The organism is Acrocarpospora pleiomorpha, assembly GCF_009687885.1.
In the GTDB taxonomy this organism is placed as follows: Bacteria; Actinomycetota; Actinomycetes; order Streptosporangiales; family Streptosporangiaceae; genus Acrocarpospora; species Acrocarpospora pleiomorpha.
Window position 1 is genome coordinate 1 of the sequence record NZ_BLAF01000051.1, and the last position, 55142, is coordinate 55142.

The 55142-nt window shown below is 70.1% G+C and carries 59 protein-coding genes (1 of these 59 running past the window's edge); 25 read left to right on the forward strand and 34 right to left on the reverse strand.

Features of this window, described 5'->3' with window-relative positions:
* Positions 1-1354: hydantoinase B/oxoprolinase family protein (locus Aple_RS35735; protein ID WP_174889919.1), on the forward strand; the 1354-nt coding region annotated here is incomplete at its 5' end.
* Here the strand turns inward: Aple_RS35735 and Aple_RS35740 are convergent.
* Positions 1333-1803, reverse strand: a complete 471-nt coding sequence (locus tag Aple_RS35740; RefSeq protein ID WP_155349175.1) for a MarR family winged helix-turn-helix transcriptional regulator — start codon at positions 1801-1803, stop codon at positions 1333-1335. The genes Aple_RS35735 and Aple_RS35740 overlap by 22 nt on opposite strands.
* 54 nt (positions 1804-1857) lie before the next feature.
* Here Aple_RS35740 and Aple_RS35745 point away from each other — a divergent pair, with 54 nt between their 5' ends.
* Positions 1858-2574 (forward strand): hypothetical protein, encoded by a 717-nt coding sequence (locus Aple_RS35745; RefSeq protein ID WP_155349176.1) that lies wholly within the window; start codon positions 1858-1860, stop codon positions 2572-2574.
* Positions 2571-3380 carry an SDR family NAD(P)-dependent oxidoreductase gene (locus Aple_RS35750; RefSeq protein ID WP_155349177.1) on the forward strand — a complete coding sequence of 270 codons (810 nt, stop codon included), beginning with the start codon at positions 2571-2573 and terminating at the stop codon, positions 3378-3380. The genes Aple_RS35745 and Aple_RS35750 overlap by 4 nt, the downstream gene beginning before the upstream one ends.
* A 19-nt stretch (positions 3381-3399) precedes the next feature.
* Here Aple_RS35750 and Aple_RS35755 read toward each other — a convergent pair whose 3' ends face one another.
* On the reverse strand, positions 3400-3981 hold the full coding sequence (locus tag Aple_RS35755; RefSeq protein WP_218038668.1) for a TetR/AcrR family transcriptional regulator: 582 nt from the start codon (positions 3979-3981) through the stop codon (positions 3400-3402).
* Between the two features lie 31 nt (positions 3982-4012).
* On the opposite strand from Aple_RS35755, the gene Aple_RS35760 reads away from it, so the two are divergent.
* Positions 4013-4237 (forward strand): hypothetical protein, encoded by a 225-nt coding sequence (locus tag Aple_RS35760; protein WP_218038669.1) that lies wholly within the window; start codon positions 4013-4015, stop codon positions 4235-4237.
* 91 nt (positions 4238-4328) lie between these two features.
* On the opposite strand, the gene Aple_RS35765 is transcribed toward Aple_RS35760, so the two are convergent.
* The gene (locus Aple_RS35765; RefSeq protein WP_155349180.1) at positions 4329-5441 is read right to left on the reverse strand and encodes an epoxide hydrolase family protein; all 1113 of its coding nucleotides are present in this window, start codon (positions 5439-5441) and stop codon (positions 4329-4331) included.
* Between the two features lie 63 nt (positions 5442-5504).
* On the opposite strand from Aple_RS35765, the gene Aple_RS35770 reads away from it, so the two are divergent.
* Complete coding sequence (locus Aple_RS35770; RefSeq protein WP_155349181.1) at positions 5505-6500, forward strand: helix-turn-helix transcriptional regulator; 996 nt, start codon at positions 5505-5507, stop codon at positions 6498-6500.
* On the opposite strand, the gene Aple_RS35775 is transcribed toward Aple_RS35770, so the two are convergent.
* Entirely contained in the window at positions 6478-8319 is a 1842-nt protein-coding gene (locus tag Aple_RS35775) for a pectate lyase-like domain-containing protein (protein ID WP_155349182.1), read from the reverse strand. The genes Aple_RS35770 and Aple_RS35775 overlap by 23 nt on opposite strands.
* Positions 8320-8551: 232 nt before the next feature.
* Here Aple_RS35775 and Aple_RS35780 point away from each other — a divergent pair, with 232 nt between their 5' ends.
* Entirely contained in the window at positions 8552-9292 is a 741-nt protein-coding gene (locus Aple_RS35780; RefSeq protein ID WP_155349183.1) for a maleylpyruvate isomerase family mycothiol-dependent enzyme, read from the forward strand.
* A gap of 4 nt (positions 9293-9296) precedes the next feature.
* Here the strand turns inward: Aple_RS35780 and Aple_RS35785 are convergent, their stop codons facing one another.
* Positions 9297-10280, reverse strand: a complete 984-nt coding sequence (locus Aple_RS35785) for an NAD(P)-dependent alcohol dehydrogenase (protein WP_155349184.1) — start codon at positions 10278-10280, stop codon at positions 9297-9299.
* A gap of 143 nt (positions 10281-10423) precedes the next feature.
* On the opposite strand from Aple_RS35785, the gene Aple_RS35790 reads away from it, so the two are divergent.
* Positions 10424-12709, forward strand: coding sequence for a helix-turn-helix transcriptional regulator (locus Aple_RS35790; protein WP_155349185.1), 2286 nt, complete (start codon positions 10424-10426; stop codon positions 12707-12709).
* Between the two features lie 147 nt (positions 12710-12856).
* On the opposite strand, the gene Aple_RS35795 is transcribed toward Aple_RS35790, so the two are convergent.
* The 3 genes from Aple_RS35795 to Aple_RS35805 all read right to left on the reverse strand — a co-directional run bounded on the left by Aple_RS35795 (position 12857) and on the right by Aple_RS35805 (position 14914).
* The gene (locus Aple_RS35795) at positions 12857-13159 is read right to left on the reverse strand and encodes a helix-turn-helix domain-containing protein (protein ID WP_246264991.1); all 303 of its coding nucleotides are present in this window, start codon (positions 13157-13159) and stop codon (positions 12857-12859) included.
* Between the two features lie 272 nt (positions 13160-13431).
* The gene (locus Aple_RS35800; RefSeq protein ID WP_155349186.1) at positions 13432-14601 is read right to left on the reverse strand and encodes a hypothetical protein; all 1170 of its coding nucleotides are present in this window, start codon (positions 14599-14601) and stop codon (positions 13432-13434) included.
* A gap of 4 nt (positions 14602-14605) precedes the next feature.
* On the reverse strand, positions 14606-14914 hold the full coding sequence (locus Aple_RS35805) for a calcium-binding protein (protein ID WP_155349187.1): 309 nt from the start codon (positions 14912-14914) through the stop codon (positions 14606-14608).
* A 221-nt stretch (positions 14915-15135) separates the two neighbouring features.
* Here Aple_RS35805 and Aple_RS35810 point away from each other — a divergent pair, with 221 nt between their 5' ends.
* On the forward strand, positions 15136-15657 hold the full coding sequence (locus Aple_RS35810; RefSeq protein ID WP_155349188.1) for a hypothetical protein: 522 nt from the start codon (positions 15136-15138) through the stop codon (positions 15655-15657).
* Here Aple_RS35810 and Aple_RS53750 read toward each other — a convergent pair.
* A complete protein-coding gene (locus Aple_RS53750) occupies positions 15654-15809 on the reverse strand; it encodes a hypothetical protein (RefSeq protein WP_218038670.1) in 156 nt (51 codons plus the stop codon). The two genes, Aple_RS35810 and Aple_RS53750, sit on opposite strands and share 4 nt — an antisense overlap.
* Before the next feature lie 36 nt (positions 15810-15845).
* Between Aple_RS53750 and Aple_RS35815 the strand changes: the two genes are divergently transcribed.
* On the forward strand, positions 15846-16334 hold the full coding sequence (locus tag Aple_RS35815; protein ID WP_155349189.1) for a GNAT family N-acetyltransferase: 489 nt from the start codon (positions 15846-15848) through the stop codon (positions 16332-16334).
* A 209-nt stretch (positions 16335-16543) separates the two neighbouring features.
* Here the strand turns inward: Aple_RS35815 and Aple_RS35820 are convergent, their stop codons facing one another.
* The 7 genes from Aple_RS35820 to Aple_RS35855 form a co-directional block, all read right to left on the reverse strand.
* The gene (locus Aple_RS35820; protein ID WP_281361639.1) at positions 16544-16861 is read right to left on the reverse strand and encodes an SDR family oxidoreductase; all 318 of its coding nucleotides are present in this window, start codon (positions 16859-16861) and stop codon (positions 16544-16546) included.
* 375 nt (positions 16862-17236) lie between these two features.
* On the reverse strand, positions 17237-17932 hold the full coding sequence (locus Aple_RS53755; RefSeq protein WP_218038671.1) for a helix-turn-helix domain-containing protein: 696 nt from the start codon (positions 17930-17932) through the stop codon (positions 17237-17239).
* 68 nt (positions 17933-18000) lie between these two features.
* On the reverse strand, positions 18001-18657 hold the full coding sequence (locus tag Aple_RS35835; RefSeq protein WP_155349191.1) for a helix-turn-helix transcriptional regulator: 657 nt from the start codon (positions 18655-18657) through the stop codon (positions 18001-18003).
* Positions 18645-19508 (reverse strand): hypothetical protein, encoded by an 864-nt coding sequence (locus Aple_RS35840; protein WP_155349192.1) that lies wholly within the window; start codon positions 19506-19508, stop codon positions 18645-18647. Before Aple_RS35840 ends, Aple_RS35835 begins: the two co-directional genes overlap by 13 nt.
* A complete protein-coding gene (locus Aple_RS35845) occupies positions 19502-19957 on the reverse strand; it encodes an ATP-binding protein (RefSeq protein WP_246264995.1) in 456 nt (151 codons plus the stop codon). Before Aple_RS35845 ends, Aple_RS35840 begins: the two co-directional genes overlap by 7 nt.
* A gap of 159 nt (positions 19958-20116) precedes the next feature.
* Entirely contained in the window at positions 20117-20383 is a 267-nt protein-coding gene (locus Aple_RS35850) for a DUF6289 family protein (RefSeq protein ID WP_155349194.1), read from the reverse strand.
* A 78-nt stretch (positions 20384-20461) separates the two neighbouring features.
* A complete protein-coding gene (locus Aple_RS35855; protein WP_170321826.1) occupies positions 20462-23251 on the reverse strand; it encodes an AfsR/SARP family transcriptional regulator in 2790 nt (929 codons plus the stop codon).
* 302 nt (positions 23252-23553) lie between these two features.
* Here Aple_RS35855 and Aple_RS35860 point away from each other — a divergent pair, with 302 nt between their 5' ends.
* The 4 genes from Aple_RS35860 to Aple_RS35875 all read left to right on the forward strand — a co-directional run bounded on the left by Aple_RS35860 (position 23554) and on the right by Aple_RS35875 (position 27790).
* Complete coding sequence (locus Aple_RS35860) at positions 23554-24186, forward strand: DUF2690 domain-containing protein (RefSeq protein WP_155349196.1); 633 nt, start codon at positions 23554-23556, stop codon at positions 24184-24186.
* 70 nt (positions 24187-24256) lie between these two features.
* On the forward strand, positions 24257-26524 hold the full coding sequence (locus tag Aple_RS35865; RefSeq protein WP_155349197.1) for a glycoside hydrolase domain-containing protein: 2268 nt from the start codon (positions 24257-24259) through the stop codon (positions 26522-26524).
* 57 nt (positions 26525-26581) lie between these two features.
* Positions 26582-27265 carry a M15 family metallopeptidase gene (locus Aple_RS35870; RefSeq protein ID WP_155349198.1) on the forward strand — a complete coding sequence of 228 codons (684 nt, stop codon included), beginning with the start codon at positions 26582-26584 and terminating at the stop codon, positions 27263-27265.
* Positions 27266-27301: 36 nt separating this feature from the next.
* On the forward strand, positions 27302-27790 hold the full coding sequence (locus Aple_RS35875; RefSeq protein ID WP_170321827.1) for a DUF2127 domain-containing protein: 489 nt from the start codon (positions 27302-27304) through the stop codon (positions 27788-27790).
* 22 nt (positions 27791-27812) lie between these two features.
* On the opposite strand, the gene Aple_RS35880 is transcribed toward Aple_RS35875, so the two are convergent.
* From Aple_RS35880 to Aple_RS35900, 5 genes are all read right to left on the reverse strand, one after another.
* Positions 27813-29009: an FAD-binding oxidoreductase gene (locus Aple_RS35880; protein ID WP_170321828.1), complete on the reverse strand. Its 1197-nt coding sequence runs from the start codon at positions 29007-29009 to the stop codon at positions 27813-27815.
* A 176-nt stretch (positions 29010-29185) separates the two neighbouring features.
* On the reverse strand, positions 29186-29380 hold the full coding sequence (locus Aple_RS56440; RefSeq protein ID WP_155349201.1) for a response regulator transcription factor: 195 nt from the start codon (positions 29378-29380) through the stop codon (positions 29186-29188).
* Positions 29381-29582: 202 nt separating this feature from the next.
* Entirely contained in the window at positions 29583-29972 is a 390-nt protein-coding gene (locus Aple_RS35890; RefSeq protein WP_155349202.1) for a VOC family protein, read from the reverse strand.
* A complete protein-coding gene (locus Aple_RS35895) occupies positions 29969-30256 on the reverse strand; it encodes an ArsR/SmtB family transcription factor (protein WP_155349203.1) in 288 nt (95 codons plus the stop codon). Before Aple_RS35895 ends, Aple_RS35890 begins: the two co-directional genes overlap by 4 nt.
* Positions 30257-30402: 146 nt before the next feature.
* A complete protein-coding gene (locus Aple_RS35900) occupies positions 30403-31191 on the reverse strand; it encodes a 2-keto-4-pentenoate hydratase (protein ID WP_155349204.1) in 789 nt (262 codons plus the stop codon).
* Positions 31192-31349: 158 nt separating this feature from the next.
* Between Aple_RS35900 and Aple_RS35905 the strand changes: the two genes are divergently transcribed.
* On the forward strand, positions 31350-33014 hold the full coding sequence (locus tag Aple_RS35905; protein ID WP_155349205.1) for an MFS transporter: 1665 nt from the start codon (positions 31350-31352) through the stop codon (positions 33012-33014).
* Positions 33015-33025: 11 nt separating this feature from the next.
* Positions 33026-33241 (forward strand): tautomerase family protein, encoded by a 216-nt coding sequence (locus tag Aple_RS35910; protein WP_281361642.1) that lies wholly within the window; start codon positions 33026-33028, stop codon positions 33239-33241.
* Between the two features lie 44 nt (positions 33242-33285).
* On the opposite strand, the gene Aple_RS35915 is transcribed toward Aple_RS35910, so the two are convergent.
* Positions 33286-34068: an SDR family NAD(P)-dependent oxidoreductase gene (locus tag Aple_RS35915; protein ID WP_218038672.1), complete on the reverse strand. Its 783-nt coding sequence runs from the start codon at positions 34066-34068 to the stop codon at positions 33286-33288.
* A 104-nt stretch (positions 34069-34172) separates the two neighbouring features.
* Between Aple_RS35915 and Aple_RS35920 the strand changes: the two genes are divergently transcribed.
* The 7 genes from Aple_RS35920 (at position 34173) to Aple_RS35950 (ending at position 40614) form a co-directional block, all read left to right on the forward strand.
* Entirely contained in the window at positions 34173-34343 is a 171-nt protein-coding gene (locus Aple_RS35920; protein WP_155349207.1) for a hypothetical protein, read from the forward strand.
* Positions 34344-34435: 92 nt separating this feature from the next.
* Complete coding sequence (locus Aple_RS35925) at positions 34436-35866, forward strand: aldehyde dehydrogenase (protein WP_155349208.1); 1431 nt, start codon at positions 34436-34438, stop codon at positions 35864-35866.
* Positions 35867-35904: 38 nt separating this feature from the next.
* Complete coding sequence (locus Aple_RS35930) at positions 35905-36321, forward strand: RidA family protein (protein WP_155349209.1); 417 nt, start codon at positions 35905-35907, stop codon at positions 36319-36321.
* Entirely contained in the window at positions 36318-37886 is a 1569-nt protein-coding gene (locus Aple_RS35935) for an amidohydrolase (RefSeq protein WP_155349210.1), read from the forward strand. Before Aple_RS35930 ends, Aple_RS35935 begins: the two co-directional genes overlap by 4 nt.
* A gap of 21 nt (positions 37887-37907) precedes the next feature.
* Positions 37908-38429: a 3-hydroxyanthranilate 3,4-dioxygenase gene (locus Aple_RS35940; protein WP_155349211.1), complete on the forward strand. Its 522-nt coding sequence runs from the start codon at positions 37908-37910 to the stop codon at positions 38427-38429.
* Complete coding sequence (locus Aple_RS35945; protein WP_170321829.1) at positions 38426-39610, forward strand: AMP-binding protein; 1185 nt, start codon at positions 38426-38428, stop codon at positions 39608-39610. Before Aple_RS35940 ends, Aple_RS35945 begins: the two co-directional genes overlap by 4 nt.
* Positions 39607-40614 carry an amidohydrolase family protein gene (locus Aple_RS35950; RefSeq protein ID WP_155349213.1) on the forward strand — a complete coding sequence of 336 codons (1008 nt, stop codon included), beginning with the start codon at positions 39607-39609 and terminating at the stop codon, positions 40612-40614. The genes Aple_RS35945 and Aple_RS35950 overlap by 4 nt, the downstream gene beginning before the upstream one ends.
* On the opposite strand, the gene Aple_RS35955 is transcribed toward Aple_RS35950, so the two are convergent.
* From Aple_RS35955 to Aple_RS35970, 4 genes are read right to left on the reverse strand one after another with little or no spacing between them, the layout of a single operon-like run.
* Positions 40586-41410: an IclR family transcriptional regulator gene (locus Aple_RS35955; protein ID WP_170321830.1), complete on the reverse strand. Its 825-nt coding sequence runs from the start codon at positions 41408-41410 to the stop codon at positions 40586-40588. The genes Aple_RS35950 and Aple_RS35955 overlap by 29 nt on opposite strands.
* Before the next feature lie 30 nt (positions 41411-41440).
* Positions 41441-42817 carry an MFS transporter gene (locus Aple_RS35960; protein WP_155349215.1) on the reverse strand — a complete coding sequence of 459 codons (1377 nt, stop codon included), beginning with the start codon at positions 42815-42817 and terminating at the stop codon, positions 41441-41443.
* Entirely contained in the window at positions 42814-43812 is a 999-nt protein-coding gene (locus Aple_RS35965) for an NADPH:quinone oxidoreductase family protein (protein ID WP_155349216.1), read from the reverse strand. Before Aple_RS35965 ends, Aple_RS35960 begins: the two co-directional genes overlap by 4 nt.
* Positions 43809-44966: a CaiB/BaiF CoA transferase family protein gene (locus tag Aple_RS35970; RefSeq protein ID WP_218038673.1), complete on the reverse strand. Its 1158-nt coding sequence runs from the start codon at positions 44964-44966 to the stop codon at positions 43809-43811. The genes Aple_RS35965 and Aple_RS35970 overlap by 4 nt, the downstream gene beginning before the upstream one ends.
* A 136-nt stretch (positions 44967-45102) precedes the next feature.
* Here Aple_RS35970 and Aple_RS35975 point away from each other — a divergent pair, with 136 nt between their 5' ends.
* Complete coding sequence (locus tag Aple_RS35975) at positions 45103-45981, forward strand: alpha/beta fold hydrolase (RefSeq protein ID WP_170321831.1); 879 nt, start codon at positions 45103-45105, stop codon at positions 45979-45981.
* On the forward strand, positions 45971-46798 hold the full coding sequence (locus Aple_RS35980) for an alpha/beta hydrolase (RefSeq protein ID WP_155349219.1): 828 nt from the start codon (positions 45971-45973) through the stop codon (positions 46796-46798). The genes Aple_RS35975 and Aple_RS35980 overlap by 11 nt, the downstream gene beginning before the upstream one ends.
* On the opposite strand, the gene Aple_RS35985 is transcribed toward Aple_RS35980, so the two are convergent.
* The 5 genes from Aple_RS35985 to Aple_RS36005 are packed head-to-tail and all read right to left on the reverse strand — an operon-like array spanning position 46779 to position 52779.
* Positions 46779-48311 (reverse strand): ATP-binding cassette domain-containing protein, encoded by a 1533-nt coding sequence (locus Aple_RS35985; protein WP_246264992.1) that lies wholly within the window; start codon positions 48309-48311, stop codon positions 46779-46781. The two genes, Aple_RS35980 and Aple_RS35985, sit on opposite strands and share 20 nt — an antisense overlap.
* Positions 48308-49099, reverse strand: a complete 792-nt coding sequence (locus tag Aple_RS35990; RefSeq protein WP_155349220.1) for an ABC transporter permease — start codon at positions 49097-49099, stop codon at positions 48308-48310. The genes Aple_RS35985 and Aple_RS35990 overlap by 4 nt, the downstream gene beginning before the upstream one ends.
* On the reverse strand, positions 49096-50022 hold the full coding sequence (locus Aple_RS35995; protein WP_155349221.1) for an ABC transporter permease: 927 nt from the start codon (positions 50020-50022) through the stop codon (positions 49096-49098). The genes Aple_RS35990 and Aple_RS35995 overlap by 4 nt, the downstream gene beginning before the upstream one ends.
* Position 50023: 1 nt before the next feature.
* Positions 50024-51214, reverse strand: a complete 1191-nt coding sequence (locus Aple_RS36000; RefSeq protein ID WP_155349222.1) for a hypothetical protein — start codon at positions 51212-51214, stop codon at positions 50024-50026.
* Positions 51211-52779, reverse strand: coding sequence for an ABC transporter substrate-binding protein (locus tag Aple_RS36005; protein ID WP_170321832.1), 1569 nt, complete (start codon positions 52777-52779; stop codon positions 51211-51213). The genes Aple_RS36000 and Aple_RS36005 overlap by 4 nt, the downstream gene beginning before the upstream one ends.
* Positions 52780-52911: 132 nt before the next feature.
* Here Aple_RS36005 and Aple_RS53760 point away from each other — a divergent pair, with 132 nt between their 5' ends.
* Entirely contained in the window at positions 52912-53298 is a 387-nt protein-coding gene (locus Aple_RS53760) for a hypothetical protein (protein WP_218038674.1), read from the forward strand.
* On the opposite strand, the gene Aple_RS36015 is transcribed toward Aple_RS53760, so the two are convergent.
* The 3 genes in view from Aple_RS36015 to Aple_RS36025 are tightly spaced (each overlapping or abutting the next) and all read right to left on the reverse strand, a layout consistent with a single transcriptional unit that may run on beyond the window.
* Positions 53241-53708, reverse strand: a complete 468-nt coding sequence (locus Aple_RS36015; RefSeq protein ID WP_155349224.1) for a (2Fe-2S)-binding protein — start codon at positions 53706-53708, stop codon at positions 53241-53243. The genes Aple_RS53760 and Aple_RS36015 overlap by 58 nt on opposite strands.
* On the reverse strand, positions 53702-54514 hold the full coding sequence (locus Aple_RS36020; RefSeq protein WP_155349225.1) for an FAD binding domain-containing protein: 813 nt from the start codon (positions 54512-54514) through the stop codon (positions 53702-53704). Before Aple_RS36020 ends, Aple_RS36015 begins: the two co-directional genes overlap by 7 nt.
* Positions 54511-55142: the final stretch of a xanthine dehydrogenase family protein molybdopterin-binding subunit gene (locus tag Aple_RS36025; RefSeq protein WP_155349226.1), read on the reverse strand. Its footprint extends 1744 nt past the window's final position; the window shows 632 of its 2376 coding nt (coding positions 1745-2376); its start codon lies off the right edge, out of view — the gene reads right to left on this strand; it ends in the stop codon at positions 54511-54513. The genes Aple_RS36020 and Aple_RS36025 overlap by 4 nt, the downstream gene beginning before the upstream one ends.

Genomic DNA, 55142 nt, shown 5'->3' on the forward strand with positions numbered 1-55142 from the left:
CACCGGGTCCAGCCCGCAGACCGACGGGTTCGTCAACTGCAGCTACGGCGCCCTGGTGGGTAGCGTGGCCACCGCGGTCGTGCCGATCCTGGCGTGGGACGTGCCGTTCAACGAAGGGGTCATGACGGCGTTCGAGGTGGTCGCCGAGCCGGGCAGCATCGTCAACCCGCGCCCGCCGGCGCCGATCAGCAACGGCCACCTGACCACCGGCGCCCGGGTGAGCAGGCTGATCGTCAAGCTGTTCAACCAGGCGTGCCGGGGCAGTGCCGATCCGGTGCTCCGGGAGCGTACGCAAGGGGTCTGGGCCGATTCCTGGACGGGTGGGATCTCGGCCGGAACCCGTGAGGACGGCGAGTACTTCGTGCTGTTCAACATGGACGGCGGCGGCATGGGAGCCGGCGCCCAGCCGGAAGCCGACGGCCTGGACTGCGCCGGGATGATGACGCAGATGAACAACATGCTGCCGGATGTGGAGATGAACGAGATGCTCTACCCGGTGCTCTATCTGTGGAAGCGGCTGGCCCCGGCCAGCGCGGGCCACGGCGCGCATCGGGGCGGCCTCGGGCATGAGTTCGCCTGGACGTTGCACGGGGCGAGCCAGGTGACCCAGACCGTGTTCGCGCCGAGCGCTCAGGTGCCCGCCGACGGCTACGGCGGCGGTCTGCCCGGCGGCGGCAGCGGCCACCTCCTGTGCCACGACACCGACGTCTGGCAGCTCATGTCCGACGGCGCCATCCCCACCGACGAGACGCTGTCCTCGACCGACAGGCGACTGCTGGACATCAACCAGCACGACCTCACCGTCCGGCACAGCGACGTCTTCATCCAGTGGAACGCCGGCGGAGGCGGCTATGGTGACCCCGTCCTGCGCGACCCAGCGCGGGTCGCGCAGGACGTCAACGACGGCTACGTGACCGCGGCCGTGGCCGAGAGCGTGTATGGCGTGGTGCTCGACGGCGACCACGCCGACGCCGCCGCGACCGCCGCACGCAGAGACGCGCTCCGCGCCGAACGGCTGGCGGGCACGCCCCCCGCGAAACCGATCCTGGACTCGGCGATCGGCTCCGCCGGAGCTTCCGTCCCCCACCTGGGGACGGACGGCCACTGGTACTGCCCGGCCAGCGGCGCCCTGATCAGCACCGCCGACGACTGGCACGACGACGCCGTGATCCAGACCCGCCCCGCCGCCGAACGCCTGGCCGAACTCGGCGTCCGGATCCGGCCCCGGTCCGGCGAGCCCGCCGTCCTGCTGGAGGAGTTCATCAGCCCATCCTGCGGAACCCTGCTGGAGACCAGAGTGCGCGTGGCCGCGCCAAGACGCCCGCCTGCGAACTATTGCCCGCGCTCGGAATAGCCAGGATGAACCTCGGCGTCGAGGCCGAAGCCGGCCGCGAGCTTCGCCAGGATGCCCTGGAGTAAGCGGCGTTCCTCGTCGTCGAGCGAGGCGAACAGCTCACGCTCGTGGGCTTCCGCGATGCCGCGGAGCGCGCCCATGGTCGCGTGGCCCGCGTCCGTCAGGCGCAACTCGTGGTTGCGGCGGTCGTTCTGGCTGCGGGTGCGGGCCACCAGTCCACGGTCTTCGAGTGAGTCGATGAGCACCACCACTCGGCTCGGCACGGTGCCGAGCCGACCTGCCAGGTCTCGCTGACTCATTCCGGGGTTACGCGAGAGCAGGCGCAGCACGCCGGCATCCGACGGAACAAGACCGAGATCGCGGACCCGCTCGGCGAAGCGGGCCGAGGCGAACGTGCCCAGCTGCGTGAGGAGGAAGCCCAGGCGGCGCCAAGTGGATGCGTCAGTCACGTCATCAGCATAAGGGGATTGACAGAATGATTCAGCCTATGAATCATTCTAGCTATGACCGAATCATCGTCCACCGACTACGTCGCCACAGGCCCCCGCCGTGGGGGTGGCCCCCATCCCGGCCTGCTGGCTCTCATCAGCCTGGCCCTGTTCCTGGCCGGGCTGATCGTTGGAGCCGCCCTGTCCGGCGGAGCCACCCTGCAGTCCCCGTTCGCCGAAACGAGTGACGTGGTCGCGCGATTCGCCGATCACGCGTTCGCCACCCGGGTCGCCGCTCTCTTCCAGTTCGGATCGGCCGTCCCCCTGGGGATCTACGCCGCGACCGTCTATGCGCGTCAGCTGCGATTGGGCATCCGGGTTCCCGGCCCCGCCATCGGGTTGTACGGCGGGATCACGGCGAGCCTGCTTCTCCTGGTCTCGTCGATGACGACCTGGGTGTTGAGCCGTGCCGAAGTGAGCGTTGACGGCGCGCTCACCCACGCGCTCGCCTATCTCTCCTTTATCACGGGCGGTGTGGGATACGTCGTCGGACTCGGATTGCTCGTCGCCGGTCTGGCCGTGCCGGCCCTCATCCTGAAGCTGGTGCCGGCCTGGCTGGCCTGGACCGGACTGGTCATCGCGGCGCTGTCCGAGCTGAGCTTCGTCTCGATGGTCGTCGAGCCCCTGCAGGTATTGCTGCCCATCGGCCGATTCGGCGGGGCGATCTGGCTGATCATTGTTGGATTCCTGCTGCCCCAGACCCGAGCCGCCGCGAACCGGGAACGCCCATGATCGCCCTCGTCACCGGCGGCACCGGCGGGATCGGCCTGGAGATCGCGCGCAACCTTGCCCGGACGGGCGCGAGCGTGATCGTCACCGGCCGGGACGAGGACCGAGGTGCCGCTGCCGCGGCCGAACTCGGCACGAGATTCGTACGCGTCGACCACCTGACCGTGGCAGGCAATCTCTCCCTCGCGCACCTCCTGCCGCGGGAGGTGTCCCACCTGGACGTCGTCGTCAACAACGTGGGCGGCGCCGCCTTCACTCGGCGAACCCGCACCGCCGAGGGCCACGAGGCCACGCTGTCACTGAACTACCTAGGCCCCATCGTTCTTACTCAAGCGCTGCTTCCGCTCCTGGGCGACCGCGCCCGCATCGTACAGATTGTGTCCAGCGCCTTCACGATGCACACCGGCGACCCCTTCACAGAGCCGGGCACGTACTCGGCGATCAGCGCATACGCGCGGGCCAAGCAACTGAACCTCCTCGCGACGCTGAGCCTGGCCCGCGCCCTCGCGGGCAGGGCCAGGATCAACGCCGTGAACCCAGGGATGGCCTGGACACCGGGGGTGCGGGCCCTGACCCGGGATGACGTGCCCGCCTGGCGGTACGTGTGGCCCCTCATGCGACTGATCCAACGCCGCGGCTCTCCCCGGAAAGCGGCGCACACCCCCACCGCGCTCGCCGCCGAGGAGATCGGGTCGGGCGACTTCTATGAGGGCAACGGCAGGCTCATGCCCATTCCCGACCGGCTACGCGACCCGGAACCGCAGGATCGCGCCCTGCGCGACGTCGTCGAACTCATCGAGCGACGTTAGCCGTCGAGGCGGGGGTTGATCAGGCGGCCCCGGCGAGCGTGGCGTGCAGCATGGTGCGGGCGGTCCAGCGCATGAGTTCGGCGGCGGCATCGCGGGTGAGGCCGGCGATGTCGGTGAGCCAGATGAGTGTTTCGATGCCGGTGGCGGATCGGATTGCCACAGCGAGGCGGCGAACGTCGAGGTCTGGATGGGTTTCGTGTAGCGGGGCCAGGGCGTCCTCGATCCAGCCGACGGCCCGTCCGCCGCGTAGCAGGGGTTGGTCCGCGTCGGGTTCGAGGGATAGGCGCAGCGAGGCGCGCAGTTGTGGTTCCCATTCGATGGTGATGCGGGTGAATGCCTGCATGACCAGGTCCAGCCGGGTTTCGACGTCGCGTGGTGGGTCTTCGGGCAGCAGGGAGTGGTGCTCGATCTCTGGATGGGCGGCCGTCAACAGCGTGCGCTGGTTGGGGAAGTAGCGGTAGGCCGTCGTCCGCGAGATGTGCGCGGCGGCGGCGGCTTCCTCGACGGTCGGGGTCAGGCCGTCGGCCAACAGCTTGCGGGTCGCCGCGACCAGCGCCTCGCGCGTTCGGGTCCTGGAGTACAGGGACCGGCCGGGTGCCAAGACCAACCCTCATCGGCATCCCGACAGCGTTATGTACACGCTGAGTTCCTTCCGCCGGAGGGTCGCCACCGGCGGGCGGGAGGTGGAGGTCGAGCTTCCGGCGGGGCAGGTGCGGTGGCTGGCCGCCCAGGAGCATCACGGCGAGAACATCGGCGACACCGACACGCACACGCTCTTCGTCGAACTCAAGGAGCCCAGTCCCAGCGGCTCATCTCCGGTCGGCGAGCCGCTGGGTCCCAGCACGAACAGCGACTGATCTGTGCCGCCGTCCCGCGCCGAACGGCACCTTCGCAGAAGCCTCGTGGAAGGTGGTCCGGTAGGCCGACGCACTGATCAACCCTGCCCGGTCACCTGAAGGCGGCGAAGAATTCGCGGATGTCACCGAGCAGCAGGTCGGGGGCCTCCATCGCGGCGAAGTGCCCGCCGCGGTCGAAGTCGGACCAGCGCACGACGTTGTTGACCTTCTCCTCATCGCGGCGCAGGGCGATGTCCTGGACGGTGAACAGCGCCACGGCCGTCGGCACGGGAGACGGCTCCGGAGCGCCCCAGGCGTGCCCGTCCTCGTAGTAGAGCGCCGCCGAGGAGCCCGCCGTGCCGGTCAGCCAGTAGATCGTGACGTGGGTGAGCAGCAGATCGCGATTGATCGCCTCGTGCGGGAGTTCCTTGGCCAGGTCGGTCATGTCCCTGATCTTGTCGATGATCCAGGCGAGCTGGCCGGCGGGTGAGTCGGTCAGGCCGTAGGAGAGGGTCTGCGGTCTGGTGGACTGGATGGCGATATATCCGCCCGCCTCGGTCATGAACTCGTTCATCCGCCGCACCCTGGCACGCTCGCGCTCGGTGAGCGTGGGGTCGTCCTCGCCCGCGCTGGGGTAGGTCGTGCCACCGTTGACGTGCACCGCGACGACGTTGCCGGGAGCCTCCAGGCCCAGCGCGCGGGAGATCCCGCTGCCGAAGTCGCCGCCCTGGGCGCCGTACCTGTCGTAACCGAGCCTGCGCATGAGTTCGGCCCAGGCCGCGGCGACGCGCCGGGTCGTCCAGCCTGGCTCGCCGGTCGGGCCGGAGAACCCGAAGCCGGGGATGGAGGGGATGACCAGGTGGAAGTCCCGCGACAGCGGCTTGATCAGGTCGAGGAACTCCACGATCGAGCCGGGCCAGCCGTGGGTGAGGATCAGCGGCAGGGCGTCGGGGCTGTCGGAGCGTACATGGAGGAAGCGGATGTTCGTTCCGTCGATCTCGGTGGTGAACTGCGGGTAGGCGTTCAGCCTTGCTTCCCAGGCCCGCCAGTCGTAGCCGTCGGCCCAGTAGGCGGCCAGCTCCCGCAGATAGCCGACCGGGACGCCACGGCTCCAGCCCTGGTCGGCGATTTCGCTCGGCCAGCGCGTACGGGCCAGCCGGTCGCGCAGGTCATCCAGCTCGGCCTGGGGGATCTCGATACGGAAGGGGCGAATCTCGTTGCTCATGTCGCAGACGCTATGGGCCGCCTAGGCCAGGATGAGTCCTAGGTACACGGCACATTGGATGACATGGTGGAAACCTCGGCTCGCCTGCTCCGGCTGCTGTCGCTGTTGCAGACCCATTGTCAATGGTCGGGCGCGGAACTGGCTGATCGGCTCGGGGTGAGCCCGCGTACCGTCCGCCGTGACGTCGACCGGCTGCGTGAACTCGGGTACGTCGTGAACGCCGTCGCGGGGGTGTCGGGGTACCGGCTCGGTGCCGGGTCCGATCTGCCGCCGTTGCTGCTGGACGATGAGGAGGCGGTGGCGGTGGCCGTGGGGTTGCGTACGGCCGCGGGCGTGACCGGTATCGCGGACAGTTCGGTGCGGGCGCTGGCCAAACTGGAGCAGGTGTTGCCGTCCCGGCTGCGGCATCGTGTCCGCGCGCTGCAGTCGATGACCGTTCCCATGATGACGGGCGGGCCTGCGGTCGATCCGGACACCCTGATCGTGGTTACGGCGGCCTGCCGCGACCATGAGATGCTGCGGTTCGACTACCGTGCCCATGACGGAGGGCAGAGCAGACGTCTGGTGGAGCCGTACCGGCTCGTGGCCACCGGTCGCCGCTGGTATCTGGTCGCCTATGACACCGAGCGTGCGGACTGGCGCACCTTCCGCCTCGACCGGCTCGCTCTCCTCAGTCCCAACGGCCCGCGTTTCGTCCCGCGTGACCCGCCCGCCGCCGACCTCGCCGGATACACCTCCCAGGCGATATCGAGCGCGCCTTACCGTTACCAGGGCCGCTTCACCATGCGGGCGCCCGCCGCGATCGTGGCCGAGCGCGTCGCCCCGACGGCAGGTACGGTCGAGCCCATCGACGCGGGGACATGCCTGCTGACCTGCGGCTCCAACTCGCTCGACGAGCTGGCTCTCTGGGTGGCGCTGACGGGGGTGCCCTTCACCGTTCACGAGCCGCCTGAGCTGATCGAGCACATCCGCGCGCTCACCACCCGACTCGCCGACGCTACTGGTGGGCCGGAGATCCGGCCCACCAGGGCGGGCATTACGGGGCCGGGTAATCCGTGATGTACACCGGCGCACCGATCTTGGTCGTGTCGGCCGCGTCGCCCACGCCGTTGACGACGTGGTCGATGATTCCGGCACTGAGGTTGACGGTCATGATGTGGTGCAGCTTGACGCCCGGGGTCGCCGGAACCTCGAAGCCGTTCTCGGTGTGGATCGACGGGTTGTTCTGGTTGAAGACGTAGACCCCACCGCCGTAGAGGAGGTGCCTCTTCACGTGCCTGCCTACCTTGTAGCCGGCATAGCCCTCGACATCGCCGTCCATCCAGTCGGCCTGGGTCGGCGGGTCATACGGCAGCTCGTTCTGGTAAAGGATCGTCGTGCCGTCCTCGCCGTTCCAGATGGTGTTGTGCCGCTGGAAGTGCTCGACGAACAGGCCGGTCGCGGTCACGTGGTCGCCGTTGATGATGGCGCCGTTGCGGCCGGTGTTGGTGTTCCAGCGCTGGGTGTCGGTGAAGCCTTCGACACCGTGGTCGGCGCGCCACACCCAGGTGTGGTCGATGAGCACGTGGTCGCTGTTGACCTCGAGCGCGGTGTTGGTCCTGCCGACGTGCGGTCCGCCAACGCGGAAGTACACGTCGGACAGAGTTGTCGGATTGTCCGCCGAGCTGTGGCTCCTCTTGTCCTTCTTGCCCACCTTCAGCAGAACCTGCGACTTCTTGAGACCCGCGTCGATGGTCACGCCGGCGACGATCACGCCGGGGACGTCGTCGACCTCGACCGGGGTCGAGGCGTTGACGGCGGTGAGCGTGGCGTGCCCGATGCCGAGGACGACCGTGTTCGGGCGCTCGATGTCGATGCTCTTCTCGATGTCGTACACGCCGGGCGTGAGCAGCAGGTGCTTGCCGCTTTCGAGCGCTTTGTTGATGACCTTCACCGAATCCGACGGCTTCGCGATGAAGAAGTCGCTGATCGGCAGCGTATAACCCGGGGTCATGCCGTTGGCCCACGTGATACCGCGTGTGCCCTTCTGGGCGGCGGGTACGCGGACGTTGTAATCGCCCTGCGCGTCAACGAACAAGTAGGGCTTCTCGCGGCTGACGGGAGTGGTCTCGAGGGTGGTGTACGGCGGGCTCGGGAACGCGGTCTCGTCCGGTGCGCGGACGACGCCCGAGAAGACCTGGTTCCACACGGCGTTCGACCAACCGGCGACCTCGCTGTTGCGGGTCAGCCACTGCTGCTGCGATCCGTTCGTGACGGACGGCAGCTTGGAGTCGGCGATGAAGCCGCCGCTGGCGTACTGCGGGCCGGCGGTGCAGTAGTCCATCAGCGACAGGTTGCCGCCGCTGATGTTGAGACGGCGCAGGGACACCGCCTGGGAGACGGCCCAGAAGTTCGCCGACGACCGGCAGCCGTCCTGGCCGGCCGCGTTGATGTTGATCGACAGGTTGGACAGGGTGCGCCAGAAGTTGACGAGCGCGAGGCAGTTGCCGGTGCCGCCGTCCGCCAGGCAGCGGTTGTAGACCTCGACCTTGCCGTTGATGACGACGTCGGTGGGGGAGGCGCCCAGGCCGGCGATCTCGGTGTAGTAGCCGACCTTGAACTGGAGCGGTTGTTCCGCGGTGCCGTACGAGCCGGGCTTGAAGAGGTACGCGTGGCGCGTGGTACCCATCTCGTTGTCGACCTGAGCGGCGTGTGCCGCGTTCAGGGTCGCCTGGATTTCGGTGACGGGCATGCTCGGATCGAAGACGGTGACGTTCGGCCCGAGATCAGGGGTGCCGTGGTGTGAGGCGGCCGTGGCGGGCAGTCCCGCCGTCATGACCGCGGTCGCCAGCACGACACCGAACGTGAACGCCCGACCGATGTGCAGGTGGGTCGTCATACAGGTCCTTTCCACTGCTGTGCAGCGCTTCCTGGACGGCCATTGGGGGGTGCGGAGATCCTTCAACGGCGGCCGACACCGCAGGACCACGAGAGCGCTCTCTCTCGCTGCGTAATACTTGTATCAAGGATTGAAGTATTGCCACGTTTCTATCGCGTGAACTGGCTGGAGCACAAGACGGCGCGTATGGTCTGATGCGCATGTTCTGGTTGTTGCAGGAGAGGATCTCGCCGTGGACTACGCCGCAGCCCTGGTTGAGCAGAACATGTTGTTCGGTGAGCTGATCCGCGACGCGGACCCGGCGACGCCGGTGCCGACCTGTCCGGGTTGGACGCTTCAGCAGCTGTTCCGGCATGTCGGCCGGGGTGACCGTTGGGCGGCCCAGATCGTGCGGGACCGGGTGGAGGAGTTTCTCGATCCCCGTACGGTCCGGGACGGAAAGCCGCCCGCGGATCCCGACGGCGCCATCAGGTGGCTGCACGGCGGACCGCGCGCCCTCGCCGACGCGATCGCGGACATCGGCGCGGACACCGCCGCCTGGACGTTCTTCGGTCCGCGTCCGGCGGCCTGGTGGGTGCGGCGCAGGCTGCACGAGGCGACGGTGCACCGGGCGGACGCCGCGCTCGCGCTGGGCGTGCCCTACGAGCTGGCGGCCCCGCTGGCCGCGGACGGCATCAGCGAATGGCTCGACATGGTGGCCGACACGCAGCGGCTCGGGCGGCCGGCCTCGCTCGATCCCGGCGTCACCCTCCATATCCACGCCACCGACGACCTCGGGCCGTCCGGTGAATGGATGATCAAGGGTGGGGAGGGCGGTGTCACCTGGGACCATGGCCACGGCAAGGCCACGACGGCCGTGCGCGGGCGCGCGGTGGATCTACTGCTGGCCCTGCTCCGCCGCCCGGCCACCGACGTGCAAGTCTTCGGTGCGGAAGACGTCTGGGCCACCTGGCTGGAACGCACGCCGTTCTGACCGGTCACATCGTGATGACGACCTTTCCCCTGGCGCGTCCCGTCTCGAGGTAAGCGACGGCCTCGGGCAATTCCGTCAGCGGATAGGTTCTGTCGATGATCGGTGTGATCTTCCCGGCTTCGAGAAGCTCGCGCAGCTCGGTGAGGTCGTCCTTGCTGATCTGGGCCAGGAAGGTGAGCATCGTCTGGCTCACCATCCGCGACAGGAGAATCACCCGGAGCATCCCGATCACCGGGCCGATCCACTGGCCCTTGGACGGCGCGGCTCCCACCAGAACCCCCCTGGGGGCCAGAACGCGTCGGCATTCCCCCGGCCTCCGGTTCCCCACCAGGTCGACCAGCAGGTCGTAGCGCTTCCCCGAATGGGTGAAATCCTCCTTGGTGTAGTCGACCACATGGTCGGCGCCGATCGACAGGACAAGCCCGACGTTCGGCGTGCTGCACACCCCCGTCACCTCGGCCCCCATCGTCTTGGCGAGCTGCACCGTGAACGTCCCCGTCCCGCCCGCCGCGCCGTTGACCAGGACCTTCTGCCCCGGCCTTACCCGGCCGCGCAGTGCCTGCAAGGCGGTCAGCGCCGCCACCGGGACGGCCGCCGCCTGCTCGAAGGTCAGGTTCGCCGGCTTCTTGAGCAGCGCGCCGCTCGCGGGCAGGGTGGCGTACTCGGCGAAGGCCGCCGCGCGTTCTGCGGTGGACAGGCCCCTGCTGCCGAACACCTCGTCACCGCGCTTGAACTCAGTGACGTCGCGGCCCACGGCTTCGACGTGCCCCGCCAGGTCCGCGCCCAGGGAGGTGCCCCTGGGGCGGGTGAGGCCCCACGCCAGCCGGGCCAGGTATGGCGCACCCCGCATGAAGTGCCAGTCCAGCGGGTTGACCGAGGCCGCGCGTACGCGAATGAGCACCTCGTCGTCGCCGACGGCGGGCGGATCCACCTCCTGGAGCCGGAGCACCTCCGGCGGACCGTAAGCGTGGTAGCGGATTGCCTTCATGATGGCCTCACTTCACCTCGGCCGGTCACGCCCGGTAGCCGAATCGTTGCTCGCCAGCCTAGGCGGCACGCGGAAACGCCGAAATCAATGAAATTCGTGATTCCTCCGTCGGTACGCGTGCCGGGGTAGTCTCCGTTTCAACCATGGCCAGACCTCCGCGCCGCCCGGGCAACCTGCAGGCCGAGACGACCAGCTTCATCGGCCGCCGCCGCGAGCTGGCAGAAGTCAGGAAGAAGCTCACCGAGGCACGCCTGGTCTGCCTCACCGGTCCTGGCGGCGTCGGCAAGACCCGGCTGGCGGTCCGGGCCGCGGCCGAACTCGGGCGCGCGTTCCCGGACGGCGCGTGGCTGGTCGAACTCGCCGAAGTGCGGGATCCCGCGCTGGTCGGGGAGGCCGTCATGGCGGCCCTGGATCTGCGGGATCAGGCGGCGGCCGAGCCCTTGGCGCTGCTGCGGTCGTACCTGGGAACCAAGAAATTGCTGCTGGTGGTGGACAACTGCGAGCACCTGCTCGCCGGGGCCGCCCGGCTGGTGGCGGAGGTCATGAAGGCGGCGCCGGGCGTGCGGGTGATAGCCACCAGCCGGGAGCCGCTCGCGGTGCCCGGTGAGCATGTGGTGCCGGTTCCTCCGCTCGATCTGCCGGCCGCGGACGTGCCGCTCGCGCGGCTGCGGCAGAACGAGGCGGTCACGCTGTTCGTGGAACGGGCCGCGGCCGGTTCCGGCAGGTTCGAGTTGACCGCCGCCAATCAGGCGGCCGTGGCCGACCTGTGCCGTCGTCTCGACGGGGTGCCGCTGGCGATCGAGCTGGCGGCGGTCAGGACGCGGGTGCTCAGCGCGGAGCAGATCCTCGAGCGCCTGAGCGACCGGTTCGGGCTGCTCACCGGAGGGGGAAGCGTCGCGCTGCCGCGCCAGCAGACGCTCCGGACCACCATTGACTGGAGCCACAACCTGCTGGAGGCGGGCGAGCAGGCGCTACTGCGGCGGTTGTGCGTGTTCGCGGGACGGTTCACGCTCGACGACATCGAGTCGGTTTGCGCCTACGGTGACGTGCCGGCGCTCGATGTGTTGTCGTCGCTGGTGGGCAAATCGCTGGTGATGAAGGAGGACGCGAAGGGTTTCGCCTGTTACCGCCTGCACGAGACGATGCGCGAGTACGCCGCCATCAAACTGCGGGAGGCCGGCGAGGAGGAGACCCTCGAACGGCGATGCGCCGAATACTACGGCGCGAGATGCCGGCGATCCGCGGCCGAAGCCCGGTTCCGGCTCGTCGAGTGGCTCGAATGGATGGATCTGGAGATCGACAATGTCCGGTTCATCCTGCGGAAATGCCTGACACCGGAGGCATCCGCGCACGGAATCGGCCTGGCCTACTCACTCGGCTGGTACTGGATCACGCGGGCCACCGGAGAAGGCGCCCGATGGCTCGACGAACTGCTCGCCTTCGATGGCGGCGGCCTGCGGACCCGCGCCCAGGCGTATTTCATGCGTGGATTCCTGGCCGTCCTGCAATCGGATCCCGCGTCCGCCGGTCCCGCGCTGGAACAGGCGGTGGCGGCGGCCCAGGAGGCGGGCCAGCACAGCCTGCTGTCCCAATCACTCTCCCTGGCTTCGATCGCCGCCAGCATGACCGGAGACCGCGCGTCGGTGCTCCGCCTGGCCGCCGAAGCCCAAACCGCCATGGCCGACGCCGGAGACCTACCGGCCACGCTCATGCTGCTCCAGGCACGCGCCTTCACCGGCCTGTACGCCGGGGACGTCGACGCGGTCCGCGCGGCGGCGGGGGAGGGCGTGCGTCTCAGCCGCCACGTGGGCGACGACTACAGCCTCGGCATGATGCTGCTGAACCTCGGCTCCGCCATGCTGATGGCCGGTGATCTCGACGGCTCCGAGCCGCTGTTCACGGAGGGTCTGCGAATCGCCGAGCGGATCGACGACCGCGTGGCGCAGTATTACCTGCTCGACGCCCTAGGCTGCCACGCCGCGATGACCGGCCGGGCGCGGCTCGCGGCCCGGCTGCTCGGGGCGGGGGAGACCGTCCGGGCGGGAGTCGGTGCCCGCGTCATGACCTTCCTCGGCCCGTTGCTGACCACGGCCGGGGAGGCGGCGAGGACGGCGCTCGGCGATCCCGGGTTCGAGAAGGAGTTCGAAAGCGGGAAACGACTCAGCCGCGACGCCGCGATCAGGCTGGCGCTTGGCGAGCCCGCGCCCGACGCCGAGGCCGCGCCGGCGGATCCGGCCACACCGCCGCTGGGAAGGCGGGAGGCGCAGGTCGCGCAGCTGGTCGCCGAGGGCCTCAGCAACAAGCAGATCGGGGCCCGGCTGTTCATCTCCGAGCACACCGTCGACAGCCATGTCCGCAGCATCCTGAACAAGCTCGGATTCCATTCGCGTACGCAGATCGCCGCCTGGGTGGCCTCACCGCAGCGGTGACGCCGGGCCAGCCCTGCTGGCCGTACAGCTCGGCCCGCCCGTCCCAGGCTAGGCCGGTTTCCCTCCTTGGAACGTTTCCTGGAAGCACTGAGCAACTGCGAGCCATCGCCCAAAGGTCAGGCGACTTTCACCGAGTGGTCGCCGAAGTCAGCCACGACGTCCAGTGTTCCCCCCCAGCGCGGTGACGTAGGCGCGAACAGTGTCCAGGCCGCCGATCTGGCCATGTTCGATCTGGGAGATGCGTGCCTGGGAGATGCCCATTCGCTCGGCGAGAAGTTTCTGGGACATACCCAGACGCTTGCGCATCTCGGCGAGCTGGGTGCCGCGCAGTTCTGCCCGCAGTTGCTCGCGGCTGGCCTCCCGGGCGGCGACCCGCTCGGGGGAGTCCCAGTCGGGGTCGATGTCACGGATCTTGGCCTTGGCGTCGGACCATTTCACGAACTCGCTCATCGTCCGTCCTCTTCCTTCTCCTTCTCGGCGCGGTATGCGGCGTAGCGTTCTTCTACCAGGGGGATCGCGGCGCGGTACCACCGGTTCCATTCCCTGTGAGGGGCTCATCCGGCTCGGCCAACCGCGCGAGTTTGCTGCTGCCCGCTGACCGTGGGCCGGATGACGTCGACGTCGAGCCGTTCGCGGAGATCATTCTGTGGTACGTGAGATGCGACGGGTCGACGAGATGCTGGGCGGCCGTGCGAAGGGTGCCTTGGATGGCACCGGTCAGCTCAGTCCGGGATGAGTCCGGCGTTGTTGAACCGCTTGATCAGGCTGGGCTTGCTCAAGTGCTGTTCCCGCAGGTGGGTGAACCGCTTGGTGAACGTCTCGATGCGATCGTCGCGGTAGGCGACAGCTTGCAGGTCGCGCAGGAGATCGACGGCCTGGTCGTAGTCGCGGGGCTTCTTGGTGTCGATGAGGGACTCCACTCGCGCCCAGGCCGCTTCGACGTCCTGGGCGAGCTCGTCGAGGTGGCGCTTGCGGGCCGCCGCGCGCTCGCGTTCACGGTGCGCCTGCTGCTCGGCGAGGAGGGCGGCTTCCTGCTGCTCGCGGGCGTGCCGGCGGTTGGCGGTGGCGTCCAGCAGTTCGGCGACCGTACGGCCCGGCTTCGGCTCGGCAACAGTCCCGTTCTTGCCGCGGAACGTGGCGAGCAGTTCGAGCCGCACACGGGCGGCGTCGTCTTCGGCGACTCGCAGCAGCAGGGCGTCCTTCCTGGTGGCGGGCAGGTCGCGGATCCAGGCGCTCAGGGCGGCCCGGTCTGGTCCCACGGCTTGTGCTGCCGGGCTGGCTTCGGCCGCGACGGCGAGGAGGTCGTCATCCAGGCGCAGGAAATCGGCCAGGGCACGCTGGGCGGCGGTCAGGGAGCCGAGTCCCGGCGGGACGGGTGGTTCGAGCTCGTCCTCGTCGGAGTAGTCGAAGGCATCCTCGTCCCGTTCCCACGCCCCATAGGCGGACAGCCACGCCAGATACAGCGGGCGCAGGTCACCGGCGGCCAGCTCGGCGCGGACTCCGACGATCGCCGACAGGGAGCGCTCGACGTCCTCTTCCCAGTATTCCTCTTCCTCCTGGCTGGTCATATCCAGGATCACGTGCTCGCCGGAGGTCCACGCGGTGACCTGTTCGCCGACGCAGTACCGCTCGACGGCGGCCGGGTCGAGCAGCGCGGCGGGGAGGCGGAGCATCACCTGGTGGGTGCCCCAGTTGGTGAGGTAGAGGTGGGCATCGTAGTAGCGCTCCATCATCGCCTGCGGGTCGCCGTGAAAGTTCCCCCAGTGGTATTCGTTGGTGAAACTGGTGGCGGTGATCCTGGCGCGGGTGGACAGGGCGCGGACCTCGGCCTGCTGCCGGTCGGTCAGCGGGCGGTCGACTGCCAGGAACTCGTAGTACTGATACTCGCTCACGTACTCACCCGGCCCAGCGCCGGTACGCGTCGATCCACTCGGCCCCGGCCGGACGCGGCTCGGGGAGGGGCAGGTCGAGGATGCCGATGGCTTGGCGATGTCGCCCGCGGTGGCAGATCGCGGCGATGCCGGTCCCCAACTGGTGCTCGATCTTTTTCACGGTGACCGGGATGTCCAGCACGGTCGTCTCGAACGGTACCGCGAGGTTGTCCTCGATCATGACATGGAAGCCGGAAAGCTGTTCGTGCTCGTCGTAGGCATCCACGATCGCCTGCGCGATCAGCTCGTCGAGGTGAGCATCAAGGGGAGTCACGGCAGCACGATAGAGGCTTGTCCACTGTCGGCGCAGCAGGCTGAGCTCCTCGCCCGAAGCGAGCAGCTCACCGGAAAGCGCGGGAAACGTGTGAAGGGCCGCTCTGGCGACAGCAGCCGGTCGCGCAGTTCCAAGTCGTGTCCCGTCGTGTCCCGTTGTGTCACGCCCTGGTGGTGAGGTGCCGCCGTCCGAGAAGGCGCCCGAATCACCTGGAGAGCACGATGATCACGACAGAACAGCGGCCCCACGGTCGCTTGAAGCGCCGCCTCATGAAGGCGCTTGCCATAGCCACGGCGCCCGCCGTCGGCATCGTCCTGATGGCGGGGCCCGCCTCCGCCGCACCGCGGTGCAACTACACCGCCGAATACAACGCATGCATCGAGATCAGCAAGACCAGCAGTGGAAAGTACCTGCTCCACCTTGGCATCGACCTGCGCAAGTTGAGCAAGCAGGAAGCCCAGACGATCATCAACGCCAGCCGCTACCTCTTCAAAGCCGAGCTGTGGGGATCCGACGGCGGGGAGTACTTGGATGACTTCCAGGCCTATATCCCCGTCCAGACCCGCGTGTGGGCTTCGACGGAGAGCGGACTCAGCGCCGACATCGACTCCTACCCCTCCTCGCACGCGCTCAACGAAGACCTGGGAGGCGGGGACGAACTCTACGCGAAGATCATTTCCACAGATCCCCGAACCGGGGCGAAGCGCACCTTCAAGACGCCCGAATTCTTCGGCTTCTTCTAGGCGGGGAATCCGTTGGAGATGTACGCCCCGGGCCGGGTCCACCGATGCACCAGCCTGATCACGGCGTCTGTCAGCTCCGACGGCTCGACGATCTCGTCCAGTAGGCCCAGGGCCGGGGCATCACCCAGGCGGGGTGAAGTAACGAAATGCATTGGTGGGCGCGCGATAGGTGCTGGCATCCTGCTCGCATGATGATCAGGGAAGCCATCGCGGCGGACTGGCCTGCCATCTGGCCCTTCTTCCACAAGATCGTCGCTGCGGGCGAGACCTTCACCTATCCGATCGATCTCGGCGAGGAGCAGGGCCGCGACTGGTGGCTTCTGTCAGCCCCGAACCGGACGGTTGTCGCTGTCGACGATGCCGGGGCGGTCCTGGGTACGGCGAAGATGAACAACAACAGCTGGGGCAATGGCTCGCATATCGCGAGCGCCAGCTACATGGTCGACCCGGCGAACTCCGGGCGGGGCATAGGCCGAGCGCTGTGTGAGTACACGCTGGAGTGGGCCCGGGCGGCCGGCTTCCGCGCCATGCAGTTCAACGCGGTCGTGGAAACCAATGCGCACGCCGTGAAGCTGTATCGCTCGCTCGGCTTCGACGTGCTGGGCACACTGCCGGAGGGCTTCCGGCACCCGTCGAAGGGCTACGTCGGGCTCCACATCATGCACCGAGCACTCTGATGGCCTGCTGGCGTGCGACTTCATGCACGCAGGCGACTGCCCTGGGGATCAGCATCAACACGCCTAGTGCCCGGAAGGTGCCTGCATGTATGACGACACGGCGCCGTGGCTGCGGCCATCGGGTGCGGTCGTCGATGAAGCTGTGCGCCAGGCCCCGACGACGACCTAAGCCCTGTCATGGACGCCTGGTCCGCTGACTACCAGGGCCGTCAGGCGGCGTAGCCGCCGTCGACGTTGATGGTCGCGCCGGTGATGTAGGCCGCGTCCGGGCCGGCGAGGTAGGTGACGAGGCTGCCGACCTCGTCCGCGGTGCCGTACCGGCCGGCGGCGATGTGCGCGCGGATGATCTCGGCGTACGGGCCGTCGGCGGGGTTCATGTCGGTGTCGACCGGGCCAGGTTGCACGGTGTTGACGGTGATGCCGCGGCTACTGACTTCGCGGGCGAGGGCGCGGGTGAAGCCGGCGACGCCGGCTTTGGTCATCGCGTAGACGGTGCCGCCGGCTTCCAGCCCCCAGAATGGCAGCAAATCGCATCAGGAACAGCTCAAGCGCAGGCTGAACCAGGCGAGGAAGTAAGAGCGGTGTCCGGCAGAGTCGGCGACCGCGTAGTAAACGTGTATGCGTTCTCGTCCCCATCCGAACCCGACATGGTCTCTGTCGTGGCATGGTTCGCTCAGTGACGCTTCCTCAGCGTGATCGATAACGGCAAGCCGGCTTAAGGGCGGTGGACGAGGCGTTCATAGTGGGCGAGGGGTTGGGGCAGGCTCCGCTCGTGACGAATGCGGTTTGGGCCAGTCGAGCGGTGCCCGTTGGACGAAACGGCGGACCCCCTGATGTCCCGTTGACCGTCGCCACCCAGTACACCGCCACCGCCTCCGCCGACGACGTGTGCGACTTGGTGGTCAAGCTGAACGCTGGTGAGGGTGGGTATGCCTGAGTTGACCGAGATCGAGTTCTATCCGGGATCCGTGGACGGTGACCACGATGCTCGCGCTGTCGGCGCCGGTGGCCATCAGGTAGTCGTACAGGGTTGACAACAGCATGTCGTTGCGGTTCTCCAGCCGGGATACCACCCCCTGTCCGACCCCGAGTTTGCGGGCCACTTCCACTTGGGTCATCTGCCCGGCTTTGCGGATCATCGCCAGGTTCATCGCGTAGGCGCGGTCCATCTCTTCGGCCGCCTCGTGAGCCTGGGCGACCTCGGCAGCAAGCTGTGGGTCGGACAGGAGTCGATCCAGATGCTCGTTACCCCGCACGAACATGGTGTTCTCTGGCTCGGTCATGGCTTCTCCTCGTACGAACAATGCGACGACCGCCTTGCCGGTGTCGGGCGGGAACCAGCAGATCAGCCGGACCGCTACCTCTGGATGGTAGGCGTGGGAGACTCGCCACAGCGGGTAGCGCCGCGACTGGCGGACCCATCGCAGCGTGGCTGTCTCCTCTTCTTGATCCGGTGGTTCGGACAGGTTTCGTAGCTGATCCAATGCGCGGGCTGTGAAGACCAACATGAGGCGTGAGTGTTCATCGCCCGCGCGTGCATCGGCTTCGAGCCGGTCGAGCCAGTTGCCGAAGTCGGCTGGCCAGTCGATGTCCACCATTAGATTATGACTTCAAAGTGATATGCTATGCAAGTCATATTGCCTATCGAAGGCTATGTGTCGAGGGCCTACCGAGTCAGGATCGGGCCTGCGATGGTCCGTAGTTCCGAGCGGCCGGCCGAGGACGTCTTGGCGAGCAGGTTCGCGACATGGGTGTCGACGGTGCGTCGGGAGATCACCAGGCGCTCCGCGATTTTCCCGTTGGTCAGTCCTTCGGCGACCAGGCCGAGAACGTCCATCTCGCGGCTGGTCACGCCGGCGGCCCGCAGGCCGGCGGGGACCGGTGCGAGGCCGCGCCCGCGCCGGGTGGGCGCTCCCGCGCCGCGCAGCAGATCGCGGCAGATGCGGGCCATCTGGTGTTCGCCCGCGCGTACATGGGCGTCCAGGTCGACGCGTAGCTCGGGCACCGGGTCGCCCCACTTGTCGGCGATCGCGGCCTCCAGCGCGAGCAGCCGTAGCAGGCGTCGCCACCAGTGGTGCTCGGCGAGAGCCTGGTCGGCGTCAGCGAACAGTGCGGCGGCCCGCTCGGGCTGGCCGGTCCGCCCTTCGGCGACCGCGTCGGCGTACTGCAGCCCGGCGCGGTTGACCACCCGCATCATGGCCGGGGATGGGCGCAGCGTCTCGCGGGCCTCGGTGTCGCGGTCGGTGAGCACGGTCCGCAGCAGCGCCCACATGCCCCAATGCGGTACGAGGGCTGCCTCGTCGCGGCCGTTCAGTACCCGCATGCCGTCGTCGAGCAGCGCGGACGCGGTTCGCAGGTCGCGGGAGAGCAGATGGCGCAGTCCGCGGGTCGCCTGTGCCAGGGCGGTGACCTCGGCGGGCGGTCGACGGCCCCGGCGAGTACGGCCTGCATGCCCGGCGTATCGCCCGCCACCGCGTGGCCCATGGCGACGAACACCTTGGCCATGCCCTCCAGGCCGGGCAGCCGCAACCGGCCGGCCCGCTCGGCCGCGCTCTGGGCGAGTCCCTGAGCCGCCTGCGGCCCTTCGGCGGTGATCACGGAGTCCGCGAGCAGCAGTTCGCTCCAGATCACTTCGGCGAGCAGGCCGGTACGCCGGGCGAGTTCGCGCGCCTCAACAGGTGCGGGCGTGGCCGCGTGGTCGAGCAGTTCGACCGCGCCAAGGCCGAGAAGGGCCGTGACCCGCGCCGGAATCAGGCCGTGTTCCGCGCCGGTCTGCGAGGCGCGTGCATAGGCGACGCGCGCCGATGCGGCGTCATGGCGCATGGCGCACCGACCCAGAGTCGTGAGCGCCCGGCACATCGTCTCCCAGCGCGCCTCGTGTCCCGCCCGGCGGGCGGCCGTCGCTGCCAGGTCGGCCGCCCGCCGCAGATCTCCCGCGCCGAACGCGGAGTCGGCGGCCAGGACCAGCGCCTGGGCGTCGCCGGCCCGCCCCGCCCGTTCGATGAACCTGTCGGCTTCGCCCCAGCGACGTGCGACGATGGCCGCTTCGGCGAGCCGCAGGCACAGTTCGGCATGCTGGTCGCCCACCACCTCGGCCAGCACCCCGGTACCGGCCTCCAGCGCGGCGGGCGCCTGACCGAGGAGCGTGAGCAGACGGACGTGTTCGATCACCACCGTGGGTCGCAGCGTGCTGGTAGCCGACGCCCGCGCCAGGTGATCCTCCGCGCTGTGCAGCGCGCCGGTTCCCCACGGCTCAGCAGCACGTCGGCGGCGCGGCGGGCCACCGCGGCGCGCTCGGGCGGCGTCACGCCTGCCAGCACCGCTTCGCGCGTCAGCGTGTGCCGCCAGCGCAACTCGTCTCCCGCCGGGACGAGCAGGTGCGGGGTGGCGCTCCGCAGCGCGCCCAGCGCTTCGCTCAGCGGGCGATAGGTACCGCCCCCCTCCACGGCACGTCCGGTCGCCACGGCCAGCCCCGCGTCCCGGGCCCGCTCGGCGGCCTCGCGGAGCAGGCGGCTCTTCCCGATGCCCGCCTCCCCGCTGACCAGCAGAACCCCGCCCCGGCCTCGTCGCACCCCGTCGACCATGCTGCGAACGGTGGCCAGTTCGGCCGCCCGACCTACCATCACCCCGTCACTCCAGCGGATGGGCCACATAGTGAGTACGCCGTAATACGCGCTCGCCGCACATCCTCGCCCCGTGCGACGGTTACGCCCCTGGAGGATGAGTGCCCGCCTGGGATCAGGGCACCGCACCACAGCCAGAATCAGAACCTCGGACCAGCTTTAGCCGCAGGGCGCGGTGTTATATCCGCCGTGACTGGTCTGTATGCCCCAGCTGCCCGGTGCGTCGCCGCAGCCATTCCACCTTTGGCCGACGAGTTTCCCGTTGGGTGAATCGTAAAAGCTGTAGACGTTGAGTACCTGTGGCGAAGGGGTCGGAAGAGTGGGGATCGCCTGGGCCGGGGTTGATGTGAAGACGACGGCCAGCGCGCCGAGTGCCGTCGTACCGGCGGCCAGACTCGTCGCGATGGGGCCACGATTGAATTTCATGGGATCCTTTCCAAATCGGTCTACTATTAGACCGTTCCATCCCGTTCCATCCCGTTCCATATTTGTTCCACCAGCCGCCTACGAGCTCGTGCCTGGTGCCTGCAGCCGGGACCGTACGTCGTCGGCGGTGGGATGGCGCAGGTCGGTCAGGATGGTCAGCGCCCGGCGCCAGTGCGAACGGGCGGCAGAGGTCTGGCCTGCGGCCTTGTCGTTGTCCCCGAGGTGGGTGAGGACGAGGGCCTCGTTGTAGCGATCTCCGTCTTGTTGGTGCATGGCCAGCGCGCGCCGGTAGCAGGTCTCGGCTTGGTCGTACTCTCGTTGATGGTGGTGGGCGTGGCCGAGGCTGTCCCAGGTGGCCGACTCGCCGTCGCGGTCTCCGGCCTTCCGCAGCTGGTCCAGAGCCTGTCGGCAGTGGTCGAGCGCTTGCCGGTGGTTTCCGACGGCGATGTGGTACCACCCCACGGCGCTGATCGCTCTGGCCTCCCAGAGTTGGTGGCCGGCTGCCCGGTAGAGCCGGAGGGCGTGTTCGGCGCTGCTCAGCGCCTCCGCGTGGTGGCCCTGCTGTTCGAAGACGCGCGCGAGGTTGCTGTGGATGTGCGCCTGACCGGTGAGATCCTCGAGCTGTTCGTAGTGCGTCAGCGCGTGCCGGTATTCCGTGGCGGCGGCGTCGGTGTCGCCCAGTCGGGTGTGGGCCAGGGCAAGCCCCAGCCGGCTGTACGCCAGCGCGCGGTGATCCTCGAGACGCCCGGCGGCGGCGAGGGCCTGCTCGTGCACGGACAGCGCGTCGTGCCAGGCGCCCGTACGGTCGAGGAACGTGCTCATGGACCACGCCAGCTGCCAGGCGTGGGTGTCGAAGGACCCGTCCGCGAGTTCGACGCACGCGAGCAGCACGGACCGTTCGGCGGTGAACCAGGCGAGGGCTTGGTCATGGTCCGCGAAGGTCTCCGCGGTCACCCCGGGACGCGCGTCCGGGATCGTGATGGGATCACGAGCCGGGTGCATCAGGAGGGCGGCGCGGTACGCGGTGTGCAGGTAGTGATCCAGAACCCGGCCCAGCACCTCGTGGCGTTCCGCGCTGCTTTCAGCGCGCTGGTGTAACTCGATGGCGTAAGCGTTCAGCAGGTCGTGGAACGCGTACCTGTCCGGGGAATGTTCGGTCAGCAGGTGGACGCTGGTGAGCTCGGTCAGCAGGTGACGCGCTCGCCCCGGTGGAACCGCGGCCACGCTGGCCGCCGCGGGGAGGCCGACGTCAGGTCGGGGGTGTGCGCCCAGCCACCGGAAGAGGTCGGCCGCGTCGGCGCCGAGGGCCTGGTAGGAGCAGTCGAAGATCGAACGGACGTCGGTGGCCGGGTCGTCGCTGTGGAAGGCGTCCAGGCTGGTTCCGGCCTGCTGAAGCTCGTCCGCCAGCACCCGCAGCGGGAACGTCGGGCGGGTGACGGCCCGGGCCGCCGTGATCACCAGGGCCAGGGGCAGCCTGGCGCACGAGGCGATGATGCGCTCCGCCGCCTGCGTATCCTCCGTCACGCGCCGGTGGCCGATGCGGCGGGCCAGCAGGTCGGTCGATTCCGCATCGGTGAACACGTCGAGCGCGAGCGGTTGGGCGCCGTACCCGGCGATGAGACCGGAGAGCTGATTGCGGCTGGTCACCAGGACGAAGCACCCGGGCGAACCGGGCAGCAGCGGGCGGACCTGTTCGGCGCTGCGGGCGTTGTCCAACACGACCAGCATCCGCTTGTCGGCCATCAGAGTGCGGTACAGATCGATCTGGGCGTCCAGGGACGCGGGTGTTTGCTGAGCTGACACCTTTAGGGCGGCGAGGAAACCGCGGACGACCTGCGCACTGGTGACCGCAGACCGGGTGGCGTCGAAACCGCGCAGGTCGGCGAAGAGCTGCCCGTCCGGGAAGCGGTCGCGGACGCGGTGCGCCCAGTGCACCGCGAGGGCACTCTTCCCGACGCCAGGCACTCCGGACACCACGGCGGTGTGTTCCCAGTCCGGCGCCGCCGCCATGTCATCGAGTCGGGCCAGCGCGGCCGCACGCCCGGTGAAGCCCGGCACGTCGGCGGGGAGCAAAGCGGGCCCATGTCGTGGCTTAGGCGAGCGCTCCACCGGGCTCGGCGGGCGATCCCCGTTAAGGGCGGCATGGTATGCCTGCCGCAGCTCGGGCGACGGATCGGCGCCCAGTTCGTCCGCCAGGCGTCGACGCGTCTCGGCATAGAGTTCCAGGGCCTCGGCGTTCCGCCCCGCGGCGACCAGCGCGTGAATCAGCGTGGCGATCAGCGGCTCGACCAGCGGATGCTCATCGAGCAACACCCGCAGTTGCTCGATCATGGCGTTGCCGCCGCCCGCCGCCAGTTCGATCGGCGCCAGGTCCAGCACGCCGCCCAGGCGCAGCTGCGTCGCCTCCCGGCGCACAGATTCCGCCCAGGCACCGGTCAGGCCGGTCAGCGGCTGGCCCCGCCAGAGGCCCAGCGCTTCCCGCAGCAGCTCCGCTCTCCGCAGGTCGTCGCCGCGTGTGGCCCTGGCGTGGTCGAGTAACCGCCGGAATCGGTGCAGGTCCACCTGGTCACGATGCGCCTGCAGGACGTACCCGGCCGGCCGGTATTCCACGGCCAAGGTATCGCGATCGACGGCGTTGGCCTCGGACAGGGCCCGACGCAGCCGGGTGATGTAGCTGTGTACGGCGCCCCGAGCCGTCATGGGCGGGGCGTCGCCCCAGACCCGGTCGATGATCTTCTCGATGGGCACCGGACTGCCCGCGTCCACCAGCAGCGCCGCGAGAACCGCCTGTTGCTTGCGCGGCCCGAGGTCCACCACGTGCGTGGCAGTCGACAACTCGATCGGTCCCAGAAGCCGCAACTGCACCATGGCCGTTTCCCCCCGAATCCGCCCCATTTGCCGCACCGCGCACACAGCTAACCAGCAGAATCCGGTCAGCTCAAGAATTCGTTAAGCGCGAATAGAGCGCAGGCCGTCATCGTCAAAGAGCGCCGATGGCCCGCCGCCGCGGAAGCGGGCCTTCCGCTACCTGGCCCTATACCTCACATATACCGCCGTATCCGATGCTCCTCCCAAGCCCGGGATTACGGATGCGTACTTTTCGGCGGCTCCATATCCCATCCATTCGGTAGGTCGTATCCCCCAAGAAACACCGACCCAAAGGAGTGCACATGCTGAAGAGACTTGCCCGACATGGTCGGGCCGGCGTCCTGGTGGCTGCGCTGGCCGTGCTGCTTGGGACGTCGTTCACGACCACGGGCGCGACCGCCGCCACGGTGAGCGGCACGATGGACGGCCCTGAGGCTTCGGCCGCCGTGGACGCCTCGGGACGCACCCCGTTCACGCTGCCGCACCGCGTCTACGTCCGCGAGGACGGCAGCGTCGACACCATAGCCGACCCCAAGGCCGTGGCGGCGCTGCGTTCGGCCGCGCTGGAAGAGGGCGGCTGCGGCTACGCCTGTGACGGCAAGGATCCCAACAGCTACGTATGGAACGGCTCGACGTGCAACGACGCCGTGACCGTCATGCGGCACGACGTGGAGAACAGGTACGCGGAACTGCGGTACAGCTCTCGCTGCGCGACGGCGTGGACCCGGACGTGCTGCTACGTACGGGCCGGCGGGTTCGGCTACGCGGCCAACGGCACCCAGCGGAGCTTTGTCTACAACAGCCAAGGCGTCTACTTCGGCAGTCCCGTCTGGACGGCGATGCTCTACGACGCCGGATCGCTGACGTACAAGGCCTGCCTCGACCGCATTCTCGCCGGTTCTGGCCACGACTGGGCGTGCACCGGCAGGTTCTGACGGATTACATCGACGCCGTTCCGGGACCGCCCCGCGCGGCCCCGGAACGCGTCACGAGAGGAGTGAGTCCATGGCAGATCAGATGGTCTTGATGGCGCAGCAGTTCATTAACAAGGTCTACGGCTCGCTTGCCGGAATGCCCCATGTCGCGGAGGACGGGCAGACGGGCTGGGCCACCATGTACGCCCTGACCCGATGTCTCCAATACGAGCTCGGCATCACCTCTCTGTCCGACAACTTCGGGCCCACCACGCTCGCGACGCTCACGGCCCGGTACCCGTCGATCGACGGCTCCACCAGCGGTGCCAGCCGCATCATCCGGATCATCCAGGCGGGCCTGTACTGCAAGGGTTACGACGGCGGGGACGTGGACACCTTCAACCTGCCCTCCGGGAACTACAACGGCCGCGTCGCGACGGCGGTACAGCAGCTGAAGTCGAACGCGGGCGTCGCCGATACCTTCCCGGGCGCCGCGATGGTCCCGAAGCTGTTCAAGGCACTGCTGACGATGGACGCCTACGTCGTCGTGGGGAACGGCAGCGGGATCGTCCGGTCCATCCAGCAGTGGATGAACGCCAGCTACGTCCAGCGCGCCAACTTCTTCCTCATCCCCTGCGACGGCTTCTTCTCCCGCGATGTGCAGAAGGCGCTCATGCTGGCGGTGCAGTTCCAGATCGGCATGACCGACGCGCAGGCCACCGGCGTCTTCGGGCCGGGCACGCAGGCCGGGCTCCGCGCCAACACGCTGTCGGTCGGGTCGACCGGGCGCTGGGTCCAGCTGTTCTCCGCCGCGATGGTCTTCAACCAGCGCAGCGGTGCCACGTTCATCGACACCTTCACGTCGGACTTGTCGGGGCTCGTCAGCGAATTCCAGGACTTCGCGAAGCTCCCCGTCACCGGGAAGGGGGACTTCCAGACGTGGGCGTCCCTCCTCGTCTCCACCGGCGACGCGACCCGGCCGGGACAGGCGGTCGACTGCGTCACCGAGATCACCCCGGCCCGCGCGCAGACCCTGCGCGCGGCCGGCTACCAGGTGGTCGGCCGGTACCTGTCCAACGTCCCCCACACGTCCCTGAACAAGATGCTCCAGTTGGGCGAGCTCAGCACGATCGCCGGGAACGGGCTGCGCTGCTTCCCGATCTACCAGACCTTCGGTGACTCGGCGGGCTACTTCCGCGCCGATCAGGGGGCGTCCGACGCGCTGGCGGCGATCGACCGCGCACGCTTCTACGGCTTCAAGGGGGGCACCCGCATCTACTTCGCCGTGGACTTCGACGCCCTGGACTACGAGGTGACCGAGCGGGTCATCCCGTACTTCCGCGGGGTCAAGGACACGATGGATCAGTACGGCGGCGTCTACCGCATCGGCGTCTACGGCCCGCGCAACATCTGCTCGCGCGTGGCCGCCGCCGGGCTGACCTCGGCGAGCTTCGTTTCGGACATGTCCACCGGTTACTCCGGCAACCTTGGGTATCCGCTGCCGCAGGACTGGGCGTTCGACCAGATCGCCACGATCACGATCGGCTCCGGGGACGGGCGCATCGAGATCGACAACAACATCGTGTCGGGTCGCGACTGGGGGCAGAACACCTTCGACGAGGGCCAGTGGACCAACGGGCAGGACTACGGCTTCGACTACGCGCTCATGCCCGCGCTGCTGGCGGACATGCAGCAGTACCTGGAGTCCCAGGGCATTCCCGAGCGTGGCGGCGGCATTCTCGAGAACATCGGGGAGATCTACTCGACGACCGAGGCGCTCAACCTGGCGATGAGCTACGACGCGCTCACGACCGGCCTCGCCCGGGCGCTACGGATGCGCAAGGCGCTCATCACCGTGCCGATCTTCTGGGAGATCCGCAAGCGTACGGTCCTCGACGGGCTGGCCGACGACGGCGTCATTCAGTACCACACGGGCCACGACTGGGATCCCACGGACCAGTGGATCAAGCGTGACGGCAGCACGGGTCTCGGACAGATCTTCGCGTACGTCGCGATCAACGCCCGGAACTACTGCATTCAGCAGGGGATCATCACCGGTGAGCTTAAGGACATCAGCCGCGACGCGCACATCTGGGAGATCTGGCAGAAGCTGCGCAACGACGCGTACTTCAACATCAGCACGGCAGCGCATGTGCTGATCCACGCGGCGACCGACATCCGCAAGTACGAAAGCGACCCGCCGATCCAGATCCCCCGGCCGTCGCTCGACTACTCCGACGAGTTCACGCGCCTGCTGCTGGCGCGCTACCAGGGGTTCGGCGACACAGTCGACGCGCACAGCTACCTCAAGCTCGGGGTGTACCGGGTGTTTGAGAAGTATTTCGCGCAGTTGCGCTGACACCTCTCCGATTCCCCAGGGAAACCGCGAAGAACGCTTCAGATGGGAAGGGTTAGCATGGTTTCGTCACGGCGCGCATTCCTGCGATCTGCGGCCGGCATCGCCATCGTTTCAGGTACGGGCGCGATCTTCGCGCAGCCTTCTATCGCAAGCTCCGACAATCCCGCCATCCCCAGCGAAGATCGCGTCTCCAAGGCGCGACGTGCCCACGCCGAGATCGTGCCCGGCGCGAAGTCTCCGAACGGCTGGTTGATCAACACCGCCGCCAATGCCGGAGGCAGCGTGTGGACGCGTCCTGTGCCTGGCACGGGATTCGAAATCGACGTGGCCATAGGGCATGTCGAAGTAATCCTGGTCCATGTCGTCCGGAGATTCCACTACGAGATCGACACCCTGCGCCCAGGCGAGGTCATTGGCTTCAAAAGTCCCGACAAAGTTAAAAGGCGTGAACTCAACCACGCCTCCGGCACCGCGATAGACATTCGCGCCGGCCATTATCCACCTGGCGTCAGAAACGGATTCTATCCACACGAGGCCGCCGTCATCCGCGATATCCTTGCCGAGTGTGAGGGTGTCGTGCAGTGGGGTGGCGATTTCTCCGCTCCGGACGAGGCACATTTCGAGATCGGCGTCCCGCCCACCGACGAGCGAGTGCGGAAAGTCGCCCAAAAGATTCGCGGTTGGAACAACATCCCCGGCGCAGGCGCCGGAGTCATCCGAGAGCTCAAGGTGACCAACTGAGTAGTGCGGGCGTCTCTGTCGCGAGAGGAGGAGCGCGTGACCTGGTTCAAACCCCGAGGCGGGCTGGACCGTACCTTCCAGATCAGCATCATCCTCAAAGGGCTCGACGGGATCATCGAACTCGTTGGCGGGCTCCTTCTCCTCGTGGCCACCCCCGCCACGATCAACCACATCCTCGCCGCGCTGACCCGCCACGAACTGTCCGAAGACCCCCACGACTTCGTCGCCACCCACCTGCTGCGGATGGGCCACGGGCTGACCGGCGCGTCCGTCGGGTTCGCCGCCGTCTATCTCCTCCTGCACGGCATCGTCAAAGTCATCCTGGTGACGGCGCTGTTGCGTAATCGGCTGTGGGCCTACCCATGGATGGTCGCGTTCCTGCTCGTCTTCATCGTCTATCAGCTCTATCGCATCAGCCTCGCCCCGGCCGGCTGGCTCATCGCGCTGACCATCTTCGACCTGCTCGTGGCCTGGCTGACCTGGCGCGAATGGCACCGCCAACGGCTCACCGCCCGCACCGGCTGAGCCGAGCCCGCGGGTGGGTGCCTCACAGCGGGATTCGGTGGCCGGTCCGGAACAGATCGGCCGGGTCATAGGCACGTTTCACGTCGATGAGCCGGTTGTAGTCGTCACGGGTGTACGCGTCGGCCGTCCGGCTCGTGTCGGAGAGAAAGTTGAGAAAAACGCCCCCGCCCGCGTACGGCGCGAGCGTCTCGGCCACGCCGGGCAGTTGGGCATCCACGATGACGGAGAACCGGGTGTCGCGGTGGCTCACCGGGCCGCCGGGCTTGGCCAGCGCGCCACCCCAGTGACGCACCTCCACGGTGGCCTCCCGGCCGGCCCTGACCAGGGTGTCTATGGTGGCGTCCGGCAGCGAGGGGAAGAGGTCGAGGTGGCGGGCGGCGGTGCCGCCCATCGCGGCCTGGCCGAACGGCATGGGGGCCATGGTGTCGGTGATCGCCGTCGCCCACAGAGGGCGCAGCAGGTCGGTGGGTCCCGCGCACATGGCCTTGATCGTCAGAGACTGAGGGGTCAGCACGAGGGCCGTGCTCACCTCGTCCGGGGCGGTCGCGCACCAGTCGCGGTAGAACGCCAGGGTTTCGGCCGCCCGCTCGACCGGGAACGTCGCCGCCCCCGCGTACACCACGGGCACCGGATACAACCGGAACTCCAGCGCGGTGACCACCCCGAAGCCACCGCCACCCCCGCGAAGCGCCCAGAACAGGTCGGCGTGGTGGTCCGGGTCGGCCGTGATCATTCGCCCCTCCGAGGTGACGATCTCGGCGCGGAGCACGCTGTCGGCGGCGAAGCCGTACCGGCGGGAAAGCCAGCCGAGGCCACCACCGAGGGTGTAACCGATCACGCCGACATCGGGGTGCGACCCCGCCAGCGGCACCAGCCCGTACGGCGCGGCGGAGGCGATCACCTGACCCCAGCGCGCCCCCGGGCCGACCCGAGCGGTCCGGCGCTCCGGATCGATGGTGACCGAGCTCATGTTGGACGTTCTGAGCAGCAGCACCCGCTCGTCGCAGGCGACATGGGTGCCGTGCCCGGTGGCCCGCACGGTCAGGGCCAGATCGAGTTCCCGGGCCACGCGCACGGCGGCCACCACGTCCTCCGCCTCCCGGGCCTCGGCGACCAGGGCCGGCCGCGGGTCCAGGTCCGGGTTGAGCGTCCTGCGCGCCTCGTCATAGCCGGGGTCGCCAGGTCCGAGATAGCCGTGCCGTTCCATCAACTGGGACATTTCGCGTCTCTCCATATCCATGCGACGAACCAGATCCGGCGCATGCGACAGAGTTAGACAGATCGGTACGACAAAATCGCGAGACCAGATCTTCCAGCCGGTGCGGTGCTGCGCCTTGAACAGGTCCCACAGTGCCGAGAGCGACTTACCGACTTCTTCCGCTCCGCTTTCCGTCCTTATTCGGTCGACGCAGGAAAGCGGTCAGCGCGGGTCGTCGTCCCGAGTTTCGCCGTGATGGCGGACAGGTAGTTCCGGACCGTACCGGGTGAGAGGAACACGGCCCGCGCGACATCTCTGATAGGTGTGTCCGGCCCCGCCGCGGCGAGGACTTCCGTCTCCCGGTCGGTGAGTGGCGACGGCGCGGCACTCACCGCGTCGGCGGCGAGGAGCGGGACGTATGATCAGCACGCCAGAACACGCCACAGAGTGGTGTCATCGACGAAGCTCCCTCAAGCCTTCCCCTGCCTGTCGGCGCACCCTCTTGGTTCTGCCGTGTGCGGCCATGATCTCCAGCACCGCCCAGTCCTTAATCCCGACTCTCCGCCGACCTCGCTCGATCATGACAAAGTGCGACTAGGCCGGGGTCACGATCTGGATCAGGTTTCCGCAGGTGTCGTCGAAGACCGCCATGGTCACCGGGCCTGCCTCCATCGGCTCCTGCGTGAACGTCACGCCCAGCCCGCGCAGCCGTTCGTACTCCGCCTGCACGTTCGCGACCTGGAACGAGGTGGCCGGAATGCCGTCGGCGACCAGCCCCTTCTTGTACGGCCCGACCACGGGGTGCCCGTCCGGCTCCAGCAGCAGTTCCGTGCCCTCGAGGTCCTCCGGTGAGACGACCGTCAGCCACCGGGCGTCGCCGCCCACCGGGATGTCGTGCTTCTTGGTGAAGCCGAGCACGTCGGTGTAGAACTCGAGGGCCTTCTGCTGGTCGTCCACGAACACGCTGGTGACGTAGATCTTCACGGTTCCTGTCCTTTCCTGGTGACCGGCCACCGCTCGAAGATGGCGGCCAGGGGAGTGGTGTCGAGGTGGTGAAACTTGTACCGCCCCTGCTTGCGCGTCGTGATCAGCCCGGCCTCCTCCAGCACCGCCAGATGCTGGGATACGGCCTGCCGGGTCAGGCCCAACTGATGTCGACTCGTCAGGCGGACACAGATCTCGAACAGGGTCTGCCCGTCACGCTCGGTCAGCTCGTCGAGAATGGTCCGCCGAGTGGGGTCGGCGAGGGCCTTGAAGACATCGCCCATGCGGGGATGATAGGCAAGCCGTCACTTGCCTGTCAATGCGGAGGGGTGAGACACCACCCCGCCCCGCAGTGAAGGTTCCTGGGGATGAGTGCCTCCGGTCCACTTCTGGTTGAGCGCGCCACGCCAGCGGCGACATCGGGAACCGGTTAGTCGCAGGACACCGTGAGCGTGCCCAGGTGGGTGAACTCGGCGGTGATCGGGCGGCCCGGCTCCAACGGGACGGCATCGGTCATTCCGCCGGTGAGGACGATCCAGCCCTCCTCCAGGGCCAGCCCTCGCTCGGCGAGAGAGTTCGCGGCGAGCGCGAGGGCTCGCCCCGGGTGGCCCTGTACGGCCGCTCCCGTCGCGGTGTCCACCACCGCGCCCCCCACGCCGAGCACGCACGCCTCAAGCGCGAGGTCCAGCCCGGCGGGGTCCACTTCCATGTCTCCCACGACGAACCGGGCCGACGACGCGTTGTCGGCGACCACGTCGGCGAGGGTGAACCGGAAGTCGCGGTAGCGGCTGTCGATCACTTCGAGGCCCGCGGACACGCTCCGCACCGCGGCCATCGCGGAAGCGGGAGTGACCCCGGGGCCCGCCAACCGCCGCCCGAGCGTGAAGACGATCTCGGGCTCCACCCGCGGGTGGATGAGCCGCTCGACCGGTACGAGCGCGCCGGCGTCGAGCGCCATGCCGTCGGTGAGCCAGCCGGTCAGCGGCGCGTCCACGCCCATTCGCCGCTGTTTGGCCCGCGAGGTGAGGCCGAGCTTGACGCCGACGATCTTCTCGCCGCCGGCCACTCTGGCCGCCACCAGCTCAGACTGCACCCGGTAGGCGGTGCCGAGGTCGAGGCCGGGCCAGTCCTCGGTGATGGGGTGGCGCGCGGACCGGGCCGACTCCGCCGCGCGCAGTGCCTCGGCAGCCCGATCGACCGTCCATATGTTCGCCGTCATGGTGGCCAACCGTGGACCGCGCCGAGCACGACTTCCACCCGGGATTCCCACACACCGGAAATCGGGTAGTTGCATCCGTCACCGCCGGTCCTACGGTCGCTCCAACCCGCCGTCGAGCCCGAGGCGGGGAGAGCACTCCAGGCTGGAGGAATTCGTCGATGAACAAACAGGAATTCAAGGTCGTCGGCGCGTCGGCGGTCGGTACGGCGTTCGAGTGGTATGACTTCTTCCTCTACGGCGCACTCGTCCCCGTAATCGGCAGCAAGTTCTTCAGCGACTACAGTTCGGCGGCGCAGACCGTGTTCGCGCTGCTGACCTTCGCCGCCGGGTTCGTCGTCCGCCCGATCGGCGCGCTGGTGTTCGCACGGATCACCGACCTGGTCGGCCGGAAGATCGTGTTCTTGATGACGCTGGTGCTGATGGGCGCCTCGACGGTCGTCGTCGGGCTGCTGCCCACCGCGGCCGAGATCGGCATCCTGGCCCCGATCCTGCTGGTGACCTGCCGCATCCTGCAGGGACTCGCGGTCAGTGGCGAGTTCGGCGCCGCGATCACCTACGTCTCCGAGTACGCCCCCGCCCGGCAGCGCGGATTCTTCGTCGGCTGGCTGACGGGCACCACGGCGCTCGCTTTCAGCCTGTCGCTGGGCGTGCAACTGCTGGTGCAGGCCATCGTGGGCGCGGACGCCTTCGAGGAGTGGGGCTGGCGGGTGCCGTTCATCATCTCCGTCGTGCCGCTCGCGCTTTCGGTGTGGATCCGCAGCAAGCTGAACGAGAGCCCGCTGTTCCTGAAGATGAAGCAGGAGGGCACCCAGACCAAGGCGCCGCTGCGCGAGGCGTTCGGCTCGCGGGCGCGGGTGCGCATGGTGGCGATCGTGTTCGTGATGGCCGCGACGCAGTCGTTCATCGGCTACCTGTCGACCGTGTACATGGTGACCACGATGAAGACCTACCTCAAGGCCGACTCCTTCACCGTCAACGCGATCTTCATGGTAATCATGCTGATCGGGTTCTTCCTGTGCGTTCTCGCCTGCTGGGTGTCCGACCGAATCGGGCGGCGGCCGGTGCTGTTCGCCGGGATCGGGCTGGCCGCGTTGCTCGCGTTCCCGATCACCGGCGCCATCGTCTCGACCACGAACCCGGATCTCGCGCGGGCACGGGAGACGGTGTCGGTCACCATCCAGGCGGACCCGGCCGAGTGTTCCTTCCAGTTCAACCCCACGGGCACGGCCAAGTTCACCTCCGACTGCGACCAGGCGCGGAACGTGCTCCAGTCCCACTCGGTCTCCTTCGACCGGCAGGACGTCACCGGCCCCACCAGCGTCCTGGTGAACGACACCCAGGTCTCCGGCGGCCCGCAGATGGCGGACGACCTGCTGGCCGCGCTCAGGACGGCCGGGTACCCGGTCGACGGATCCGGCGGCACGATCAAGATCACCGGTGTCGGGGACTTCTTCGACGGGCCCGTGCTCACCGTGGCGCTGCTGCTTCTCGCGCTGGTCGCGTTCGCGCAGATGGCCCAGGGACCGGCCGCGACGGCGATGGCGGAGGTGTTCCCGACCCGCGTCCGGGCGACCGCGCTCTCGATCCCCTACCAGCTCGGCGTGGGTGTGTTCGGCGGGCTGCTGCCGGCGACGATGGTCGCGATCGGGGCCGAAGTGGGCAGTACCACCGCCGCCCTGTGGTATCCGGTCGGCGCCATGGCGCTGGGCCTGCTGATCCTGGTGTTCACCCTGCCGGAGACCAAGGGAGTGGACCTCGCCGAGGTGCGCCTCGCCGGTGACACGGCTACAGATGGGAATCCCATCGTGCGCCAGGACGGCTGACCGTCGTATCCATCCAGAAAGGAAGCTCAATGCCCATTATCGACGTCTCACTGCTGACCGGCCGGACCGAATCCGAGCTGCGCGAGATGATCTCGGCTGTGCACGAAGCGGTCGTGCGCAGCCTCGGGGTCCCGTCAGCATCGGTGCGGATCCTGGTGCGCGAGGTGCCGCCGACCCACTGGGCCGCGGACGGCGAGACGATCGCGGAACGCCGAGCGCGCTCGTAGCAGGAGCGGGCCGGAGCCGACGTCGGCCCCGGCCCGCTTCGCCGTCAGCCGCGGAAGTGTGTGCTGGTCCAGCCGCCGTCCACCGGGATGGTGAGGCCGGTGACGAAGGCCGCCTCGTCGGACGCCAGGAACGCGAGCACCCGCGCGACGTCGATCGGCTGCCCGACCCTGGGCAGCGGGCGCGACCGGGTCACCAGGTCGTCGAAGACACCCGCGGCGATCTTCGCGCGGGTGGCCGGGGTCTCGATGAGGCCCGGCGCCACCGCGTTGACCCGGATGCCGCGCCGGCCGTAGTCGGCCGCCATCTGGCGGGTGAGGCTGGAGACCGCTCCTTTGGCCGCCGAGTACGGCGCGGACCCCGCGACACCGGTCAGCGCGAACGCCGAGGACGTGTTGACGATCGCCCCGCCCGCGTCGCCGAACGCGATCACCGCGCGGCGGCTGAGCGCGAACGTCGTGCCAAGGTTGATCCGCAGGAAGGACTCGAAGTCCTCGTCCGTGGTATCAGCGGCGGAGCGGTCCCCGGCCCTGCCCGCGACGTTGGCGAGCACGTTCGGCGCGCCGAGGATCTCCACGCAGTGGTCGAAGACCCGCTCCGCCGCCCCCGCCGCAGTGAGGTCCACGGCCAGTACGGCAACCTCGCCGCCCGCCTCGTCCCGCAGCTCCAGCAGGCCCTCCTCGTCGCGGTCCACGGCGAGCACCGCCGCGCCGCGGGCGGCGAACAGCGCGGCGGTCGCGCGTCCGATGCCCGACGCCGCCCCGGTAACGATCGCCGTCTTGCCGCGCAACTGCCCGTTCACGAAGTCCTCCAGAAACTCGATGTGCACACGCTCCGATCATGCGCGGCGGCACCATGCCCGGCCACCTGCGGGCTTCCGCTCAATGAGAACCGGTCCTGGTGGCCAGGGCTCGCGTGCGGTCGGCTTGGGCCATGGACGTACGTGGACTGCGGGTGACGTACCCCTCCGAGGGGATCGCGCCGCTGGAACTGGACCGGCCGCACCGCCGTAACGCGCTGGACCGCGCGCAGATCCGGGCGGTGCGCTCGCCCGAGTTCGGACGGCGGTGGGCGGAGTGGTCGCGCGCGGTGCGTGGCCGCTGACCGCGTTTCCGGCGAATGGAAACCGGACGTTGAGCGTGCGCCGATCGCACGCGGAGAGTTTACGGCACAGCGAGAAACGAGGAGGACCAGCGGTGGAATCGTTCGGGCACGTCATCGCGGGCGAGGAGGTCGTCTCGGCCGAACCGGCGGAGTTCGAGTCCGTGGACCCGTGGACGCGGGAACCATGGGCCACGGTGGCACTGGGCTCGGCCGGCGACGCGGAACGCGCCGTACGTGCCGCGCGGTCGGCCTTCGACGAGGGGCCGTGGCCCCGGATGAGCTTCGCCGAGCGTCGCGCGATCCTGCACCGCCTCGCCGACCTGCTGGAGAAGCACGTCGGCGAGTTGTCGGCGGCCGACACCGCGGACATGGGCAAACCGATCACCCAGACCGCGGGCCACGACGTCCCCCGCGCGGCGCAGAACTTCCGGTTCTTCGCCGACCACGCGCAGCTCACCCCCGCCGAGACGTTCCCGATGCCGGCCGGGCACCACGCCTACACCCAGTACGACCCCGCGGGTGTCGTGGCCGCCATCGCGCCGTGGAACTTCCCGCTCATGATGGCGAGCTGGAAGGTTGCGCCCGCGCTGGCCTGGGGGAACACGGTCGTGCTCAAGCCCGCCGAGCAGTCGCCCGCCTCGGCCACCATCCTGGCCCGGCTGGCGATCGAGGCCGGTCTGCCGCCCGGCACGCTCAACGTCGTCCACGGCTTCGGGCCGGACTCGGTGGGTCAGGCGCTGACCGAGTCGCCGCTGGTCGACCGGATCACCTTCACCGGCGAATCGACCACCGGCCGGTTGATCTCCAGGGCCGCGGCGGCCAACCTGACCCCGGTGAGCCTGGAACTGGGCGGCAAGGGCGCGAACATCGTCTTCGCGGACGCGGACCTCGACCAGGCGGTCGGCTGGTCCATCCAGGCGGTGTTCAGCAACAGCGGGCAGGTGTGCCTGGCCGGGAGCAGGCTGTATGTGCAGCGTGCGGTGTACGATGAGTTCCTGGCCAGGTTCACCGCCGCGGCCGACGCGCTCGTGCTCGGCGACCCGAAGGACCCGGCCACGCAGATCGGCCCGCTGTCCTCGCGGGAGCACTTCACGAAGGTGGCCGGCTACCTCGACATCGCGACCGCGGCAGGCGCGCGACTGCACACGGGCGGCGTGGACGAGGGCTGGGTCGTCCGGCCCACCGTGGTGGTCGGCGCCGGGCAGCGCGACCGGGTCACCCAAGAGGAGATCTTCGGACCGGTCGTGGTCGTCCTCCCGTTCGACGACGAAGCGGACGCGGTGGCGGCGGCCAACGACACGCCGTACGGCCTGAACGCCATGCTGTTCACCCAGGACCTGTCCCGCGCCCACCGCGTCGCACGCGCGCTACGGGTCGGCACCGTCTGGGCGAACTGCTTCTTCATCAGGGACCTCCGGGCACCTTTCGGCGGGGCCAAAAACTCCGGCGTCGGCCGTGAGGGCGGAACGTACAGCCGCGAGTTCTTCACCGAACCCAAAGCCGTCATCATGGAGATCTCGTGACGAAGGTCGCCGCACGGCCGAATCGCAAGGAGCACAGCATGACCGAAATCCGAGCCGTCAGCACCCGTAACGCACCCACCGTGGGCTTCTCCACGGGGACAGCCGCACCGCTGTCCCAGGCGATCGTGCACGGCGACACCATCTACTGCTCAGGCACCGGGCCGCTGGACCCGCAGACCCGCACCATCGTCTCCGACGACTTCGCCGAGCAGGTCAGGCAGACGCTCGCCAACCTGGTCGCGGTCGTCGAGGCGGCGGGCGGCAGCCGGGAGACCATCCTCAAGTGCACCTGCTTCGTACGCGACGTGGCCAACTTCCCGCAGTTCAATGCCGTCTACCGCGAGTTCTTCGAGGGCAACCCGCACTTTCCCGCGCGTACCACGGTCATCGCGACCCCGCACCGCACCGGCGTGCAGGTCGAGGTCGAGTGCGTCGCCGCCGTGAACCGGCCATGACCGACCTGATCCTGCTCGGCGGCCGGGTGCACACGCTGGACGCGCGCGGCACGGTCGCCGAGGCGGTCGCGGTGACCGATGGCCGGGTGTCCGCGGTCGGCCGTGACGCCGACGTCGCACGCCTGGCCGGCCCGTCCACCAGGGTGGTACGGCTGGCGGGCCGGACCGTGATCCCCGGGCTGGTCGATTCGCACTGCCACTTCGAGAACGCGGGGATGGACGGGCACGCCGTGTCGTTCGCGGGTGTGCGCACGCTCGAGACCGCACTGGACCGGATCGCCGCGCTGGCCGCCACCCGCGAGCCCGGCGCGTGGGTGCTGGGGCAGTCGTGGAGCCCGCTTCTTCAGCTCGCCGAGGGCCGTGCGCCCGACCGGCGCGAGCTGGACCGCGCGGCGGGCGGACGCCCGGTGTACCTGCCGGAGGGCCACGCCGCGACGGCCAGCACCGCCGCGCTGGAACGGGCCGGCGTCGACCCGGACGGGCATGACGGCAGGCTGGTCGAGGGCGCCGTACACGCTGTCGCCCGGGTGGTGCCGGGTTGGACCCGTGCGGAGCGGGCCGCCCAGCTCACCGCCGCCATGCGGGCGCTCAACCGGCACGGGATCACCTCGGTCGTGGCGGGCTCGCTGCGGCCTGGAGACGTCGAGGCGGTGCGTGAGCTGGCCAGGGACGGACGATCCACGCTCCGCGTGGCCGCGATGGTGGTGCCGACCGGCGAGCTCAACCCGTCCGTCCCGCTCGCGGACTGGGAGGCGCTGCTGGCCGACGGCCCACCTGAGCCCGTGGGTCAGCACTATCTCACCCGGGGTGTGAAGCTCCAGGTGGACGGCGGTATGACGCTCGGCACCGCGGCCACACGCGAGTCCTACCTCGCCCGTCCCGGCTACCGCGGCGAGCTGTTCGTCGACCGGGACCGGCTGGCCGAGCTGGTCACCGCGGCGCATCGCGCGGGCTGGCCGGTCGGTACGCACGTGGTGGGCGACGACGCGATCGATCTCGCGCTCGATGTTTATGAGGCCACTCGGCACCGGGGTCTCCTGCCGGACGTGCTCATCCACGCCAGCCTGATCGGGCGTGACCAGATCGCCCGGGCCTGCGCGCTGGGCGTTCAGGTGGCGGCGCAGATCCCGTTCCTGTGGCACAACCGGGCGACCATCGCCGGCCACCTCGGCGATGCCCGTACCGAGTCCGCCGTGCCGCTGCGCGACCTCGTGGACGGCCTCGGGCTCGACGGCGTCGCGGCCGGCACCGACTATCCGATCAACGCCCTCGACCCGTTCCAGAACATCTACGCCATGACGACCAGGCGCGATGCGGTGGGTGAGGTCGTGGGGGGCGCGCAGGCGGTCACGCGGGCGGAGGCCCTGCGCCTCTACACCACGTCCGGCGCCGCGCACACCGGCGAGCAGGAGGTGAAGGGCCGGCTCACCGCGGGTGCGCTCGCCGACCTGGCCGTGCTCGACGCCGACCCGCTCACCGCGTCCGACGACGAACTGCGCGCGGTCGAGGTCCTGATGACCGTCGTCGGCGGCCAGATCGTGTACGACACCGGCCTGCCCGGCTGAGCAACACACCAGGAGGTAGCAATGCACCCCAGCCAGATGCCCATCGTCGAACTGCTGAAGGTAGCCGTCGAACTGCAGGAGTCCGGGAAGCGGGTCAAGGTGCTGTGGCAGGAGAGCGAGTCGCTCGCCTTCCTCGCCCGTGGCCGTGAATACCGCAGCGAATTCCATCTCAACCCGAGCGACGAGGTGATGTTCATGGTGCGGGGCTCCATGGACCTGCACTACCGCAAGCCGGAGGGCGGCTCGGACATCGCGGTGATCCCCGAGGGCGGGACCATTTTCACGCCGACCGGCATCGCCCACTCGCCCCGGTTCGCGCCGGACGCGTTCGTGCTGGTCATCGAACGGCTGCGGAGGCCGGGCGAACTGGATCGCTTCCGCTGGTTCTGTCCCGCCTGTGATGAGTTCCTGCACGAGGAAGCCGTCCACGTGAGCGACTACCGTACCGACCCGGTGGCGGGCGCATACCAGCGGTTCTACGGCGACGTCGCCGCCAGGACCTGCAAGTCCTGCGGCACGGTCATGCCGGACGAGCGGCTGTGACGGCGATCGGCGGGCTGGTGCTCGACGCGCTGCGCGCGCGTCCCTGCCTCATCGCGTTCCGGCAGGGCGGCGCCGAGCTGACCTACCGCGAGGCGGAGCGGCTGGTGCTGGGCGTGGCGGACACCCTGGCCGGGTCCGGCCTGCGGCCAGGTGACACGGTGCTCCAGGTCCGGCCCAACGATCCGCTGCAGTGGCTGGTGAACGCGGCCTGCTACGTGGCGGGCCTCCGGTCCGCCGCCCTGCCGCCTGGGGCACTGCGCGGCGCGACGCTGGCCGAGCGGCTGGATCTCGTCGCGCCGGACGCCGTGCTCGCCGAGCCGGGCGACCAGGATCTGGACGCGTGGCTGCGGGCCCGTCCGGAGATCCGCGTGCTGACCGATCGCGACCTGACCGCCGCGCTGGAGCCGGGGCCGGACCCGGCTCCAGCGCCCGCGAGCGCGGTGGTACGGCTGGCGTTCACCTCCGGCACCACCGGGCCGGTCAAGGGCGTCGAACTGTCCGGCGGCGCGTTGGGCGCGGTGGCGACCGCGTTGCGCGACACCCTTCCGTGGCCGGAACAGCCGCGCGTGCTGTGCCCGGAGTCGGTGTCCGGGGGCTTCGGCAACATGGTGCTGCCGACGCTGATGCTGGGCGGGACGTTCGTCCTCCCGGAGCGTTCCGGCACCGACGCTCTGCTGGCGGCCGCCGCCGAGCACCGCCCGACCGTGCTGATGGTGATGCCGCCCGCGTTGCGCGCCCTCCTGGCTCATCCGGAGGGGCACCACTGGTCGTCCCTGGCGCTGGTGGTGTACAGCGGGACATCGCTCACCGGCGAGGAGATCGACCGCGCGCACGCGCTGTTCGGTGAGGTGCTGTGCGGGGTGTTCGGCCAGGTCGAGGTGCCCAAGACGATCGCCTGGACCAGCCCGGCCGACCACCTGCACCCGCGCCGCCGCTTCTCACTCGGCGTGCCGTTCCCCGGGACCGAGGTCCGCGTGTGCGGTCCCGGCGGCGGCGACCTCCCGGCGGGGCAGGCGGGGGAACTGTGGGTGCGGGGCCCGACCATCGCCCGCGCCTACGCCTTCCCCGCCGGTACGCCGGTCGAAAACGGGTGGCTGCGCACTGGCGACGTCTGCCGGCGCGACGCCGACGGCCGTCTGTACTACGTGAGCTGCGTCCAGGACTTCGAGGCAGCCGGATGAGCGACATTCAGCCGGTGATCGACGTGCACGCCCACGCGCTGCCGATGCCCTTGCTGACCTGGCTGTCCGGGCGCGGCCTGGCCGACCTGTCCGATCTCGCCGCCGGCGTGGTCAGGATCGACCCGCAGGTGTCCGGGATACCGAAGGGCGCGCCGATCCCGCTGCCGCCCGCCCAGTACGACGTCGCCGAACGGCTGGCAGACCTGCGCCGCACGGGTGTCACCCGCCAGCTCGTGTCGGTGCCCCCGTTCGTGATGTGCGCCGACGCCACCGACGAGCGGGACGTCCTGGCCGTGGTCCGCCGCGGCAACGACGCGCTGGCCGACCTCCTCGCCGGGCATCGCGGGGTGCTCGACCCGCTCGGGCACGTGCCGCTCGGCACGCCGGCCGCGCCGGAGGAGGCCCGCCGCTGCCTGGACGAGCTGGGGTGCGTGGGCATCGCCATCGGCACCCGCGGCCTCGGCAGGGAACTGGACGATCCCGTGCACGAGCCGCTGTGGGAGTTCCTCACGGACCGCCGGGCGTTCGTCTTCCTCCACCCCAACAGCGTCCCCGGCGGTTCGCGGCTCGCCGACTACTGGCTGCCCCAGCTGGCGGGCTTCCCGATGGAGACCGCGCTCGCCGTCTCGCGGCTCGTGCTCGGCGGCGTACTGGAACGGCACGACCTGCGGCTGTGCCTCGCGCACGGCGGCGGGTGCCTGCCGTCCCTGCTCGGCAGGCTGGACCTCGGCTGGTCGCGCAAGGCGGTGGCCCGCACCACGCCGCGCCCGCCGAGCGACTATCTGCGCCGCCTCTACTACGACACCGCCACCTTCTCCACCCCGCTGCTGCGGCGGCTCGTCGAGGACTTCGGCGTGGACCACGTGCTCGTCGGCACGGACTACCCCTTCGAACTCGCCGACACCGACCCGCTCGGCACGGTCGCGGCGCTCGGGCTCGCGCCCGGGGAGGCGGCGGCCGTCCGGGCGGGGACGGCTACCGCGCTGCTGACCGGATCGGCGTGACGGTCCCGGGCGGGTCGCCCGCCGAGTAGCCCTTGGCCAGCTCGCGGGAGATCGACTTCGCCGCCAGCCGCAGCGCGGGTTCCACCGCCGCGAGCGACCGCGTGTGGGTGACGGTGTGCGAGACGACGGAGAGCGCGGCCACGACCCGGCCGTCGGGCCCGTGGATGGGGGTCGCCACGGAGGCGGTGCCCAGCGACAGCTCCTCGGCGCACCGGGCGATGCCGGTGGCGCGGACCTCCTGGAGCGAGCGCATCAGCAGTCCGGGCATGACGATCGTGTGCGGGGTGTACCGCTTCAGCCCGGCCGCCAGCACGGCCTGCTGCAGCTCGCGCGGCGCGTGGGCCAGCAGGATCTTGCCGACCCCCGTGGCGTGCAGGGGCGAGCGCCCGCCGACGCGGCTGACGACGCCGACCGAGCGGCGTCCCCACACGCGCTCGACGTAGAGGGCCTCGTCGCCGTCGAGCACCGCCAGGTGGACGTTCTCCGCCGTGGCCTCGTAGAGGTCATGGATGAACGGCAGCGACACATCCCGCAGCGTGCGCGGCTGCGGGCACAGCGCGCCCAGCTCCCACATCCGCAGTCCGATCCGGTAGACCCCGTCGCGTTCCTTCTTCAACGCCCCCAGCTCGACCAGCTCGGCCGCGATGCGGTGCACCGTGGAGACCGGCAGCCCGGTGACGGCGGTCAGCTCGACGAGGCGGAGCGCGGGCCGCTCCGGGGAGAAGGCGTTGAGCAGGGCGAACACCCGGCTGGACACGGTCCGACCGGGTTTGCGGGCATCTCGGGGTGTGGCCATGGGGAGAATCGTGGGGTGGATCATCGCGGATCAGCCGTCCGGTTTAGGTGATGATATCTCATCATGTCGGGATCGCCGCAGGTCGTGGGCGAGGACAACGATCACGACCGCCGCGACCGAGGTCATCGCCACCGCGAGCCCGCGCGGGTCGATGGGCAGGGCGGGGTCGCCGGGGGCGAACGCGCCGACCAGCCCGACCGCGAGGATCGCGCCGACGTAGCGGGCCGACTGGAACAGGCCGCCGACCACGCCGGACATGCCGGCGGGCGCACGCTCGTACATGAGCCGCTGCAGGCCGAGATTGCACAGCCCGTACGGCACGCCGAGCACCACGCCGTCGACCACGACGGCCCATGCGGGCGTCGCCGTACCGAACGAAATGATCGCGGCGACCCCGGCCAGCAGCAGCCCGCCGCCGGCCAGCAGGGTCCGCCCGACGCCGAAGCGGCGCATGACGCGACCGCCGAGCACGGTCGCCACGACGCTCGTGGCCGCGATCGGCATGATCAGGAGCCCGGTGTGCGCCGCGTCGAACCCGAGCGCGGTCTGCAACCACGGCGGCAGCCCGTAGAACGCGCCGTAGTAGGCCAGGTTGAACAGCACGAAGGTGCCAAGCACCAGCACCATCCCGGGGGCCGCGCCGAGCGCGCGGACGTCCACGAACGGCTCGGCGGCACGCCGTTCCCACCACAGGAACCCGGCCCCGGCGACGACCACGGCGGCCAGGCCGGGAACCGACACCCTCGGGACGGCGAGCATCAGATCCAGCAGGCCGACCACCGCCGCCGCGAACAGGATGACTCCCACTGGATCGATCGAGCGGATCAAGCCGCCGCGTGCGGCCCGCTCCTCGGGGCCGATCGCGCGCCACGCGAGCACCAGCGCCCCCAGCATGACCGGCAGGTTGACCCAGAAGATGGCCTGCCACCCCGCCCAGGAGGTCAGCAGCCCGCCGAGCACCGGGCCGACCGCCCCGGCGGTCGTGTTGACCGTCGCGACGGCGGACAGCCCCGTCGTGTCGCCGCTGCGCCGGATGACGACCATCGCGCACGGGAACGCGGCCGACACACCGGCGGCCTGCACGCACCGGCATAGCACGAGCAGCGGCAGCGACGTGGCCAGAGCCGCCGCCGCGGAGGCGATCGCCGCCACCGCCAGCCCGGCCGCGAACAGCTTGCGCGGGCCGACGCGGTCCGCCACCCGGCCGAGCACCGGCTGGCAGACGCACGCGGTCAGGTAGAAGACGGTCACCACCCACGTCGTCGTGGCCAGCGGCTGGGCGAAGTCGCGCTGGATGGGCGCGAGCGCCACCGCGATCATCGAGGAGTTGAGCGGAGCGAGCATGGTGCCCGAGAGCAGCGCCGCAAGGGCCAATCTCGTCTTGCGCGTCGCTCGGACGGTCGTCATCCTGCGGGACCACCGGTCCGCAGCAGCAGCTTGCCCCGGACCCGGCCGTCGGCCAGTTCGCGCAGCGCACGCGGCCCCTGATCGAGCGGGAGTACGTCGTGGACATGGTGGCGCAGCCGGCCGGCCGCGGCCCAGTCGAAGATCTCGCGGAGGTTCCGCTCGTGCGCCGCCCGGTCCCGCCGGACGAACTCGCCCCAGAACACCCCGACCACCGAGGCGCCCTTGACCAGCGGGATGTTCAGCCCGACGCGCGGGATACCGCCCGAGGCGAACCCGATCACGAGGTACCGGCCGCCCCACGCGACCGCGCGTACCGCCGACTCGGCCACCGCGCCGCCGACCGGGTCGAACACCACGTCCGCACCCGCTCCGCCGGTCAGTTCCTTGATCGCGGCCTTGGCGCTGCCGGCGTCGCCGTAGGAGAAGGTCTCGTGCGCGCCGTGCAGACGGGCCGACTCGGCCCGCTCCGGGGTGGAGGCGCCCGCGATCACCCGGGCGCCGAGCAGGTTCCCCACGTCCACGGCGGCGGAGCCGACCCCGCCCGCGGCGCCGAGCACGGCGAGCGTCTCGCCCGCGCGCAGCCCGGCCCGCTGGACGAGTGCGTGATAGGCGGTCGAGTAGGCCACCAGGATCGCCGCGGCCTGCCGGTCGGTGACGTGGCCGGGCACTTTGGTGACCCGGTCCGCCCGGACCAGTACGGCGTCGCGGGCGCACCCGTACTCCTCGTTGCCCGCCACGCGGTCGCCGGGCCGTACGGACGTGACTCCCGCGCCGACGGCCACGACCGTGCCGGCGTACTCGCTGCCGGGGGAGAACGGCGGCTCCGGCCGCACCACGTGCGTGCCCGCGATGATCAGCGTGTCGTGGAAGTTCAGCCCCACGTGGCTGACCGCGACCACCACCTCGCCCGGCCCCGGGCTCGGCGTCGCCACGTCGGCCAGCTCGAGATCCTCGGGCCCGCCGAGGCGGGCGCAGACCAGCGCGCGCCCGCTCACGACACCACGCCCGCGGACAGGAAGCCGTCCACCTCGTCGGCGGAGAACCCGGCCGCGCGCAGCACCGCCACGGTGTCCGCGCCGAGTTCGGGGGGCGCCGTGCGCAGGCCGGGCAACTCGCCGTCGTAGCGGACCGGGTGCCGCAGCACGGTCGCCCGCTCCTCGCCCACGGGGAACTCGGCGAGCAGCCCTTCCGCGGCCACCTGCGGGTCGGCACGCACGTCGTCGTAGGTGGCCACGCGCTCGATCCAGAACCCGCGCGGCTCCAGCCGGGAGGCGACCTCCGCGTAGGTCATCCCGGCGAGCACCCGGGCCACCGCCGCGGTGTACTCCTCCCGCTTGGTCCGCCTGGCCCGCTGGTCGTAACCGGCCAGCTCGGGAGCGCCGAGCGCGTCGCCGAGGTCGTCCTCAGAGCCGTTGAGCGCGATCACGATCGAGGTGTCCCGCAGCGCGTACACGCCGTAGGGGGCATCGATCGACCAGCACGCCAGCTCGGCGGGGCGGCGGACGTCGGTCTCGGTCCTGCGGCCGGAGTAGTACAGCGCGAGCGATTCCGCCTGCAGGTCGAGCCCGGCGCCGAGCAGGCTCGACTCGACCCGCGTGCCCTCGCCGGTGGTCAGTTTGCGCGCGTAAGCGGCCAGCACGCCCATCGCGAGCAGCGCCGCGCCGTGCTGGTCCACGACGGGCGTGCCGGCCGCGGTGGGGCGGTCGCCGGTGACGTCCACAAGACCGGTGCGCGCCTGCACTAGCAGGTCCACCCCCGGCCGCCCGGCCATCGGGCCGCGCGAGCCCCAGCCGCTGGCCGAGGCGTAGATGATGTCCGGCTTGATCGCGCGCACCGCCTCGTACCCCAGGCCGAGCTTCTCCAGCGCGCCGCCCCGATAGTTCTCCAGCAGCACGTCGGCCTGCTCGATGAGCGGGCGGAGCACGGTGCGGGCGTCCGGGTGCTTGAGGTCGACGGCGATCGAGCGCTTGTTCCGGTTGACCGACAGGAAGGTCACGCTGCGCCCGGCGACCCGGATCCCCGAGCTGCCGATCCTGCGCTCCCACGACCCGCCGGGCGGTTCGACCTTGACGACGTCGGCGCCGAGGTCGGCCAGGTACTGCGAGGCCGCGGGTCCCTGCACGAAGTGCGAGAAACTCAGCACCCTCATCGAGTCGATCATGCAACCTCCCAGCAGCGGTGTAGTGCGACCGTAGAAACACACGGTCCCCGCCCTCAACATCACGTTCCCGCTGGGTGGAAACGCGCCCACACAGGGCGGGCCTCGGTCCGGCACCATGGCCGCCATGGTAAGTGGGTTTTCCCCGATACGTGTCCGGCTCCCGGGCCACGTGATCAACTGCGTGGTCGCGGGCCAGGGACCCGCGGTGCTGCTCCTCCACGGGTGGCCGCAGACCGCCCACGCGTGGCGCGAGGTGGTGCCGCTGCTCGCCGACCGGTACACCGTCGTGGCCCCCGACCTGCCCGGCTTCGGGGCCAGTTCGCGGCCGGACGGCGGGTACGACAAGCGCACGGTGGCGAGCACCCTGGCCCGGCTCATGGCCGCCCTCGGCCTGGCCCGCTACCACCTCGTCGGCCACGACGTCGGCGGCCAGATCGCCTACCCGCTCGCCGCGCTGTACCCGGAGTCGGTGCGCAGCCTGACGTTCGTCGAGGCGGGCATCCCCGGGCTCGGCGACAGCCTCGCCGCGGCGAACCCGCTGACCGGCGGGTCCTGGCATTTCGGCTTCAACATGGTGCCCGACCTGCCGGAGTTCCTGCTCGCCGGCCGCGAGCGCGGCTATCTGGAGTTCATGTTCCGCCGCGACACGGTGGGCCTGTACGCGACCGGCGCGATCGACGACGCGGCCATGGACGTGTACGCGCGTGCCCTGGCCGCCCCCGGAGCGGTGCGCGCCACAATGGGCTACTACCGGGCGCTGCCGATCGACATCGCGGACAACAGGGAGCTGTGCGCCGCCGGGCCGCTGCGGGTGCCCGCGCTGGTGGTGGGCGCGCGACACGGCGTGGGGCTCGGCTGGCTGGACACGGTCCAGGAGGCCGTGGCGGACGTGACCGCGCGCTGGGTGGAGGACTGCGGACACTACGTGCCCGAGGAGCGCCCCGCCGAGCTGGCGCGGCTGCTGACGGAGGCATGGCAGGAGGGTGATTCGGGTGACGAGTGACGTGGTGCTGATCCACGGGGCCTGGCACGGGGCCGGGCACCTCGTGGCGCTCTGCAAGGAGCTGACCGCCAGGGGCCACCGCGTCCTGGCGCTCGACCTGGTGGGCCACGGCACCCGGGCCCGCTTCCCAGCGAGCTACCTCACCAGGGACGTCGCCGCGCTGCGCACCGAGCCGTCCCCGCTCGCGGACCTGAGCCTCGACGACGTGGCGGCGGACGTGGTGGCCACGCTGCGCCGGTTCGCCGCCCCGCCGGTCGTGGCCGCGCACAGTATGGGCGGGGCGGTGGCCACCCGGGTCGCCGAACTGGCCCCTGAGCTGGTGGCCGGGCTGGTGTACGTGACCGCGTTCGTCCCCACCTCGCTGGGTCCCGCGGGCGCGTACCTGGCGCTGCCGGAGGCGAAGACCGCGCTCGGCGGCGGGCTCTACCTGGGCGATCCCGCCGCCGTCGGCGCGGTACGGATCGACCCGCGCAGCACCGACCCCGCCTACCAGGACGAACTGCACGCGGCCTACTTCACCGACCTCGACCGCCCCGGCTTCCTGGCGATGGCCGCCTCCCTCACCCCGGATCAGCCGATGTCGTTCCTCACCACCCCGACCGGGGCCACGGCCGAGCGCTGGGGGAGCGTGCCCCGGACCTACATCCGCACCCTCCGCGACCGCGCGCTGCCCGTCGCGCTCCAGGACGTGATGATCCGGCATGCCGACGAGCTGGCCCCCGCGACCGCGTTCACCCAGGCGACCCTCGACGCGGGGCACGCCGTCTTCGCCGGCAGCCCGGCCGAGGTGGCGGACATCATCCACGACGCAACCTGATCACACCGCCTGGGATGGCGGCGAGCAGCTCGCGGGTGAACGGTGCCTCGGGGGCGGCGAGCACATCGGCGGTCGGGCCGGATTCGATGATCCTGCCGTCCCGCATCACCGCGAGCCGTGCCGCGGCGGCGGCCACCACGGCGAGGTCGTGCGAGATGAGCAGGCACGCCATCCCGTGCTTGTCCTGGAGGCGGCGCAGCAGCGCGAGGATCTGGGCCTGGGTCACCGCGTCCAGGGCGGACACCGGTTCGTCGAGCACGATCAGGTCGGGCGACGGCGCCAGCGCGCGGGCGATGGCGACGCGCTGGCGCTGCCCGCCGGACAGCGCCGAGGGCCGCCGCCGGGCGACCTCGGGCGGCAGCGCGACATCCTCCAGCATGCGTCGCACCCGTTCCCGGCGCTGCGCCTGGGTGCCCGCGCGCAGCGGTTCCGCGATGATCCGGCCCACGCTCATCAGCGGGTCGAGCGACGCGTACGGATTCTGCGTGACGAACTGCACCCGACCGGCCCTGACCGGCACGCCGTCCAGCAGCACGCTCCCGCCCGTCGGCTCGAGAAGCCCGGTGATCATGCGGGCCACGGTCGACTTGCCCGACCCCGACGCGCCGACCAGCCCGAGCGTGCCCGCCCGGTCCAGCGCGAACGAAGCGCCCTCGACCGCGACTCTGCCGCCCGGATACACCTTGCGCAGGTCGCGGACCGCGAGCAGCGGGTCTCCCGCGACCGGTGCGGGCCCGGTCAGCGGCCGGGGGGCCGAGTCGAGCAGCAGCCGGGTGTAGGCGGCCGCCGGACTGCCGAGCACCCGCTCCGCCGGACCTTCCTCCACCACCCGGCCCTCGGTCATGACGGCCACCCGGTCCGCGCGGTCCGCGGCGACGCCGAGGTCGTGGGTGATCAGGAGAATGCTCGTACCGTCCCTGGCCGCGACCTTCTGGATGAGGTCGAGCACGGTCTTCTGCACCGTGGTGTCGAGCGCGGAGGTCGGCTCGTCGGCGATCAGCAGCGCGGGCCGTCCGGCGAGCGCCATGCCCAGCAGCACCCGCTGCCGGAAGCCGCCGGAGAGCTGGTGCGGGTGACGGCCGAGCACCTCCGCCGGGTCGGGGATGCCCACCCGGCCGAGCGCGTCTTCGAGGGCGCCCTCGCCAGGCCGAGGGGTCCCGGTCAGCCGCAGGGCCTCGGCGAGCTGGGCGCGCACGGTCATCAGCGGATTGAGCGCGGTCCCCGGGTCCTGGGGCACGAACGCGATCCGCCGTCCGCGCAGCCGCCGCCACCCCCGCTCCCGCAGGCCGTCCACCCGATCACCCCCGAAAGTGATCGCGCCGCCGGTCACCCGGGCCGTGTCGGGGAGCAGGCCGGCCAGCGCGTGCGCGAGCGTGGACTTGCCCGACCCCGACTCGCCGACCACCGCCACGATCTGCCCGGCCTCCACCGTCAGGTCGGCGCCGTCCACGGCGGGTCGGCCTCGCCCGTACCGTACGGTCAGGCCGCGTACGGCCAGCAGGGGTGTCATCATCGCTCCGATCGCGTGCGCAGCACGTGTCCAAGGTGATTGACCGCGAGCACCACGGCGACGATGACGAGACCCGGCACGGTCGTCAGCCACCACGCCGAGGCGAGGAACGGACGCCCCGCGCTGATCAGCGAGCCCCACTCGGGCGCCGGCGGCGGGGCCCCGAAGCCGAGAAAGCCCAGGGCCGCCACGGTGAGGATGGCGTTGCCCAGCTCGAGCGTCGCCAGCGCGGCGAGCGGCCCCGCGGCGTTGGGCAGCACGTGGGTCAGCAGCACCGTGGGACGCCCGGTCCCGCACACCGCGGCCGCCTCGACGTACCCCGACCCGCGGACCCTGATGACCTCGGCGCGCATGATCCGGGAGAACACCGCCGCCGCCGACACGCCCACCCCGACGGCCACCTCGCGCGTCCCCGGCCCGAGCACCGCCACGATCACGAGGACCAGCAGGAAGGACGGCACGGCGAGCAGCACCTCCACCGCGCGCATGACCAGGCCGTCCAGCCGCCCCCGAGCGGTGCCCGCCACCAGCCCGATCGCCGAGCCGGCGATGACGGCGATGCCCACCGCGATGACGGCGGCCTGCAGCGAGGGGGCCGATCCGTGCACGACTCTGGCGAACATGTCCCGGCCCAGTTCGTCCGTGCCGAACAGATGCCCGGCCCCCGGCGGCAGCAGCCGTTCGGCGAGATCGCCGCGCACCGGGTCGGCGGGCGAGAACAGGGAGGGAGCGAGCGCGGCGGCCGTGGCCGCCAGCAGCACCAGGGCCGACGGCACGACGCCGAGCCTCACGCGGCACGCTCCCGGGGATCCACCAGTGGATGAGCCACGTCCACGGCGAGCGTGAGCAGCGTGACGGCCGCCGTGGCCACCACCACCAGGCCCTGCAGCATGGGCAGGTCCCGGGTCGTGACCGCGGACTCGATCAGCCGGCCGAGCCCGTTACGCGCGAAGACCGTCTCCACCACGACCGACCCGGACAGCAACCAGCCGACCAGCAGCGCGGTCATCGTCAGCGCGGGCATGGCGGCGTTGCGCAGCGCGTGTGCCGTCACCGCCCGCGCCCGCGACGCGCCTTTGGCCCGCGCGGTGTCGACGTACGGCTGCCGCATCTCCACGGTCAGCCGTTCCAGGAGCACCTGCGCCACGAAGGCCGACGACGGCACCGCCAGGGTCACGGCGGGCAGCACCAGACCGGCGAGCCCGTCCTCGCCCCGGGCGGGGAACAGCGGCAGCCCGAACGAGAACGCCTGCAACAGCACCAGACCGAGCCAGAAGGTCGGGACCGACAGCGAAAGGCCGGGCAGCGCGCCGAGCAGGCGGCGCAGCCACAGGTGCCGGGTGTGCGCGGCCGACCAGGCGATCAGGAAGCCGAGCGGGATCGCCACCAGCAGCGCGCCGCCCGCCAGCGCGAGCGTGCGCGGCGCGGCCAGGGCGATCGTCGCGCCGACGTCCCGCCCGGTCTGGAACGACGTGCCGAGGTTGCCGCGCAGGGCGTCGAGGAGCCCGTCGGCATAGCGTTCGACCGCCGGGCGGTCCAGGCCGTACTCGGCGCGCAGCGCGGCCACCCGCGCCTCGTCCACCCCGTTCTCCGGGCCGATCATGATCCGTACGGGATCGGCGGGCAGGAGCGAGAAGGCGGCGAAGGTGAGCGTGTAGGCCGCCAGCACCACGGCCGCCGCCTGCACGAGGCGCCGCGCCACGAACCGGGTCACCTCAGCTCCGGATGTCCAGGAGGATCCGCTGCCCGCCGACCTCCTGGCCGGTGTAGAGCACCACGTTCCCCGGCCGGAGCCTGCCGAGCAGCGCGAGGGTCAGCGCGCGCTGCCCGCCGGTCGGGATGACGCCGCCCTCGGGCACCGCCACCTCCCCGTCCTGCCGCAGCACCGCGCACCCCGACCAGGCGTCGATCATGGTGGCCGCGGCCGGCGAGTCTGCCGAGGCGGCCGGGCGGGTGGCGTAGCGGTGGCCGCGCAGCGCGCGCCCGAGGTCGGCCGTCCACTCGTGGCCGTCGAAGCCCACCACCAGGCTGAGCGTGCGGGTGGCGCCGGGCCCGGGCGGGCCGGGCACCAGCTGGTCGGTCAGGCTGACCACCTCGACGTCGCCGACCGCCCGAGCCGGGGACGACAGCGTGCTCGCGGGCTCCCCGTCCTCCGGCCCTTGGACGAAGTAGGCGGTGTCCTCGGGGACCAGTGTTCCCTCGCGCCGGCTCAACAGGTACGCCGGGCCGAGCAGTTCGCCGTCGAAGGCGACCGGCGGCAGGACCACCGCGCCCCCGTGCTGGAACCCGTAGGCCCCTTCGGCGTGCCCGCCCGTCACGGCCTCGGCGGCGAATCGGACGATCGCCGCGTGGGCGATCCGCCGGGTCATCACCTGGACGGTGAACCAGTCGCGGGCGTCCTGGAGCCTGGTCAGACCGTCGGCATCGGCGAGCACCCGCACCCGCGACGGGTCGGTGAACGGGATGAGGGCGTCCCGCAGCAGCACGAGCTGCCACAGCCACTCGTTGTAGAGGTTGCGCGCGGCGTGCAGCCCGGGACCGCCGATGAGCCGTTCGACCACCGGGGGAATCCACGCGTAGCCCACGCAGCTGCTGTGGATGTCCCGCGGGCCGGGCGCGCCCGTGCCGGGCGTGCTTCGCACCAGGTCCAGGATCACCTCGGACACCGCGACGGCGTTCTCGCGCAGCTCGTTCCTGACGTCCTGGTCGGCGAGCCCGGCGTCCAGCCGCAGTGTCGCGTAGGGACCGGACACACTCAGGCTGGCCGTGAGCCCGGCGATGAAGTAGGCCCTGGTGGCCTCGCCGCCGCCCGCGGCGGCGACCGCGGATTCCAGCAGCGTGCCCGCGGCGGCGACGAAGGTCGCGGGGTCCACCGCACGGCCTCCGGCGAAGTCATTCCATGTCATGCCTTTACCTCCGCATCCTGGAAGATCGGCCGCCCCGACGCGTCGAGGCGCACCCCTGTCACCCGCTCCGCGAGCCCGACCGACGAGGCCTGCTCGAAGAGCGGGATGCCGTGCCCGCGGGAAAGGATCGCCTCGGCCGCGGCCGCCACGGCGCGGGCGCGCTCGGCGGGATCGATCACCGTGGCGATCCTGGCGATCGTGCTGTCCACCTCGTCCGGCTTGGCGCGCCGCAGCGGGTTCGCGCTCTCCACCGGATACACGCTGGCGAGGACCGTGGGATCGCCCCTGGTCACCGCCCAGGAGACGAAGTCGTAGTCGCCGGAACCCTGCCGCGCGCTGTTGGTGGCGTCGTCGAGCGGCGTCGGCCGCAGCTCGATCCCGACCTCGGCGAGCTGCTGCGCCATGAGCTGGTACACCGAGCCGTACGCTTCGTTGGCCGAGTAGACCAGGTCGAAGGACAGCCGCTCCGATCCCTTGGCGCGCACGCCGTCCGGGCCGCGCCGCCAGCCGGCCGCGTCGGCCAGCCGGGCCGCCTCGTCAGGGGCGTACGCCAGGTCGGCGGAGCGATCCGCGTAGCCGGGCGTGGTGCTGGCGAGCACGTCGGTCGCCGGCCGTTCGCCCGCCGCGAGCAGCGGCGCGAACCGCGACCGGTCGAGGGCGGCGCTGATCGCCAGCCGTACGGCGGGATCGCGCAGCGCGGGCCGCGACTCGTTGGGCAGCAGCGTGAACACGATGCCGGGCCGGGTGGCGGACAGCAGCCGGGGACCCCGCTCGCCGAAGGACCGCTGGTCCTGCTGGAGCACCTGCAGGTCGGCGTCGAGCTGCCCGGACCGGAGGCTGCCGTGTCTGGCGCTCGGGTCGGTGACGATGGCGAAGGTCAGCGCGCGCACGCGCGGGACCCCCTGGTGGGCGGCCAGCTTGCTCGCCCAGGCGTATCCGGTGCGCGCGGAGAGCCGTACCTCCTCGTTGAGCGCGACCCGGCCGAGCACGTACGGGCCGGAGCCGGCGAGCCCGCCCGCGCAGCGCTGTTCAGGGGTCTTGCCGAGCGTGCCGGGGGAGAGCATGCCGAGCGTCACCATCGAGGTGGCCTGGAGGAACTGCGCGCTCGGGGCACCGAACCGCACCTCGACGGTCTTCGCGTCGAGCGCGGTGGCCCCCTCGTACCCGGCGAGGTAGCCCGAGCCGAGCGGGGACCGCGCGCCGAGCTTGGCGATGTCGTCGAGGTTGGCGACGACTGCGGCGGCGTCCAGCGGCGCGCCGTCGCTGAAGGTCACGCCGTCGCGCAGGGTGAAGGTGAACCGCTCGGCGTTCTCGTCGACCTGCCACGATGTCGCGAGCCACGGCACGATCTCCCCGGTTCGCGGGTCCTGGTCGGTGAGCGAGTCCACGAGCTGGCGCGACACATGGAGGTTCGAGGTCTGCGGGGTCTGGTGCGGGTCGAGGCAGCTCACCGGCGCGGCCAGCCCCACGGTGAGGGCGTCCCCGGCGGGCCGCTCGGTATCCGCGGTCGCGCAGCCCACGACCAGTACGGCGCAGCACGTGAGTACAGAGGTCAGTCGAAGCACGGGCACCAGTCTGCGAGCCCGCCGCTTAAAGCCTATAATCCCGATTCTCATTGTGTGGAAAGCGCCCGGGGGTTTCTACTCAATGGAAGCCGGGCGTTGAGCCCTCCGCTTCCAGGGCGGGACCGTGGATGCATGGACACACTGGAGCGTGACTCGCTCGTCGGCGAGTTGCTGGACCCGCAGGCCGGTCGATCCGCCGACCGACCGGTTCACCGGGCTCACGATCGACGACGCGTACGCGATCCAACTCGGCCGGATCGACCGCCCGCCCGGCTGTCCGACCTGGACCTGCGGCTGGCCGGCTGCGTGCTGCGGCGCAACGGCGAGATCGTCGGCACCGGGACGGGGGCGGCGGTGCTCGGCTCGCCGCTGAACGCGCTCGTGTGGCTGGCCAACACGCTCGGCGCGCACGGCGTGACGCTGGAGGCGGGGCACACTCCGCCTGTCATCGGGCGCCGCGATCATCGCCCCAGGCGCGCGTCGCGCACCGCGCGTACGGCCTTGAGGATGTTCACGTAGCCGGTGCAGCGGCAGAGATTGCCGGCGAGGCCACGCCGGATCTCGTCGTCCGACGGGTCCGGGTTCTGTGCCAACAGGTGGCGGACGGACATCACCATGCCGGGTGTGCAGTATCCGCACTGCATGCCCTGGGCAGCGATGAAGGCTTCCTGAATGTCATCGACTTCGGGGGGTGTCCGGCCGTCCTCGACGGTACGGACCGTCCGGCCGTCTGCTTCCGCGGCGAGCAAGCAGCATGATTTGACCGTGAGCCCGTCGAGGCTGAGCGTGCATGCTCCGCAGCTTGCGGATCGGCACCCCACGTGGGTGCCGGTCAACCGGGCCCGCTCGCGGATTGCGTCAACCAGGGTTTCTCGAGGGTCGACATCCCAGGTGACGACTTCGCCGTTCACCTCGACTGAGATCAGCATGACTGTTCCTCCTGCGCACGTTGAAGCACGCGCGTCGCAAAGTGCCGGGCCATGGCTCGTCGGTAGGGTGCCGGGTTGTGCGCATCGCCGAAAGGTCGGTCGGCGCAGGCCTCATCGACTGCGTCGAGCGTCGCGGCCAAGTCGAATTCGCGACCCAGTTCCACGATCACCGGTGTGGGTGTCGCGCCGCCGACGGCGAGCCGACCGTGATCCGGCTTGAGAACAGCCGCGGCGGTGATAGTCGGCGCGGCGCCCTGAACCCGGAAGTACCTCTCGAACGCAGTTCGCCCGCCACTGGTGGACGGCACTACAACGGCGACGATCACCTCGTCGCGCGCCAGATCCGTACGCCGGAGCCCGAGCACGAAACGATCGAAGGCCACTTCTCGCGAGCCCCGTCGACTGACGACGACCACCCTCGCGCCAAGTGCCGTCAACGCGGTGACGTAATCGGCGCCGGCGTTGCCGTATGCCGCAACGCCACCGATGGTGCCGCGATTGCGTACTTGAACGTCTCCGATGCCTGCGGCGGCCGTGGCGAGGATGGGCACGTGCTCGGCCACAATAGGGTCGGAGGCTATCTCGGAGTGGGTGGCCATCGCACCGAACCGAACGGAGTTTCCCGAGCATGCGATACCCCGCAGTGCCGGGATACCGCTGAGCGAGACGATTTTGTCGGCGCGTCCGATGCCCCGGTTGAGTAGCGGCATGATTGTCATCCCGCCGGCCAGGATCGTCGCCTCGCCATCGAGTTCGGTGAGGAGATCTGGAAGAGTCCGCGGAGCGGCGAAGGATGCCGGCATCATTCGCCTCGCGCGATCTGAATGGCTTCCCACACCCGCACGGGTGTGAATGGCATCGTCGTCATTCGTACCCCGAACTCGGCGAGTGCGTCGTCGATCGCCGAGGCGATCGCCGGTCCGGGCGCGGAGATACCCGATTCTCCGACGCCCTTCATGCCCATGAAGGTGAAAGGTGACGGCGTTGACCGGTGACCGAGCGAGATGTCGACGCTTTCCCGGATGCCGGGCAGTGTGTACTCCCGTAGGGTCGGAGTCTGAGGGTTGGCATCGTCGTCGTAGACGATCTCCTCGTACAGACTTGCCCCGATGCCTTGCATGATGGCGCCGTGCAGCTGTGCCTCGGCGAGCAGCGGATTGACCACGACGCCGCAGTCGTGCACGAGAGCGAACTTCTCTATTCGCACCTCTCCGGTCTCGGGGATCACCTCCACGATGCACGCGCCGGTGGAGAAGGACCAGGTCGGATACTGGTTGTAGCGCCCGTCCTCGTCCTTTCTGTGGTAGACGTTGTCGATCTTGAAGGCGCGGGTCGCTTCGAGAGCGGGGTCGATGCCGGCCATGTGACGGCCGTGCGGTTTGCGATAGATCTCTGCCGCGACCTCGTCGAACGTCACCGACTGGCCGCTCGCCC

Bases quoted from the DNA above. Each gene is read 5' to 3' on its own strand.
- Aple_RS35745 (WP_155349176.1), top strand. From the start codon at position 1,858: ATGACCGAATCATCGTCCACCGACTACGTCGCCACAGGCCCCCGCCGT.
- Aple_RS35750 (WP_155349177.1), top strand. From the start codon at position 2,571: ATGATCGCCCTCGTCACCGGCGGCACCGGCGGGATCGGCCTGGAGATC.
- Aple_RS35760 (WP_218038669.1), top strand. From the start codon at position 4,013: ATGTACACGCTGAGTTCCTTCCGCCGGAGGGTCGCCACCGGCGGGCGG.
- Aple_RS35765 (WP_155349180.1), bottom strand. From the start codon at position 5,441: ATGAGCAACGAGATTCGCCCCTTCCGTATCGAGATCCCCCAGGCCGAG.
- Aple_RS35770 (WP_155349181.1), top strand. From the start codon at position 5,505: ATGGTGGAAACCTCGGCTCGCCTGCTCCGGCTGCTGTCGCTGTTGCAG.
- Aple_RS35775 (WP_155349182.1), bottom strand. From the start codon at position 8,319: ATGACGACCCACCTGCACATCGGTCGGGCGTTCACGTTCGGTGTCGTG.
- Aple_RS35785 (WP_155349184.1), bottom strand. From the start codon at position 10,280: ATGAAGGCAATCCGCTACCACGCTTACGGTCCGCCGGAGGTGCTCCGG.
- Aple_RS35790 (WP_155349185.1), top strand. From the start codon at position 10,424: ATGGCCAGACCTCCGCGCCGCCCGGGCAACCTGCAGGCCGAGACGACC.
- Aple_RS35795 (WP_246264991.1), bottom strand. From the start codon at position 13,159: ATGAGCGAGTTCGTGAAATGGTCCGACGCCAAGGCCAAGATCCGTGAC.
- Aple_RS35810 (WP_155349188.1), top strand. From the start codon at position 15,136: ATGATCACGACAGAACAGCGGCCCCACGGTCGCTTGAAGCGCCGCCTC.
- Aple_RS53750 (WP_218038670.1), bottom strand. From the start codon at position 15,809: ATGCATTTCGTTACTTCACCCCGCCTGGGTGATGCCCCGGCCCTGGGC.
- Aple_RS35815 (WP_155349189.1), top strand. From the start codon at position 15,846: ATGATGATCAGGGAAGCCATCGCGGCGGACTGGCCTGCCATCTGGCCC.
- Aple_RS53755 (WP_218038671.1), bottom strand. From the start codon at position 17,932: ATGGTGGACATCGACTGGCCAGCCGACTTCGGCAACTGGCTCGACCGG.
- Aple_RS35835 (WP_155349191.1), bottom strand. From the start codon at position 18,657: ATGCGGGTACTGAACGGCCGCGACGAGGCAGCCCTCGTACCGCATTGG.
- Aple_RS35845 (WP_246264995.1), bottom strand. From the start codon at position 19,957: ATGGTAGGTCGGGCGGCCGAACTGGCCACCGTTCGCAGCATGGTCGAC.
- Aple_RS35850 (WP_155349194.1), bottom strand. From the start codon at position 20,383: ATGAAATTCAATCGTGGCCCCATCGCGACGAGTCTGGCCGCCGGTACG.
- Aple_RS35855 (WP_170321826.1), bottom strand. From the start codon at position 23,251: ATGGTGCAGTTGCGGCTTCTGGGACCGATCGAGTTGTCGACTGCCACG.
- Aple_RS35860 (WP_155349196.1), top strand. From the start codon at position 23,554: ATGCTGAAGAGACTTGCCCGACATGGTCGGGCCGGCGTCCTGGTGGCT.
- Aple_RS35865 (WP_155349197.1), top strand. From the start codon at position 24,257: ATGGCAGATCAGATGGTCTTGATGGCGCAGCAGTTCATTAACAAGGTC.
- Aple_RS35870 (WP_155349198.1), top strand. From the start codon at position 26,582: ATGGTTTCGTCACGGCGCGCATTCCTGCGATCTGCGGCCGGCATCGCC.
- Aple_RS35880 (WP_170321828.1), bottom strand. From the start codon at position 29,009: ATGTCCCAGTTGATGGAACGGCACGGCTATCTCGGACCTGGCGACCCC.
- Aple_RS35895 (WP_155349203.1), bottom strand. From the start codon at position 30,256: ATGGGCGATGTCTTCAAGGCCCTCGCCGACCCCACTCGGCGGACCATT.
- Aple_RS35900 (WP_155349204.1), bottom strand. From the start codon at position 31,191: ATGACGGCGAACATATGGACGGTCGATCGGGCTGCCGAGGCACTGCGC.
- Aple_RS35905 (WP_155349205.1), top strand. From the start codon at position 31,350: ATGAACAAACAGGAATTCAAGGTCGTCGGCGCGTCGGCGGTCGGTACG.
- Aple_RS35920 (WP_155349207.1), top strand. From the start codon at position 34,173: ATGGACGTACGTGGACTGCGGGTGACGTACCCCTCCGAGGGGATCGCG.
- Aple_RS35930 (WP_155349209.1), top strand. From the start codon at position 35,905: ATGACCGAAATCCGAGCCGTCAGCACCCGTAACGCACCCACCGTGGGC.
- Aple_RS35935 (WP_155349210.1), top strand. From the start codon at position 36,318: ATGACCGACCTGATCCTGCTCGGCGGCCGGGTGCACACGCTGGACGCG.
- Aple_RS35940 (WP_155349211.1), top strand. From the start codon at position 37,908: ATGCACCCCAGCCAGATGCCCATCGTCGAACTGCTGAAGGTAGCCGTC.
- Aple_RS35950 (WP_155349213.1), top strand. From the start codon at position 39,607: ATGAGCGACATTCAGCCGGTGATCGACGTGCACGCCCACGCGCTGCCG.
- Aple_RS35955 (WP_170321830.1), bottom strand. From the start codon at position 41,410: ATGGCCACACCCCGAGATGCCCGCAAACCCGGTCGGACCGTGTCCAGC.
- Aple_RS35960 (WP_155349215.1), bottom strand. From the start codon at position 42,817: ATGACGACCGTCCGAGCGACGCGCAAGACGAGATTGGCCCTTGCGGCG.
- Aple_RS35970 (WP_218038673.1), bottom strand. From the start codon at position 44,966: ATGAGGGTGCTGAGTTTCTCGCACTTCGTGCAGGGACCCGCGGCCTCG.
- Aple_RS35975 (WP_170321831.1), top strand. From the start codon at position 45,103: ATGGTAAGTGGGTTTTCCCCGATACGTGTCCGGCTCCCGGGCCACGTG.
- Aple_RS35985 (WP_246264992.1), bottom strand. From the start codon at position 48,311: ATGATGACACCCCTGCTGGCCGTACGCGGCCTGACCGTACGGTACGGG.
- Aple_RS36000 (WP_155349222.1), bottom strand. From the start codon at position 51,214: ATGACATGGAATGACTTCGCCGGAGGCCGTGCGGTGGACCCCGCGACC.
- Aple_RS53760 (WP_218038674.1), top strand. From the start codon at position 52,912: ATGGACACACTGGAGCGTGACTCGCTCGTCGGCGAGTTGCTGGACCCG.
- Aple_RS36015 (WP_155349224.1), bottom strand. From the start codon at position 53,708: ATGCTGATCTCAGTCGAGGTGAACGGCGAAGTCGTCACCTGGGATGTC.
- Aple_RS36020 (WP_155349225.1), bottom strand. From the start codon at position 54,514: ATGATGCCGGCATCCTTCGCCGCTCCGCGGACTCTTCCAGATCTCCTC.